52 protein-coding genes, 1 tRNA gene and 2 pseudogenes are annotated in these 56,996 nt (G+C 69.5%); 11 read left to right on the top strand and 44 right to left on the bottom strand.

What is annotated here, in order from left to right; genetic code table 11:
* Nucleotides 1-148 precede the first annotated feature (148 nt).
* Nucleotides 149-1,177 (top strand): LLM class flavin-dependent oxidoreductase, encoded by a 1,029-nt coding sequence (locus ACFYW8_RS37200; RefSeq protein WP_365879517.1) that lies wholly within the window; start codon nt 149-151, stop codon nt 1,175-1,177.
* Nucleotides 1,178-1,280: 103 nt separating this feature from the next.
* Here the strand turns inward: ACFYW8_RS37200 and ACFYW8_RS37195 are convergent, their stop codons facing one another.
* The gene (locus ACFYW8_RS37195; RefSeq protein ID WP_365879515.1) at nt 1,281-1,673 is read right to left on the bottom strand and encodes an SCO5389 family protein; all 393 of its coding nucleotides are present in this window, start codon (nt 1,671-1,673) and stop codon (nt 1,281-1,283) included.
* Nucleotides 1,674-2,037: 364 nt separating this feature from the next.
* Here ACFYW8_RS37195 and nucS point away from each other — a divergent pair, with 364 nt between their 5' ends.
* Complete coding sequence (gene nucS, locus ACFYW8_RS37190) at nt 2,038-2,709, top strand: endonuclease NucS (protein ID WP_365879513.1); 672 nt, start codon at nt 2,038-2,040, stop codon at nt 2,707-2,709.
* 70 nt (nt 2,710-2,779) lie between these two features.
* Here nucS and ACFYW8_RS37185 read toward each other — a convergent pair whose 3' ends face one another.
* The 4 genes and pseudogenes from ACFYW8_RS37185 to ACFYW8_RS37170 form a co-directional block, all read right to left on the bottom strand.
* On the bottom strand, nt 2,780-5,323 hold the full coding sequence (locus ACFYW8_RS37185) for an ATP-binding protein (protein WP_389089251.1): 2,544 nt from the start codon (nt 5,321-5,323) through the stop codon (nt 2,780-2,782).
* A gap of 347 nt (nt 5,324-5,670) precedes the next feature.
* The gene (locus ACFYW8_RS37180; protein ID WP_261707178.1) at nt 5,671-5,994 is read right to left on the bottom strand and encodes an STAS domain-containing protein; all 324 of its coding nucleotides are present in this window, start codon (nt 5,992-5,994) and stop codon (nt 5,671-5,673) included.
* Between the two features lie 213 nt (nt 5,995-6,207).
* Nucleotides 6,208-7,056 carry a 3-hydroxyacyl-CoA dehydrogenase family protein gene (locus ACFYW8_RS37175; protein ID WP_389089247.1) on the bottom strand — a complete coding sequence of 283 codons (849 nt, stop codon included), beginning with the start codon at nt 7,054-7,056 and terminating at the stop codon, nt 6,208-6,210.
* A gap of 160 nt (nt 7,057-7,216) precedes the next feature.
* Nucleotides 7,217-7,503: pseudogene (locus ACFYW8_RS37170) on the bottom strand (TetR/AcrR family transcriptional regulator); the annotation flags it as partial.
* Here ACFYW8_RS37170 and ACFYW8_RS37165 point away from each other — a divergent pair.
* The 5 genes and pseudogenes from ACFYW8_RS37165 to ACFYW8_RS37145 all read left to right on the top strand — a co-directional run.
* Nucleotides 7,488-7,784 (top strand): annotated as a pseudogene (locus tag ACFYW8_RS37165) (ABC transporter permease); the annotation flags it as partial. The pseudogenes ACFYW8_RS37170 and ACFYW8_RS37165 overlap by 16 nt on opposite strands.
* Before the next feature lie 13 nt (nt 7,785-7,797).
* Nucleotides 7,798-8,370 (top strand): cob(I)yrinic acid a,c-diamide adenosyltransferase, encoded by a 573-nt coding sequence (locus tag ACFYW8_RS37160; protein WP_389089244.1) that lies wholly within the window; start codon nt 7,798-7,800, stop codon nt 8,368-8,370.
* A gap of 155 nt (nt 8,371-8,525) precedes the next feature.
* Nucleotides 8,526-9,725, top strand: coding sequence for a histidine kinase (locus ACFYW8_RS37155; RefSeq protein ID WP_365879505.1), 1,200 nt, complete (start codon nt 8,526-8,528; stop codon nt 9,723-9,725).
* Nucleotides 9,722-10,363 (top strand): response regulator transcription factor, encoded by a 642-nt coding sequence (locus ACFYW8_RS37150; protein ID WP_365879503.1) that lies wholly within the window; start codon nt 9,722-9,724, stop codon nt 10,361-10,363. Before ACFYW8_RS37155 ends, ACFYW8_RS37150 begins: the two co-directional genes overlap by 4 nt.
* Before the next feature lie 216 nt (nt 10,364-10,579).
* Nucleotides 10,580-12,418, top strand: a complete 1,839-nt coding sequence (locus tag ACFYW8_RS37145; protein WP_389089241.1) for a glycosyl hydrolase family 18 protein — start codon at nt 10,580-10,582, stop codon at nt 12,416-12,418.
* Between the two features lie 583 nt (nt 12,419-13,001).
* On the opposite strand, the gene ACFYW8_RS37140 is transcribed toward ACFYW8_RS37145, so the two are convergent.
* The 26 genes from ACFYW8_RS37140 to ACFYW8_RS37015 all read right to left on the bottom strand — a co-directional run bounded on the left by ACFYW8_RS37140 (nt 13,002) and on the right by ACFYW8_RS37015 (nt 41,807).
* Nucleotides 13,002-13,448 carry a DUF2550 domain-containing protein gene (locus ACFYW8_RS37140; protein ID WP_365879499.1) on the bottom strand — a complete coding sequence of 149 codons (447 nt, stop codon included), beginning with the start codon at nt 13,446-13,448 and terminating at the stop codon, nt 13,002-13,004.
* A 160-nt stretch (nt 13,449-13,608) separates the two neighbouring features.
* Nucleotides 13,609-13,983, bottom strand: a complete 375-nt coding sequence (locus ACFYW8_RS37135) for a F0F1 ATP synthase subunit epsilon (protein WP_351127806.1) — start codon at nt 13,981-13,983, stop codon at nt 13,609-13,611.
* Between the two features lie 127 nt (nt 13,984-14,110).
* Nucleotides 14,111-15,547 carry a F0F1 ATP synthase subunit beta gene (gene atpD, locus ACFYW8_RS37130; protein WP_365879495.1) on the bottom strand — a complete coding sequence of 479 codons (1,437 nt, stop codon included), beginning with the start codon at nt 15,545-15,547 and terminating at the stop codon, nt 14,111-14,113.
* Entirely contained in the window at nt 15,547-16,461 is a 915-nt protein-coding gene (locus ACFYW8_RS37125) for a F0F1 ATP synthase subunit gamma (RefSeq protein WP_365879493.1), read from the bottom strand. The genes atpD and ACFYW8_RS37125 overlap by 1 nt, the downstream gene beginning before the upstream one ends.
* Before the next feature lie 21 nt (nt 16,462-16,482).
* Nucleotides 16,483-18,072: a F0F1 ATP synthase subunit alpha gene (atpA, locus tag ACFYW8_RS37120; RefSeq protein ID WP_365879491.1), complete on the bottom strand. Its 1,590-nt coding sequence runs from the start codon at nt 18,070-18,072 to the stop codon at nt 16,483-16,485.
* 124 nt (nt 18,073-18,196) lie between these two features.
* On the bottom strand, nt 18,197-19,018 hold the full coding sequence (locus tag ACFYW8_RS37115; protein WP_389089229.1) for a F0F1 ATP synthase subunit delta: 822 nt from the start codon (nt 19,016-19,018) through the stop codon (nt 18,197-18,199).
* Nucleotides 19,015-19,557 carry a F0F1 ATP synthase subunit B gene (locus ACFYW8_RS37110; RefSeq protein WP_328553385.1) on the bottom strand — a complete coding sequence of 181 codons (543 nt, stop codon included), beginning with the start codon at nt 19,555-19,557 and terminating at the stop codon, nt 19,015-19,017. Before ACFYW8_RS37110 ends, ACFYW8_RS37115 begins: the two co-directional genes overlap by 4 nt.
* 42 nt (nt 19,558-19,599) lie before the next feature.
* Nucleotides 19,600-19,827 carry an ATP synthase F0 subunit C gene (atpE, locus tag ACFYW8_RS37105; RefSeq protein WP_355844370.1) on the bottom strand — a complete coding sequence of 76 codons (228 nt, stop codon included), beginning with the start codon at nt 19,825-19,827 and terminating at the stop codon, nt 19,600-19,602.
* Between the two features lie 74 nt (nt 19,828-19,901).
* Nucleotides 19,902-20,738, bottom strand: a complete 837-nt coding sequence (atpB, locus tag ACFYW8_RS37100; RefSeq protein WP_389089386.1) for a F0F1 ATP synthase subunit A — start codon at nt 20,736-20,738, stop codon at nt 19,902-19,904.
* A 210-nt stretch (nt 20,739-20,948) separates the two neighbouring features.
* Nucleotides 20,949-21,386, bottom strand: a complete 438-nt coding sequence (locus tag ACFYW8_RS37095) for a hypothetical protein (RefSeq protein ID WP_389089223.1) — start codon at nt 21,384-21,386, stop codon at nt 20,949-20,951.
* Nucleotides 21,387-21,680: 294 nt separating this feature from the next.
* Nucleotides 21,681-23,048, bottom strand: a complete 1,368-nt coding sequence (locus ACFYW8_RS37090; RefSeq protein ID WP_389089219.1) for an MraY family glycosyltransferase — start codon at nt 23,046-23,048, stop codon at nt 21,681-21,683.
* A 129-nt stretch (nt 23,049-23,177) separates the two neighbouring features.
* The gene (gene glyA / locus ACFYW8_RS37085; RefSeq protein WP_389089215.1) at nt 23,178-24,416 is read right to left on the bottom strand and encodes a serine hydroxymethyltransferase; all 1,239 of its coding nucleotides are present in this window, start codon (nt 24,414-24,416) and stop codon (nt 23,178-23,180) included.
* Nucleotides 24,417-24,486: 70 nt separating this feature from the next.
* Nucleotides 24,487-25,134: a protein-tyrosine-phosphatase gene (locus tag ACFYW8_RS37080; protein ID WP_365879477.1), complete on the bottom strand. Its 648-nt coding sequence runs from the start codon at nt 25,132-25,134 to the stop codon at nt 24,487-24,489.
* Nucleotides 25,135-25,186: 52 nt separating this feature from the next.
* Nucleotides 25,187-25,834, bottom strand: a complete 648-nt coding sequence (locus ACFYW8_RS37075) for an L-threonylcarbamoyladenylate synthase (RefSeq protein ID WP_103550972.1) — start codon at nt 25,832-25,834, stop codon at nt 25,187-25,189.
* Nucleotides 25,835-25,965: 131 nt separating this feature from the next.
* Nucleotides 25,966-26,811: a peptide chain release factor N(5)-glutamine methyltransferase gene (prmC, locus tag ACFYW8_RS37070; protein WP_389089209.1), complete on the bottom strand. Its 846-nt coding sequence runs from the start codon at nt 26,809-26,811 to the stop codon at nt 25,966-25,968.
* A 36-nt stretch (nt 26,812-26,847) separates the two neighbouring features.
* On the bottom strand, nt 26,848-27,924 hold the full coding sequence (gene prfA, locus ACFYW8_RS37065; protein ID WP_365879473.1) for a peptide chain release factor 1: 1,077 nt from the start codon (nt 27,922-27,924) through the stop codon (nt 26,848-26,850).
* A gap of 170 nt (nt 27,925-28,094) precedes the next feature.
* Nucleotides 28,095-28,316, bottom strand: a complete 222-nt coding sequence (gene rpmE, locus ACFYW8_RS37060) for a 50S ribosomal protein L31 (protein WP_100595864.1) — start codon at nt 28,314-28,316, stop codon at nt 28,095-28,097.
* A gap of 172 nt (nt 28,317-28,488) precedes the next feature.
* Nucleotides 28,489-29,625, bottom strand: coding sequence for an LCP family protein (locus tag ACFYW8_RS37055; protein WP_389089203.1), 1,137 nt, complete (start codon nt 29,623-29,625; stop codon nt 28,489-28,491).
* Nucleotides 29,626-29,834: 209 nt separating this feature from the next.
* On the bottom strand, nt 29,835-31,676 hold the full coding sequence (locus tag ACFYW8_RS37050; protein ID WP_389089198.1) for a trypsin-like serine protease: 1,842 nt from the start codon (nt 31,674-31,676) through the stop codon (nt 29,835-29,837).
* A 202-nt stretch (nt 31,677-31,878) separates the two neighbouring features.
* Nucleotides 31,879-33,924: a transcription termination factor Rho gene (gene rho, locus ACFYW8_RS37045; RefSeq protein ID WP_389089195.1), complete on the bottom strand. Its 2,046-nt coding sequence runs from the start codon at nt 33,922-33,924 to the stop codon at nt 31,879-31,881.
* 388 nt (nt 33,925-34,312) lie between these two features.
* Nucleotides 34,313-35,242 carry a homoserine kinase gene (gene thrB / locus ACFYW8_RS37040; protein ID WP_365879465.1) on the bottom strand — a complete coding sequence of 310 codons (930 nt, stop codon included), beginning with the start codon at nt 35,240-35,242 and terminating at the stop codon, nt 34,313-34,315.
* Between the two features lie 647 nt (nt 35,243-35,889).
* A complete protein-coding gene (gene thrC, locus ACFYW8_RS37035) occupies nt 35,890-36,948 on the bottom strand; it encodes a threonine synthase (protein WP_389089191.1) in 1,059 nt (352 codons plus the stop codon).
* Between the two features lie 6 nt (nt 36,949-36,954).
* A complete protein-coding gene (locus ACFYW8_RS37030; protein ID WP_365879461.1) occupies nt 36,955-38,247 on the bottom strand; it encodes a homoserine dehydrogenase in 1,293 nt (430 codons plus the stop codon).
* 182 nt (nt 38,248-38,429) lie between these two features.
* Nucleotides 38,430-39,821, bottom strand: coding sequence for a diaminopimelate decarboxylase (gene lysA / locus ACFYW8_RS37025; protein ID WP_389089186.1), 1,392 nt, complete (start codon nt 39,819-39,821; stop codon nt 38,430-38,432).
* 45 nt (nt 39,822-39,866) lie between these two features.
* Nucleotides 39,867-41,069, bottom strand: a complete 1,203-nt coding sequence (gene nrtL, locus ACFYW8_RS37020; RefSeq protein ID WP_389089184.1) for an ArgS-related anticodon-binding protein NrtL — start codon at nt 41,067-41,069, stop codon at nt 39,867-39,869.
* Nucleotides 41,070-41,306: 237 nt separating this feature from the next.
* Nucleotides 41,307-41,807 carry a response regulator gene (locus tag ACFYW8_RS37015; RefSeq protein WP_365879455.1) on the bottom strand — a complete coding sequence of 167 codons (501 nt, stop codon included), beginning with the start codon at nt 41,805-41,807 and terminating at the stop codon, nt 41,307-41,309.
* A gap of 237 nt (nt 41,808-42,044) precedes the next feature.
* On the opposite strand from ACFYW8_RS37015, the gene ACFYW8_RS37010 reads away from it, so the two are divergent.
* From ACFYW8_RS37010 to ACFYW8_RS36995, 4 genes are all read left to right on the top strand, one after another.
* A tRNA-Arg gene (locus ACFYW8_RS37010) sits at nt 42,045-42,116 on the top strand.
* Between the two features lie 673 nt (nt 42,117-42,789).
* Nucleotides 42,790-44,040, top strand: a complete 1,251-nt coding sequence (locus ACFYW8_RS37005) for a hypothetical protein (protein ID WP_389089179.1) — start codon at nt 42,790-42,792, stop codon at nt 44,038-44,040.
* Nucleotides 44,037-45,227 (top strand): caspase family protein, encoded by a 1,191-nt coding sequence (locus ACFYW8_RS37000; protein WP_389089176.1) that lies wholly within the window; start codon nt 44,037-44,039, stop codon nt 45,225-45,227. The genes ACFYW8_RS37005 and ACFYW8_RS37000 overlap by 4 nt, the downstream gene beginning before the upstream one ends.
* Before the next feature lie 1,145 nt (nt 45,228-46,372).
* The gene (locus tag ACFYW8_RS36995) at nt 46,373-46,774 is read left to right on the top strand and encodes a hypothetical protein (protein ID WP_389089174.1); all 402 of its coding nucleotides are present in this window, start codon (nt 46,373-46,375) and stop codon (nt 46,772-46,774) included.
* Nucleotides 46,775-47,063: 289 nt separating this feature from the next.
* Here the strand turns inward: ACFYW8_RS36995 and ACFYW8_RS36990 are convergent, their stop codons facing one another.
* The 13 genes from ACFYW8_RS36990 to ACFYW8_RS36930 form a co-directional block, all read right to left on the bottom strand.
* The gene (locus ACFYW8_RS36990; RefSeq protein ID WP_389089171.1) at nt 47,064-48,437 is read right to left on the bottom strand and encodes a tyrosine-type recombinase/integrase; all 1,374 of its coding nucleotides are present in this window, start codon (nt 48,435-48,437) and stop codon (nt 47,064-47,066) included.
* Nucleotides 48,434-48,604 (bottom strand): helix-turn-helix transcriptional regulator, encoded by a 171-nt coding sequence (locus tag ACFYW8_RS36985; protein ID WP_389089383.1) that lies wholly within the window; start codon nt 48,602-48,604, stop codon nt 48,434-48,436. The genes ACFYW8_RS36990 and ACFYW8_RS36985 overlap by 4 nt, the downstream gene beginning before the upstream one ends.
* Before the next feature lie 20 nt (nt 48,605-48,624).
* Nucleotides 48,625-49,968: a replication initiator gene (locus tag ACFYW8_RS36980; protein WP_389089168.1), complete on the bottom strand. Its 1,344-nt coding sequence runs from the start codon at nt 49,966-49,968 to the stop codon at nt 48,625-48,627.
* A gap of 98 nt (nt 49,969-50,066) precedes the next feature.
* On the bottom strand, nt 50,067-50,375 hold the full coding sequence (locus ACFYW8_RS36975) for a SpdD protein (protein WP_389089165.1): 309 nt from the start codon (nt 50,373-50,375) through the stop codon (nt 50,067-50,069).
* A 28-nt stretch (nt 50,376-50,403) separates the two neighbouring features.
* Nucleotides 50,404-50,559 carry a hypothetical protein gene (locus tag ACFYW8_RS36970; RefSeq protein ID WP_389089161.1) on the bottom strand — a complete coding sequence of 52 codons (156 nt, stop codon included), beginning with the start codon at nt 50,557-50,559 and terminating at the stop codon, nt 50,404-50,406.
* A 15-nt stretch (nt 50,560-50,574) separates the two neighbouring features.
* Nucleotides 50,575-50,754 (bottom strand): mobile element transfer protein, encoded by a 180-nt coding sequence (locus ACFYW8_RS36965; protein WP_356753204.1) that lies wholly within the window; start codon nt 50,752-50,754, stop codon nt 50,575-50,577.
* A 17-nt stretch (nt 50,755-50,771) separates the two neighbouring features.
* Nucleotides 50,772-51,473 (bottom strand): DUF2637 domain-containing protein, encoded by a 702-nt coding sequence (locus ACFYW8_RS36960; RefSeq protein WP_389089157.1) that lies wholly within the window; start codon nt 51,471-51,473, stop codon nt 50,772-50,774.
* A gap of 85 nt (nt 51,474-51,558) precedes the next feature.
* Entirely contained in the window at nt 51,559-52,932 is a 1,374-nt protein-coding gene (locus tag ACFYW8_RS36955; RefSeq protein WP_389089154.1) for an FtsK/SpoIIIE domain-containing protein, read from the bottom strand.
* Between the two features lie 5 nt (nt 52,933-52,937).
* Nucleotides 52,938-53,285 carry a hypothetical protein gene (locus ACFYW8_RS36950; protein ID WP_389089151.1) on the bottom strand — a complete coding sequence of 116 codons (348 nt, stop codon included), beginning with the start codon at nt 53,283-53,285 and terminating at the stop codon, nt 52,938-52,940.
* Nucleotides 53,286-53,462: 177 nt separating this feature from the next.
* The gene (locus tag ACFYW8_RS36945; RefSeq protein WP_389089148.1) at nt 53,463-54,284 is read right to left on the bottom strand and encodes a protein phosphatase 2C domain-containing protein; all 822 of its coding nucleotides are present in this window, start codon (nt 54,282-54,284) and stop codon (nt 53,463-53,465) included.
* The gene (locus ACFYW8_RS36940) at nt 54,281-55,132 is read right to left on the bottom strand and encodes a sigma-70 family RNA polymerase sigma factor (protein WP_389089144.1); all 852 of its coding nucleotides are present in this window, start codon (nt 55,130-55,132) and stop codon (nt 54,281-54,283) included. Before ACFYW8_RS36940 ends, ACFYW8_RS36945 begins: the two co-directional genes overlap by 4 nt.
* A gap of 175 nt (nt 55,133-55,307) precedes the next feature.
* On the bottom strand, nt 55,308-55,706 hold the full coding sequence (locus tag ACFYW8_RS36935; RefSeq protein ID WP_389089141.1) for an ATP-binding protein: 399 nt from the start codon (nt 55,704-55,706) through the stop codon (nt 55,308-55,310).
* A 92-nt stretch (nt 55,707-55,798) separates the two neighbouring features.
* Nucleotides 55,799-56,659: a helix-turn-helix domain-containing protein gene (locus ACFYW8_RS36930; protein WP_389089137.1), complete on the bottom strand. Its 861-nt coding sequence runs from the start codon at nt 56,657-56,659 to the stop codon at nt 55,799-55,801.
* Nucleotides 56,660-56,996: the final 337 nt, after the last annotated feature.

The following is a 56,996-nucleotide window of genomic DNA, read 5'->3' as shown; positions in this document are numbered from 1 at the left end:
CTCCGCCAACCCCCGCAGATCCCCCATCGGACAGCCCAATTCCCAGACAATCCGCAAATCTCTCCGCAAGGCCGTGTCTTCGGCACGTGTCACGCGGTTATGCCGGGTGGGGGAGCTCCGTGTCGGAGCCGAGGAAGCAGGAAGTTCGATGCACGTTGGAAGCTTTGTACTGGCCGCCCAGTTCCCTGGCCAGGGCCAGGGGGAGGCCCTGCACCGCGCGGTGCGGTCGGCCGAGGTCGCCGAGGAGGCCGGGCTCGACGCGGTCTGGCTGGCCGAGCACCATTTCGTCCCGTACGGGACATGCCCGTCGGCCATCACACTCGCCGCGTATCTGCTCGGCCGCACCCACCGTATCCGGATCGGCACGGCGGTCAGCGTCCTTCCCACCGTCCATCCCGTGGCGCTCGGCGAGCAGGCCGCGCTGCTGCACCTGACGTCCGGCGGGCGGTTCTCGCTCGGGGTCGGCCGCGGCGGCCCCTGGGTCGACCTGGAGGTCTTCGGCGCGGGCCTCGCGGCGTACGAACAAGGATTCCCCGAGTCACTCGATCTGCTGGTCCGCTGGCTGCGCGAGCCGTCCGTCGCCGGTACCTCAGAGCGCTTCTCGTTCCGCGAAGTCCCCGTCGTGCCACGCCCGTCGGAGGCGCTGAGCGGCGCCCCGGGTCCCGAGGTCGTCGTCGCGTGCACCTCACCGTCGAGCGTTCGGCTCGCCGCCGAGCGCGGACTGCCGATGCTGCTCGGCATGCACGTCGGGGACGAGGAGAAGGCCGAAATGGTCGCGCTGTGGCGGCAGCACGCGCGCGCGGCGGGCCGCCCGTCGGACGAGATCCTCACGGCCGCCCATGTCTCCGCCGGCGTCTGCCAGATCGCGGACCGCCGCACCGACGCGGTCGAGACGCTCGTCAAGGCGATGCCCGGCTGGCTGAGGCAGGGACTGGACGCCCATGTGACGGTCGACGGCCGCCCCCGCTCGATGCGGGACCCGGTGGCGTACACCGAACTGCTCTGCGGGCTGCACCCGGTGGGCACCCCACGGCTGTGCGCCGACCGGCTCGCGGCGACCTCGGAGCGGACCGGCATCACGCGTTTCGCGCTGCTCGTCGAGGGATCGGGCGATCTGGCGGCGACCGAGGACAACGTACGACGGCTCGGGACCGAGGTGCTGCCCCGTCTGCGGTGACCGCACGAGCTCCGGCCGGGCGGGCCGGAGCCGCGGGGAGCTTGCCGCCCCGGTACCAATGCACCTCCCGCGTACGGAGCGGCAAGCAATGCGGCTCAGTGCGTCAGCAGTCCCTGAACTCAGGGGACTGATTGAGCAGCTGACTGCGGACCGAGGTGAAGCGTGCCAGTGTGTCCTCCACCGAGTCGTCCAGTGGGAACACCGCCACCCGGTGGCAGTTCTGGAAGGCCAGCCGCACTCCGAAGTGCCGCTGCAGCGCGCCGCGTATCGCGTCACTCGCGAGCGCACGCAGCAGCTGGCCACGTGCCTGCTCGTCCGGCGGGGGCGTCTGGTTGTCGGCGAACTTTCCGCCGTCCACCTTCAGCTGGGCCACCAGGGAGCTGATCATCTCCCACGCGTAGGGCAGGGAGGTCCGGACGCAGTCGACGAAGTCAGCTTCGTCGACCTCGCCTCGCTCGGCCTGTTGGAGTAGGGCCGGTGAGACGTCGAGCGACATGGGTTCTCCTCTCGCACCCCCATACCTCGGGGGTTGCCGGACAGGGACGGGGATCGCGATATCGAACACGCTGAGTACCCGCATCGCGACCTCCCGTTCATACGGTAAGCATCGCCAGGTAACGGCACCAGGAGAATGGGCACATAGCGAACGCCCGGTGGGCCGACAATCAGCCACGACCGAACAGGGAACCTTCAGGATCAATGGGGTGACCCGCGAAAACGCGGGCCTGGCGCCGCGACCGGAGCCGGGAGGGCAACACGAGGACGAAAGGGGCGAACCGCAGGTTCTTCGCCGGGGGTGATCACGGGAGAGGGGCCGGGGAATCGCGTGCACCGCCGCCGGTCGAGTAGCGTTGCCGACCATGCGTCTCGTCATTGCCCGCTGTTCCGTGGACTACGCGGGCCGGCTCACCGCCCATCTCCCGTCGGCCCCCCGCCTGATCCTCGTGAAGGCGGACGGCAGCGTCTCGATCCACGCGGACGACCGGGCCTACAAGCCCCTCAACTGGATGTCGCCGCCCTGCACACTGAAGGAGGGGTCAGGCGACGACGAAGGCACCTGGACCGTCATCAACAAGGCGGGCGAGAAGCTCATCATCACGATGGAGGAGATCCTCCACGACTCCTCGCACGAACTCGGCGTGGACCCCGGCCTGATCAAGGACGGCGTGGAAGCGCACCTCCAGGAGCTGCTCGCCGACCGCATCGAGACCCTCGGCGAGGGCTACTCGCTCATCCGCCGCGAGTACATGACGGCCATCGGCCCGGTCGACATCCTGTGCCGGGACGCCGAGGGGCAGACCGTCGCCGTGGAGATCAAGCGCCGCGGCGAGATCGACGGCGTGGAGCAACTCACGCGCTACCTGGAGCTGTTGAACCGCGACCCGCACCTCGCGCCGGTCCGCGGCGTCTTCGCCGCCCAGGAGATCAAGCCGCAGGCCCGCGTCCTCGCCACCGACCGCGGCATCGGCTGCACGGTCCTGGACTACGACGCACTGCGCGGTATCGAGGACGACAAGCTGCGACTGTTCTGATACCCCCGGGTTCGTATACGGGAGAGGGCCGGACCCGATGTCGGGTCCGGCCCTCTCCCGTTCCGTCCGGTCAGATCACCGCGCCGCCCGGCGACGTGGCGACGCCGGTGCCCGTCGGCCCGCCGCCGGCCGGAACACCGGCCGAGGTGCTCACCGGCGCGCTGCTCGACACGGGGCCGCTCGCGGAGTTCGAGGTGGCGGGAGCCGTCGGCGTACTGGCCGAGGGCGAGGCGGACGGCGGCGGGCTCGTCTTCGTGCCGGTCGGCGAGGGCGAACCGCTCGGCTTCGTACCGGTCGGCGACGGTTTGCCCGAGGGCGACTTCGAGGGCGACGCGGACGGCGACTTCGAGGGCTTGCCCGAGGTCGTGTGCGTCCCGCTCGGCTCGTCGGACGGCCGATGGCCGGCCGTGGCCGTGACCGGAGGCGTCGGGTCGTCCGAGGTGCCGTAGGTGCCGTCGGGCCCCGGGTCGGTGGGCGTGGCGACGGCGCTGGGAGAGGAGTCGTCACCCTTCTTCGCCTTGTCCGCGCCCAGGCTGTCGTCCTGGCTGCCCTGCGTGGGCGCCGGGTTGACGCCGACCTTCTCCGAGGGGGTGTCGTTGCTGTGGTCCGAGGTCGCGCCGAGGGTCACCACGGTGCCGAGGACGGCGACGAGGAGCGCGCCCGCTCCCGCGGCCACCAGGTTGCGCCTGGTGCCGTTGACCAGCCGCTCCGCGATGCCCTGCCGCTTGGCCGCGGGGGCGCCGGGGCCGGCCGGGTGGGCGAGCACCGTCACGGTGTCGCCGGACTGGTCGGTCCGGGAGAAGACTGCCGTCACACCGCCGGGAGGCGACATCGACTCGTCGTGCCGCGCGTCGGGGACCTCTTCGCCCGCCGGGGTGCGCCCGGCGGTGAGCTGCAGGGTCCCGGAGCGGTCGGCGACCAGCGCGAGGGCGCGGCGACCGGCGATGGTGCCGCGCTTGTCGGCCAGCGCGCCGCGCATGGCGACGGAGGCCTCCAGTTCGGCGCGGGCCCGGTCCAGCTGATGGCCGCAGAGCGCGAGGACGCCCAACTCGTGGTGGAAATAGGCCTGTTCCCCGACATCGTCGGCCAGCTCGGAGGCCTCGACGCCGAAGCGCAGGGCGCGTTCCCAGGCGCTCCAGTGCAGCCCCGCCGCGAAGGCGGGCGCGGCCGTGCGGGCGAGCTGGACGGAGACGCTCTCGTCCTCCTCGTCCTCCGGGACGGTGGTGACCGGGACGAGCACGTCGAGCGCGGCGAGCAGCGCGTCGGCCTCGGCGCAGACGCGCTCCGGAGTGACCGAGGGGTGCCCGGCCCACCATGTGTAGTGCTGGGCGGCGGCGAGCACGCTCTCCTGGAGGGTGTCCGCGTATCCCGAGGCCTCCAGCTGGGCCTGCACCCCGGCGGCGAGCCGGTAGCGGGAGCCGACCGGGGAGACCAGCGCGCTGCCCGCGAGTTCGGCGAGCGCCGCGTCGGCGTGGGTGTCGCCCACGAGTGCGGGCAGATGGGCCTGGTGGGGCACCTCGCCGCCGAGCGCGACGGCGAAGCGCAGGGTGGCGCGCGCCGAGTCGCTCAGCCGGGAGGCGAGCAGCGCGGCGGGCGCGGCGCCCTCGGCGAGGGAGGGCAGCGGGGCGTCGTGGCCGTCGCCGACCTCGAAGGGCGCGTCGTCCGGGGCCTCCTGGAAGACGCCGTAGTCGTCGAAGGCGTCCTCGCCGGCCCGCAGCCGGTCGCGCTGCCGCAGCAGGGCGCCGGCCTGGATGAAGCGCAGGGGCAGTCCCTCGGACTCGAACCAGAGGTCGCCCGCCCAGTTCGACTCGTCCTCGGTCAGTACCCGTCCGACGGCGCGCTCCAGCAGTTCGAGTCCGCCGCTGCGGTCGAGGCCGCCGAGGACGACCTCTTCGAGGAGCGCGTGGGCGGACGGGGCCGGTATGTCGGGGGTGGCGGCGATCACGAAGGCGCACTCGGGGGTGGCGTCGAGCAGCACGTCGAGGGCGCTGCCGCCGATCTCCGCGTCGTCGAGGACGACGACCGCGCCGATCTCGTGGACGAGCCGGAGCAGTTCCTCGCGGTCCGGGCGGTGCAGGGGGGCTTCGTAGACGGCGGCGAAGAGGTCGTGGAGCAGGTCGCTCGCCGTGCGCCCGTAGCCGGAGAGGCGGATGACGCCGTCGGGGGCGAGGTCGGCGCAGTCGTCGGCGACGGCGTCGAGCAGGACGGTACGGCCCGATCCCGAGGGACCGGTCAGTCGCACCGAGCGCCCGCGCGCGAGGAGGCGTACGAGCCGCTCGCGCTCCTCCTGGCGCTCCAGGAGCGGCAGCCGGGGCTGTGCCGGGCCGGGCGGAACGGGCGGCCGGGCCGCGCGGTCCAGCTCCGCGCGTTCGGCGGCGCCGTGCTTGACCGGCGGCTGCGGTCGCTCGTGCGGCGGGCAGTTCTCCATCTCGCTGCCGTCGACGGGGTTGACGGTGAGCAGGAATTCGCCCGCGACGAGGCGGACCGTGCGGACGACCACGGGCTTGTGCTGGCCCAGGTCGGTTGCGAGCGGGTCACGCGGCGGGCGCGGGCGAGGCGCCTGGCCGTCGTCGTCATGGCCGTACTCTTCGGATCCCCGGTTGATCGGGTCCATGTTCCAAGCCCCCCAAAAGCGTCGTGTGCCGATGCCCTCCCGGCCTGGCTGCACACCGCTCTGTCGCTTCTGGTCCGGTGCCCGCTCGTAGGGTTTCGGTCGGCGGGCAGCCGAACCCTAAACCTTCGCACAGTATCGACGAACAGGCGGGGTACCGCGCCGTCCGAACCGTCACAGCTTCGTGAGGATTGTGCACGTGGTGTGCTTCGTGCGCCGGTCAGGACGCGTACGCGGTCGCGTATGGAGAGCGAGCGGGGCGCGCGGACGCGGAGCGAGTGGGGCGCGCGCACGTGGTCGCGCACGCGGAACGACTGGGGCACGCGGAGCGATCGGGGCGCGCGCTCAGGTCACACCCGGGGCAGCGATTCGACCCCGATACCACCCTCGATCGCCAGGATCCGGTGCAGCCGGGTGGCCACCAGCAGGCGCTGCATCTGTGGTGGTACGCCGCGCAGTACGAGCCGTCGGCCGCACCGCCCGGCGCGTCGGTGGGCCCCCATGATGACACCGAGCCCGGTGGCATCCCAGGAGTCCAGCTCGGACAGGTCCAGCACCAGGTCGCCCGCTCCGTCGTCGACGGCCGAGTGCAGGACCGTACGGGCGTCCGCCGCGCTGCGTACGTCGAGGCGGCCCCCGACGACCAGCTCGGCGTGGTCGCCCCTGATGTACATATGCGCTCCCCGAGAATCTGTCTCGTAACTCCGCGTGTGTCTGTTTCCGCGTCTTCGCGTCTGCATGTTGTGCCTGGTCTGACTGCCTGAGGGCCGCGGAGGTTGCCGTCTGTAAGCGAACCGATACCGAATTCACCTGATGGGGTGACACCCGAGAGGCGTGTGCGGCTCCGCGGCCCGTGCGGCGACCGGTTCCGGCCGCCGCGTGATCGTTCAGTGCTTGTAGAAGCCCTGCCCGCTCTTGCGCCCGATGTCACCGGCGTCAACCATCCGGCGCATCAGCTCCGGCGGCGCGAACTTCTCGTCCTGGGTCTCGGTGTAGATGTTGCCGGTGGCGTGCAGCAGGATGTCGACGCCCGTGAGGTCGGCGGTGGCCAGGGGTCCCATGGCGTGGCCGAAGCCCAGCCGGCAGGCGAGGTCGATGTCCTCGGCGGTGGCCACGCCCGACTCGTACAGCTTCGTCGCCTCGACGACGAGGGCCGAGATGAGGCGGGTGGTCACGAACCCGGCGACGTCACGGTTGACGACGATGCAGGTCTTGCCGACCGACTCGCTGAACTCCCGCGCGGTGGCGAGCGTTTCGTCGCTGGTCTTGTAACCGCGGACCAGCTCGACGAGCTGCATCATCGGCACCGGCGAGAAGAAGTGCACGCCGACGACCCGCTCCGGGCGCTCCGTGGCCGCCGCGATCTTGGTGATCGGGATCGCGGAGGTGTTGGAGGCGAGCACGGTGTCGGGGCGGACGATCTTGTCGAGCGCCTGGAAGATCTCGTGCTTGACCTCGAGCTTCTCGAAGACCGCCTCGACGACGATGTCCGCGTCGGCGGCCGCTTCCAGGTCCGTGGTCGCCGTGATGCGCGCGAGGGCGGCCTCCGCGTCCGCGGCTTCCAGCCTGCCCTTGCTCACGAACCTGTCGTACGAGGCCTTGATGCCGTCGAGGCCGCGGTTCAACGCCTCGTCGGTGACATCGCGCAGGACGACGTCCCAGCCCGCCTGTGCGGAGACCTGAGCAATACCGGACCCCATGAGTCCGGCTCCGATGACGGCGAGCTTCCCTGCCACTCCGACTCCCTCAACACGCTTAACACGCTGCTTGTGTATGCCTCTTCGGCGGAGAGTAGCGTTCGGGAAGGGCCGGGCAACCCGTAAGTAATGCGTGTCACGGTCTCAGGGCGTGAGACACCCGTCACGTCCCGGCCCGCGGGCGCGGCACCGGCGCGGGTCACCCGGCCGCCCGTACGGCGTAGTTGAGGACCTTCCGGCTAACAGGTCCTCGATGTCGTCGAGGAGCACGAGGATCTCTCGTGACACTTCGTCCGGATTGCGACCGGCCATCATCTCGCGGCCGATGACCGACACGACGGTCTGGTGCACCCAGTTGATCCGACCGGCGACGAGACCCGGCAGCGGGTCCTCGGGCGGCGCGCCGACCTCCTCGCGCAGGGCTTCCTCCGGGTTCCCCAGGGTCTCCTGGCCGATCGCCCAGGGCCGCGAGCGGAGCGCGGGGGACGAAGGTCCGTACGCCCCAGGAGTTCGGCCCCGCCGTCAACGCGCCGACCATGCCGTCCATGCTGCTCTCCGGTCTGATGCTGCCGATGTCCCTGGCCCCCGGCCGGCTGGACGTCCTCTCGCACCTCATGCCGCTGCGCTATCCGGTGGACGCGGTGCGGGACGCCCACGTCGGCTCGTACGCCACCGCGCACATGCTGTACGGCGTGCCGGTGGCCCTCACTCTCACGGCGGCCGCCGTGACGGTGGGCACACGGGCCTTCCGGCGGGCCGGTGCCTAACTAGGCTGACCCCATGGTCAATCTGACGCGCATCTACACCAGGACCGGCGACCGGGGCACCACCGCCCTCGGGGACATGAGCAGGGTCGCCAAGACCGATCTGCGGATCTCGGCGTACGCCGACGCCAACGAGGCGAACGCGGTGATCGGCACGGCGATCGCGCTGGGCGGCCTGGAGGCGGAGGTCGTCAAGGTCCTCACCCGCGTCCAGAACGACCTGTTCGACGTGGGTGCGGACCTGTCGACGCCGGTGGTCGAGGACCCCGAGTTCCCGCCGCTGCGGGTGGAGCAGTTCTACGTCGACAAGCTGGAGGCGGACTGCGACCTCTTCAACGAACGGCTGGAGAAGCTCCGCTCCTTCATCCTGCCCGGCGGCACCGCCGGCGCGGCCCTCCTGCACCAGGCGTGCACGGTCGTACGCCGGGCCGAGCGTTCCACCTGGGCTGCGCTGGAGGTCCACGGCGAGGCCATGAACCCCCTGACCGCGACCTACCTCAACCGCCTGTCCGACCTGCTCTTCATCCTGGCCCGGACCGCGAACAACGCGGTGGGCGACGTCCTGTGGGTCCCCGGCGGGGAACGCTGAGACACCCCGCCGCGGCCGGCCGCCCGCACGGGCTTCCGGGCCGACGCGGGCGACTCGCCGTCGGCGGTGAGAAGGCCGCGGTACATCGAAGGATGCAGTCGCGGCCCCTCCCCGAGGACCAGGCGGGCCGCCCGTGCGCCGTGTTGGATGGAGCCATGCCCAGAACTCTCCCGCGCCCGCACCGCGACGACGTGCGCATCGCGGTGGGCGGGCTCCTGGGCGGCCTGCTCCTGTGGGCCGTCGGACTCAGCCCCCGGACCCCGGGCGACAGCCTCGTCGTGTGGTCCGCGCGCTGGGCACTGCTGGTGCCGCTGGCCGTGACGGCCGGCTGCGAACTGCTGCGCCGCACCCGGCCGAAGGCGGCCCTGCTGGCCGGCACGGCCGCGCTCGTCACCGACACGGTGACCCTGGGCAGCGTGGCCACCGTCGTGATGTTCACGGACCTCATGTACGCGGCCGTCCTGTACGGCACACCCGCCTCGGCCCGGCGCCTGCCCTGGATCACCGGTCTGCTCACGGTGATCGGCGCGGTGCTGCCCTTCGCGCTCTGGCGCACCCCCGGCACGCTGTTGATCGGTGTCGGCGTCGGAGTGGTGGCGCTCGCGCCGACCGCCACCGGCTGGGTCGTGCGCAACCACCGCGACGCCGCCGAGGCGGCCCGGCTGCGCGCCGAGCAGACCGCGCTCCTCGCCGAGACGGACCGCACACAGGCGGTCAACGCCGAACGCGCCCGGATGGCCCGGGAACTGCACGACATGGTCGCCAACCATCTGTCGGCCATCGCCATCCACTCCACGGCCGCGCTCTCCCTCGACGACCCGAGGACCTCGCAGGACGCCCTCGCCGTGATCCGGGAGAACAGCGTCGAGGGCCTCGCCGAGATGCGGCGGCTGATCGGCATCCTGCGGGACGACAGCGACGACCGGGAGCCCGCGGCGGCGCCCACGCTCGACGGTCTCGAAGCACTGCTCACGGGCGCCCGCACCAACGGGCTCGACGTGACGCTCGAGGCAGCACACGGGGAGCGGCTGCCGGCGCCGGTCGAGCTCGCCGCGTACCGGATCGTCCAGGAGTCCCTCACCAACGCCCTCAAGCACGCCGCGCCGGGCCGGGTCACCGTCGCGCTCACCCGGGCCGACGAATCGCTCACCGTGCGGATCACCAGTCCTCACGGTGGCCGGGAGGGGCCGCGCGCTCCAGGCTCGGGGGCCGGCCTGGTCGGGATGCGGGAGCGGGTCGCACTCCTCGGGGGCACCTTCGAGGCCGGGCCCGAGGACTCCCCCGCCGCCCGGACCTGGACCGTGCGCGCCACCGTGCCGCTCGCCCTCACTCTCACCCGCGGAGCGGAAGCATGATCCGAGTGCTCGTCGCCGAGGACCAGTCCACGGTACGCGCCGGGCTCGTCCTCATCCTGCGCAGCGCACCCGACATCGAGGTGGTCGGCGAGGCGGCGGACGGGGAACAGGCAGTGGCCCTCGCCCGCGAGCTGCGGCCGGATCTCGTCCTGATGGATGTGCAGATGCCGCGCCTGGACGGGGTGTCCGCCACCCGGCAGGTGGTCGCCGGTCAACTCGCCGACGTCCTCGTACTGACCACCTTCGATCTCGACGAGTACGTCTTCGGTGCGCTGCGCGCGGGCGCGTCGGGCTTCCTGCTGAAGAACACCGAAGCGCGGGATCTGCTGGAGGCGGTACGGACGGTGGCGCGCGGGGAGGGCCTGATCGCACCGGCGGTCACGCGTCGGCTCATCGCCGAGTTCGCGGCGAAGCCCGTACGCGAGCCGACCGCCGATCCGGCCGTCCTGGACGCGCTGACCAGGCGCGAGCGCGAGGTTCTTTCCTGTCTGGGTGAAGGGCTGTCGAACGCGGAGATCGCGAAGCGGCTCACGATGGCAGAGGCGACGGCGAAGACCCACGTCAGCCGCCTGCTGGGCAAGCTGGAACTGCGCAACCGGGCCCAAGCGGCGGTCCTGGCACAGGAGTTGGGGATCTAGCCCAACCCCGATTCACTGGTCCAGACCTATTGACTCGTGGTCCAGACCTTTCTATTCTCGCCCCACTGCGCTTAGGCATGCCCACGACACCCCCAGTCGATGGGGCACGACGCCGGCAGGAGCGCGAGCGAGCACACGCCCCGACAGGCGGAGCGCGATCGCGACCCCCCACCCGCTGCAACGCCCCGGAGCACCAGACCAAAGAGGAGAGGCTTCATGCGCTTCAGGCAGAGAGCCGGACACCGAGCAGTGGCAGGGCTCACCACCCTGCTCCTCCCCCTCGCCGCCCTCGTCGGCCTCGCGGGTCCCGCCCAGGCCGCCGACACCGCCACCGCCACGTACGCCAAGACCCAGGACTGGGGCACTGGGTTCGAAGGCAAGTGGACGGTCAAGAACACCGGTACCACCGCGATCAGCTCGTGGACGATCCAGTGGGACTTCCCCGCCGGCACCTCCGTCACCTCGGCCTGGGACGCGGACGTCACCAGCTCCGGCACCCACTGGACCGCCAAGAACAAGTCCTACAACGGCAGTCTCGCCGCGGGCGCCTCCGTCTCCTTCGGCTTCAACGGCGCGGGCTCCGGCTCGCCCTCCAACTGCACCCTGAACGGCGGCAGTTGCGACGGCGGCACCACCGTCCCCGGCGACGCGGCCCCCTCCACTCCCGGCACCCCCACCGCCTCCTCCGTCGCCGACACCTCGGTGAAGCTCTCCTGGAGCGCGGCCACCGACGACAAGGGCGTCAAGAACTACGACGTCCTGCGCGGCGGCACCAAGGTCGCGACCGTGACGACGACCTCGTACACGGACACCGGTCTGACCGCCGGCACCGACTACTCGTACACCGTGCAGGCCCGTGACACCGCCGACCAGACCGGTCCGGTCAGCGGCGCGGTCGCGGTCCACACCACCGGCGGCACCACCACCCCGCCGCCCGCCGGCAACGCCGTCAAGCTCGGCTACTTCACCGAGTGGGGCATCTACGGCCGCAACTACCAGGTCAAGAACCTGGTGACCTCGGGCTCGGCCGCCAAGATCACGCACATCAACTACGCCTTCGGCAACGTCACCAACGGCCAGTGCGCGATCGGCGACTCCTACGCCGACTACGACAAGGCCTTCACCGCCGACCAGTCGGTCAGCGGCGTCGCCGACACCTGGGACCAGCCGCTGCGCGGCAACTTCAACCAGCTGCGCGAGCTGAAGGCCAAGTACCCGAACATCAAGATCCTCTGGTCCTTCGGCGGCTGGACCTGGTCCGGCGGCTTCGCCCAGGCCGCCGCCAACCCGGCCGCCTTCGCGCAGTCCTGCTACAACCTCGTGGAGGACCCTCGCTGGGCCGATGTCTTCGACGGCATCGACATCGACTGGGAGTACCCGAACGCCTGTGGTCTGTCCTGTGACACCAGCGGTGCCGCGGCCTACAAGAACCTGATGCAGGCCCTGCGCGCCAAGTTCGGCACGAGCAACCTGGTCACGGCGGCCACCACGGCCGACGGCACCTCCGGCGGCAAGATCGACGCCGCGGACTACGCGGGCGCTTCGCAGTACGTCGACTGGTACAACGTGATGTCGTACGACTTCTTCGGCGCCTTCGCGGCACAGGGCCCGACGGCCCCGCACTCCCCGCTCACCTCGTACAGCGGCATCCCGACGCCCGGCTTCGACACGGCCGACGCGATCGCCAAGTTCAGGTCGAAGGGCGTGCCCGCGAACAAGCTGCTGATCGGCATCGGCTTCTACGGCCGTGGCTGGACCGGTGTCACCCAGTCCGCGCCCGGCGGCACGGCGACCGGCCCGGCGGCCGGTACGTACGAGCAGGGCATCGAGGACTACAAGGTCCTCAAGACGTCCTGCCCCGCCACCGGCCTCGTCGCCGGCACCGCGTACGCCTACTGCGGCAACAACTGGTGGTCGTACGACACCCCGGCGACCATCGGAACGAAGATGTCGTGGGCCAAGAGCCAGGGCCTGGGCGGCGCCTTCTTCTGGGAGTTCAGCGGTGACACCAGCAACGGTGAACTCGTCGGCGCCATCAACAGCGGCCTGAGCTAGTCCCCGTCCCACCCCCGAACCAGCGCCGCGGGCAGACCTCCGGGTCCGCCCGCGGCGCTGTGTCTTCCCGCCCGCAGGGGCCGGGGCAGGGGCAACGGGGGGCTGGGGCAAAAGACCGCCGGAGGCGTCGGGCAGCGGGGCGCGAGGCCGCGGGCGGGCCGGACCCGGGGCGGGGCCGCAGGACTTCAGGCCCGAGGCCAGGAGACGCAGAGCGGACGGGCTGCGGACCGCAGGACGCCGGGCAGCCAGGCTCAGGGCGTGCGGCCGCGGGGCCTCATGGCAGCGGGACGCCGGAGGCGAGACCGCGGGGCGGACGTACGCCGGGCCGAGGGCGCGCGACGGCGGGACGCCGGGCCCGCGGGGCCCGTACCGTTCGCCGAGGGGCGGGCTGGATCAGGCGACGTTCACCCTCCCCCACCCAACGGGGCCCTGAACGTCGCTACGCGACGTTCACCCTCCCCCACCCAACGGGGCCGGGGGGACCCCCACCCAACGGGGCCCTGAACGTCGCTACGCGACGTTCACCCTCCCCCAACCGCTCCGCGGCCGGGGGGACCCCCACCCAACGGGGCCCTGAACGTCGCTACGCGACGTTCACCCGTTGTCCGGGCGGGGCCGCTTCCAGCCAGGCGAGGAAACCGGTCAGCGCGTCCTCGCTCATCGCCAGTTCGAGGCGCGTCCCACGATGGACACAGGCGAGGATTATCGCGTCGGAGAGCAGCGCGAGCTCCTCCTCGCCCTCCGCGACACGGCGGCCGGCCACCTCGATCGCCGAGCGTTCGAGGACGCGGCGCGGGCGGGGGGCGTACGAGAAGACGCGGTACCACTCGATCCGGTCGCCGTTGTAGCGGGCGACACCGTAACTCCAGCCCTTGCCGCTGGGGTCACCCTTCTCGGGGACGTCCCAGCGCAGGCTGCAGTCGAACGTTCCCCCGGAACGCTGGATCAGCCTGCGGCGGAGGCCGAAGACGAACAGCCCCACCACTACAAGCGCTACAAGCACTCCGCACACAGTCAGAGCGAGGACCATCGACACCGACCTCCTCGTCTCCTAGGTAACGGAAAAGAAAAAACTTCCGGATTTGCCACAGCCGCGGCCAGGGCCGGAGTGATCCGGTCCCAGCCGCGGCTGAGGCAAAGCTTCACACAGTGCTCCCCCGGCGCCCGAAGGGCTGGGGTCGCACCGATGGTCAGCGGGTCGCCACCGCACGCAGGCGGACGTCCGCGCGGCGCTCGGCGGACGCGTCGGCGTCCGACTTCGCGCGCTCGAGCGCCCGCTCCGCACGCTGGACGTCGATCTCGTCCGACAGCTCGGCGATCTCGGCCAGCAGCGACAGCTTGTTGTCAGCGAATGAGATGAAACCGCCGTGCACCGCGGCGATGACCGTTCCACCATCACTCGTACGGATGGTCACCGGGCCCGACTCCAGCACACCGAGAAGCGGCTGGTGACCGGGCATGACGCCGATGTCGCCGGACGTGGTACGCGCGACGACCAGGGTGGCCTCGCCGGACCAGACACTACGGTCCGCGGCGACGAGCTCGACGTGCAGCTCAGCAGCCAAGGTGGGCTCCTCGGGTCACCACCCGGCGTTGCTGCCGGGTGTTGGGTCAAAGTCTAGTAGGCGTACGGAGGGGGAAGGACCGCACCCCGCGAGGCGCGGTCCTGCCCCTTCACTCAGAACACGAGGTTCAGGAGACGCCGAGCTCCTTGGCGTTGGCCTTGAGGTCCTCAATGCCACCGCACAGGAAGAACGCCTGCTCCGGGAAGTGGTCGTACTCGCCGTCGATGATCGCGTTGAAGGCCACGATCGACTCGTCCAGCGGGACGTCCGACCCGTCGACGCCGGTGAACTGCTTGGCGACGTGGGTGTTCTGGGACAGGAAGCGCTCCACGCGACGGGCACGGTGAACGGTGAGCTTGTCCTCCTCGCCCAGCTCGTCGATACCGAGGATCGCGATGATGTCCTGAAGGTCCTTGTACTTCTGGAGAACCGACTTGACGCGCATCGCGGTCGCGTAGTGGTCCGCCGCGATGTAGCGGGGGTCCAGGATGCGGGACGTGGAGTCCAGCGGGTCCACGGCCGGGTAGATGCCCTTCTCGGAGATCGGACGGGACAGAACCGTCGTCGCGTCGAGGTGGGCGAACGTGGTGGCCGGGGCCGGGTCGGTCAGGTCGTCCGCGGGGACGTAGATCGCCTGCATCGAGGTGATCGAGTGACCACGGGTCGAGGTGATGCGCTCCTGGAGGAGACCCATCTCGTCGGCCAGGTTCGGCTGGTAACCCACCGCGGAGGGCATACGGCCGAGCAGGGTCGAGACCTCGGAACCGGCCTGCGTGAAGCGGAAGATGTTGTCGATGAAGAACAGCACGTCCTGCTTCTGCACATCGCGGAAGTACTCCGCCATGGTCAGACCCGCGAGGGCCACGCGCAGACGGGTGCCCGGGGGCTCGTCCATCTGACCGAAGACCAGGGCGGTCTTGTCGATGACGCCCGAGTCCGCCATCTCCTCGATGAGGTCGTTGCCCTCACGCGTGCGCTCGCCGACACCGGCGAACACGGAGACACCGTCGTGGTTGTTGGCGACGCGGTAGATCATCTCCTGGATGAGCACCGTCTTGCCGACACCGGCACCACCGAACAGACCGATCTTTCCACCCTTGACGTACGGGGTGAGGAGGTCGATGACCTTGACGCCGGTCTCGAACATCTCGGTCTTCGACTCGAGCTCGTCGAAGCGCGGGGCCTTGCGGTGGATGGACCAGCGCTCGCCCGAGTACTTCTCGTCGGAGTTCAGCACCTCGCCGAGAGTGTTGAACACCTTGCCCTTGGTGAAGTCACCGACGGGGACGGTGATGCCCTCGCCCGTGTCGGTGACGGCGGCCTGGCGGACCAGACCGTCGGTGGGCTGCATGGAGATCGTGCGGACCAGGCCGTCACCCAGGTGCTGGGCGACTTCCAGGGTCAGCGTCTTCTTCTCGCCGGCGTTGGCCGGGTCGGCCACCTCGACGTGAAGGGCGTTGTAAATCTCCGGCATCGCGTCGACGGGGAACTCCACGTCGACGACCGGGCCGATGACCCGGGCGACGCGGCCCGTGGCAACGGCCGTCTCAGAAGTCGTCGTCATTACTTGTCACTCCCCGCGGTCGCGTCGGCAAGGGCTGCGGAGCCACCGACGATCTCGCTGATTTCCTGGGTGATTTCGGCCTGGCGGGCCGCATTGGCAAGTCGGGAGAGCGTGGTGATCAGGTCTCCCGCGTTGTCGGTCGCCGACTTCATCGCGCGGCGCGTGGCGGCGTGCTTGGAGGCAGCCGACTGGAGCAGCGCGTTGTAGATACGGCTCTCGACGTAGCGCGGCAGGAGGGCGTCAAGGACGTCCTCCGCCGACGGCTCGAACTCGTACAGCGGAAGGATCTCGCCCTTGGGCGCCTCTTCCGCGACCTCTTCGAGGCGAAGCGGCAGCAGTCGGCCGTCGATGGCCGTCTGCGTCATCATCGAGACGAACTCGGTGTAGACGATGTGGAGTTCGTCCACGCCGCCGTCCGCCGTCTCCTTCTCGATGGCCTCGATGAGCGGACCCGCGACCTTCTTCGCGTCCGCGTAGGTGGGCTCGTCGGTGAAACCCGACCACGACTCCACGACCTTGCGCTCGCGGAAGTTGTAGTGGGCCAGACCGCGGCGGCCGACGATGTACGTGTCGACCTCCTTGCCCTCGGCCTCGAGGCGCGCCGTCAGCTGCTCGGCGGCCTTGATGCTGTTGGAGTTGAAGGCGCCGGCCAGCCCGCGGTCGCTCGTGAGGAGCAGTACCGCGGAACGGGTCGCCGTCTCCGCCTCCGTGGTCAGCGGGTGCTTGGTGTTCGAACCGGTACCGACCGCCGTGACCGCGCGGGTGAGCTCGGTCGCGTACGGCGCGGAGGCCGCCACCTTGCGCTGCGCCTTGACGACGCGCGAGGCGGCGATCATCTCCATCGCCTTGGTGATCTTCTTGGTCGCGGTGACGGATCGGATGCGACGCTTGTAGACCCGGAGCTGGGCTCCCATGAGTCAGGTCCCTTCCTTACGTCACTTGGCGGCGGCCGGAGCGTCCTCGCCGAGAAGCTTCCCGTCCGAGGTCTCGAACTGCTTCTTGAAGTCCACGATGGCGTCCGCGATGGCGGTGAGCGTGTCGTCCGACATCTTGCCGCCCTCCTTGATGGAGGTCATGAGGCCCTGCTCCTTGCGGTGCAGGTACTCCAGGAGCTCCTTCTCGAAGCGGCGGATGTCGGCGACCGGTACGTCGTCCATCTTGCCGGTGGTGGCGGACCACACGGAGACGACCTGGTCCTCGGTCGGCATCGGCTGGTACTGAGCCTGCTTGAGCAGCTCGACCAGGCGCTGACCGCGCTCCAGCTGCGCCTTCGACGCGGCGTCCAGGTCGGAACCGAAGGCGGCGAACGCCTCCAGCTCGCGGTACTGGGCCAGGTCGAGGCGAAGACGGCCGGAGACCTGCTTCATCGCCTTGTGCTGGGCGGAGCCACCGACGCGGGAGACCGAGATACCGACGTTCAGGGCCGGACGCTGACCGGCGTTGAACAGGTCGGACTCCAGGAAGCACTGGCCGTCGGTGATGGAGATGACGTTGGTCGGGATGAACGCCGACACGTCGTTCGCCTTGGTCTCGACGATCGGCAGACCCGTCATCGAACCGGCGCCCATCTCGTCGGAGAGCTTCGCGCAGCGCTCCAGCAGACGGGAGTGCAGGTAGAAGACGTCACCGGGGTAGGCCTCGCGCCCCGGCGGGCGGCGGAGCAGCAGGGACACGGCGCGGTAGGCGTCGGCCTGCTTCGAGAGGTCGTCGAAGATGATGAGGACGTGCTTGCCCTCGTACATCCACTGCTGGCCGATGGCCGAACCGGTGTACGGCGCAAGGTACTTGAAGCCGGCCGGGTCGGACGCCGGGGCGGCGACGATGGTCGTGTACTCCAGCGCGCCGGCCTCTTCGAGGGCGCCACGCACGGAGGCGATGGTCGAACCCTTCTGGCCGATGGCGACGTAGATGCAGCGGACCTGCTTCTTGGTGTCGCCCGAGCGCCAGTTGTCGCGCTGGTTGATGATCGTGTCGACGGCCAGCGCGGTCTTGCCGGTCTGACGGTCGCCGATGACCAGCTGACGCTGGCCGCGGCCGATCGGGGTCATCGCGTCGACGGCCTTGTAGCCCGTCTCCATCGGCTCGTGCACCGACTTGCGGACCATGACGCCCGGGGCCTGCAGCTCGAGGGCGCGGCGGCCGGACGTCTCGATCTCGCCGAGGCCGTCGATCGGGTTGCCGAGCGGGTCGACGACGCGGCCGAGGTAACCCTCGCCCACGGCGACGGACAGCACCTCACCGGTGCGCTGCACCGGCTGGCCCTCTTCGATACCGCTGAACTCGCCGAGGACGACCGCACCGATCTCGCGCTCTTCCAGGTTCAGCGCGAGGCCGAGGGTTCCGTCCTCGAACTTCAGCAGCTCGTTCGCCATGGCCGAGGGGAGACCCTCGATCTTGGCGATACCGTCGCCGGCGACGGTGACCGTACCGACCTCCTCGCGCGAGGCCGCGTCCGGCTTGTACGACTGGACAAAGTTCTCCAGCGCATCCCGGATCTCCTCCGGCCGGATCGTGAGCTCCGCCATCTGGGTTCCCTGCTCTCCTTGTTGGGCCCGAAGTTTCACTTGGGGGGATGGACTCCCCCCTATGAGAGGTGAATCCTCTGCACGGCCCAACATGGGCCGTAATTGCGTACTGCTTATGGGATTACTAGCTCGCCATGCGGCGGGCGGCGTCCTCGAGACGGTCCGCGAGGGAACCGTTGATGACCTCGTCGCCGACCTGCACCCGGATCCCGCCGAGGACATCGGGGTCCACGTCGAGGTTGAGGTGCATCGGGCGGCCGTAGAGCTTGGCCAGGGCGGCGCCGAGGCGCTGCTTCTGTCCGTCACTCAGCGGCACCGCCGAGGTGACCACGGCGACCATGCGGTCGCGGCGCTCGGCGGCGAGCCGGGACAGGGACTCGAGTCCCGCTTCCAGGCTACGTCCGCGAGGCGCGGTCACAAGGCGCGTCACCAGACGCTCGGTCGTCACGTCGGCCCGGCCGCCGAGCAGGCTGCGCAGCAGCTCGCTCTTGGCCGCCGTGGTGGCGGCCCGGTCGGTCAGCGCGGCGCGCAGCCCGGTGTTCGAGGCGACGATCCGGCCGAAGCGGAACAGCTCGTCCTCGACGTTGTCGAGCGCGCCCGTCCGCTGCGCCGCCGTGAGGTCGGCGGTGGCGGTGAGCTCCTCAAGGGCGTCCACCAGGTCGCGGGGCTGCGACCAGCGGGAACGCACCATGCCGGACACCAGGTCGGCGGCGGTGCCGCCCACCTGGGTGCCGAGCAGGCGCTGGACCAGCTCGGCCTTGGCCTCGCCGGGCTGCGCCGGGTCGGTGAGGACCCGACGCAGCGACACCTCGCGGTGGAGCAGCGCGGTGACCGCGGCCAGCTCGTCGGCGAGCTGCGCCACGTCCACGGACGTCGAGTCCGTCAGCGCGTCGAGACGCTCACGTGCGGCTGCGGTTGCCTCGCGGCTCGCTCCGTGTGCAGTCATCGAGCCGCCTCGGCCTTCTCCTCAAGCTCGGAGAGGAAACGGTCGATGACGCGGCTCTGCCGGGCGTGGTCCTCGAGGGACTCGCCGACCAGCTTGCCGGCCAGGTCGGTGGCCAGGTGGCCGACGTCCTGACGCAGCGCCTGAGCGGCGGCCTTGCGGTCGGCCTCGATCTGCGTGTGACCGGCGGCGACGATCTCCTCGCGCTGCCGCTGGCCTTCCGCGCGCATCTCGGCGATGAGCGTGGCGCCCTGCTCCGTTGCTTCCTGGCGCAGGCGCGCGGCCTCGTGCCGGGCTTCGGCGAGCTGAGCCTTGTACTGCTCAAGAACGCTCTGGGCCTCGGTCTGCGCGGCCTCGGCCTTCTCGATACCGCCCTCGATGGCCTCGCGGCGCTGCTCCAGAACCTTGTTGATGTTCGGGAGAAGCTTCCAGGCCAGGAAGCCGAAGACGATGACGAAGGCGAGCAGGCCGATGACAAGCTCGGGGATCGGCGGGATGAGAGGGTTTTCCTTCTCGGCCGCCAGAATGAGCATGTGGCTCATGTCAGTGCCTTTCGTCTAGTGGGCTGTCGCTGATCGGATGGATCAGACGCCGTAGACGAACGGCATGACCAGACCGATGAGGGCGAGCGCCTCACAGAAGGCGAAGCCGAGGATCTGGTTGGCGCGGATCAGACCGGCGGCCTCAGGCTGACGGGCGAGCGCCTGGGTGCCGTTACCGAAGATGATGCCGACGCCGACGCCGGGGCCGATGGCCGCGAGGCCGTAACCGATCGAGCCGAGCGAGCCGGAGACAGCGGCAAGGGTCTGCATGCCAGTTATTCCTTTTCTTTACGGACCGGTGGGGGTTGGCCACCGGACGACTGAGGGGTCGTGAGGACGGGCGCTCAGTGGTGCTCGGCCAGCGCGCCCTGGATGAAGGTGCAGGTCAGCAGCACGAACACGTACGCCTGCAGGGCCTGGATGAACAGCTCGAAGGCCGTCATCACGATGACCATGATGAAGGAGACGCCCGAGTAGGCGATGCCCCAGCCGTTGAGCAGGTACCAGGTGGCGATCGTGAACAGCAGCAGCAGGGTGTGGCCCGCGAACATGTTCGCGAAGAGTCGCACCGCGTGCGTGAACGGCCGGACGATCAGGTTCGAGAGCAGCTCGATGAACATGGCCAGCGGGAGAACCGGGCCCAGCGACTTGTCGTAGCCGCTGATGTTCTTGAACGCTCCGACGAATCCGTGGCGCTTGAACGTCAGGGACACCCAGACGACGTAGACGATTCCGGCCAGTACCGCGGGGTACGAGATGATCGCCGTGACCGGGAACTGGGCGACCGGAATGATCGACCAGAGGTTCATCATCCAGACGAAGAAGAACAGCGAGACGACCAGGGGTACGTACTTCTCGCCTTCCTTCTTGCCGATCGTCTCGTAGACGACGCCGCGGCGGATGAAGTCGTAGCCGGCTTCGGCGACCATCTGCAGCTTGCCCGGGACGACCTTCGGCTTACGGAAGGCGGCCCAGAAGAAGGCGACGACGATAACCGAGCCGAGCAGCGCCAGGAGCATCGTCTTGTTGAAGTACACGTCCCCGTTGCCCCACAGGGGCTTGAACAGGAACGAGTGCAGGCCGGGTGCCGGGAAGCCACAACCGTTGTTCTCGAAGATGTGGCAGTCGGTCTCGAAAGCGAGCACCTGCGTCGGGTCAGCACTCACCGCGGGCTCCTTCAGCGTGGCGCATAGGTACGGCAACCTCGTTGTGTCGGCGCGGCGCACAGCCGCGGTTCGGCACTGGACTGGTGTTACGGATGTGGGGGCGGCAGTGGGGCATCAAGCCTCGCGATTGAGCAGGCGTCAGCTCAGATGCCCGCGCCCGCGATGCCGCAGTTGGCACCGGACGATAGCAGGATCTCCCACGTGCACTTATCCCGGCCCTACCCCTCACGACGAATGCCCCTTGTTTTCGGGCTTTTCGCCCTTCGAGGGGTCGGGTTCGACGTAGAGGATCTTGGCCTTCATATGGGCACGCGCCTGTGCGCCGATCCACACGAGGGTGGTGACGACCAGGGTGAGCGCGAAGGACTTGGGATTGAACAGCGAAGTGTTCTTGAACACGGCGACAAAGATGAACAGCAGAAGAATCTGCGCCGTGTAGAGCAAGAGACCCATCGCCTGGAACAAGTGCGGAAGCGATTTGGCAACGCGCTGCAGAACGTAGAGCCCGATCCCCATGAAGAGAATCACGACCAGCGTCGCGACGATCGCCCCGATCGCTCCCTTGCCGCCGGCGACCACACCGCTGACGACGGCGGCAATCGCGCCGACGGCAGCCGTGGGTACAGCGGCCTGAAGGAGGATCCGGGCGTCATTGGACGGCATGGCGGCAACTCCGCTTGCTAAGGGGGGCGTGTCGTCATGGACGAGCGTAGTCCCGGGCTGAGAGAGAACCTCACGCCAACGGACCGTGGCACTTGGGTCCTTCGGCTCTGCCCTGGGTTCTCGTGAACCGTATCACAAACTATTTGATGAGGTCTTTACCTGGCTGGTGTGCCGACTGTCACACATGAGTGTGAAGGTGCGCGTCTGTGCATCCCGGACGCCGACTTGTCTGGTATTGGGATGCTTCGCTACCCCACGATTTGGTCACGTGTTAGTCAGATTCTTACCTTCGACTCAGCGCGAGGACTCGGCCTCGCGTCGGTCCAGGAGTCGCGGACGGGGCCCGATCGCCGTCGCTCCGTTGACTCCTGAGACTCCGGCAGCCGCCGGAGCACGGTGCTCGCGCGCCTCGTCCGGCTCGCCTGCCACGGCCGCCTCGTGGGTGACGGGCGACCCCTCTTCGGCGGCCGCTACGGCAACCGCGGCGGCGGCCCTGCGGCGGCGGTAGCGCGGCGGCAGGAGGTGCTCGGCCCAACGCGGGGCACGCGGGGTGAAGCGCGGCAGCAGGAGCAGCACGAGACCGACCGCGCTGAGCGCCGCGATGACGAGCACACTCCACATGGCCCCGGAGTTGACCGAGTACGCGAGGGCGCCGAAGGAGATCAGCGCCGACCAGAAGTACATGATCAGGACGGCCCGGCTGTGCGAGTGGCCGACCTCCAGGAGGCGGTGGTGCAGATGGCCCCGGTCGGCGGCGAACGGCGACTGCCCGCGCCAGGTGCGCCGCACGATGGCGAGCACCAGGTCGGCGGCCGGGATCGCGATGATCGTCAGCGGCAGCAGCAGCGGGATGAACACCGGCACCGTCTGGTGCACGGTGTTGCGCTCGGAACCGGAGAACAGGTTCATCACGTCGGGGTCGATCTGCCCGGTGATGGAGATGGCGCCGGCGGCCAGCACGAGACCGATGAGCATCGAGCCCGAGTCACCCATGAAGATCCGCGCGGGATGCATGTTGTGCGGCAGGAAGCCCAGGCACATGCCCATCAGGATCGACGCGAACAGCGTCGCGGGGGCGGCGGCCTCGATGCCGTACGAGTACCAGATCCGGTAGGCGTAGAGGAAGAACGCGGCGGACGCGATGCACACCATGCCAGCGGCCAGTCCGTCGAGACCGTCCACGAAGTTGACCGCGTTGATCGTGATGACGACGAGCGCCACCGTCAGCAGCGTGCCCTGCCACTGGGTCAGCGCGACCAGGCCGACGCCCGGGATCGGCAGCCACAGGATCGTCAGACCCTGCATGACCATCACGCCCGCGGCGATCATCTGGCCGCCCAGCTTGATCAGGGCGTCGATCTCGAACTTGTCGTCCAGCACGCCGATCAGCCAGATCAACGCGGCTCCGGAGAGCAGGGCGCGTGGTTCGTTGGAGTTGGAGAAGACCGCGTTGAGGTTCCTCAGGTGGTCGGCGACCAGCAGGCCGGCGCACAGTCCGAAGAACATCGCGATGCCGCCGAGCCTCGGCGTGGGTTCCCGGTGCACGTCGCGCGCCCGGATTTCCGGCATGGCTCCGGCCACGATCGCGAATTTCCGTACCGGCCCTGTCAGCAGATACGTCACCGCGGCCGTGATGCAGAGCGTCAGCAGGTATTCACGCACGGGCTTCCCCACAGGTCTCGCTGGCCATCACAGCCCCACACCCTAGCGATGCACGCATATGGTTGAGGACTTTCGGGTAGCGACGATGGTTGCACGAGTGGCTGTGCAGCTCGGTACGCGTACCCCCGGTCAGTCCGGATAAGGCGGAAATCTACCGGTCAATTCCCGCACTTCCTCCCGTGCCGTACGGCCGTCGATCTCGTCCCGCAGCACCCCCGCGAAGAGTGCGGCGACCCGTGCCATCTCCGGCTCGCCCATCCCCTGGGTGGTCAGCGCCGCGGTGCCGAGCCGCAGGCCACGGGCGTCGCCGTGAGGCAGCGCACACGTGTCGAGGACCATACCGGCGGCGGCGAGGCGGCCACGCGCGATGCGCCCCTCGACGCCGAGCGGCGCCGGATCCGCGACCAGCAGATGGGTGTCCGTGCCGCCCGTGGTGACCGCGAGCCCCTCCGCGGCCAGCCCCTCGGCCAGTACGCGGGCGTTGGCGACCACCTGATGGGCGTACGCCGTGAAGGCGGGGGTCGCGGCCTCGCCGAACGCGACCGCCTTGGCGGCGATGGTGTGCATCTGCGCGCCGCCCTGGGTGAACGGGAAGACGGCCCGGTCGACACGCTCGGCCAGCTCCCCGCCGCAAAGGATCATGCCGCCTCGCGGCCCGCGGAGCACCTTGTGGGTGGTGGCGCACACGACATCGGCGTACGGCACCGGGTTGGGCGCCGCGCCGCCCGCGACGAGCCCGATGGGGTGGGCGGCGTCCGCGATGAGATAGGCGCCGACCTCGTCGGCGATCTCCCGGAACAGCGCGTAGTCGAGGTGCCGGGGGTACGAGATCGATCCGCAGACGACGGCCTTGGGGCGATGGGCGCGGGCCAGGGCGCGCACCTGCTCGTAGTCGATCAGTCCCGACTCCGCCTCGACGCCGTAGCCGACGAAGTCGAACCAGCGGCCGGAGAAGTTCGCGGGCGACCCGTGCGTCAGATGACCGCCGAAGGGCAGGCCCATCGCCAGCACGGTGTCACCGGGGCGCAGCAGGGCGGCGTACGCGGCCAGGACGGCCGAACTCCCGGAGTGGGACTGGACGTTGGCGTGGTCGGCGCCGAAGAGGGCCTTGGCGCGGTCGACGGCGATCCGCTCGGCGACGTCGACGATCTCGCAGCCGCCGTGGTGACGGGCGCCCGGATATCCCTCGGCGTACTTGTTCGCCAGCGGCGAGCCGAGCGCGGCCAGTACGGCCGGCGAGGTGAAGTTCTCGGCCGCGATCAACTGCAGCGTGGTCGACTGCCGGTCGAGCTCACCGATGAGGATCTCGGCGAGCTCGGGGTCCTGGCGGCTCAGGACATCCGCTTCGAGCGTGGTGGCGACCGGCATGGTGGACTCCGGACATCTACGGGGGACGCTTACGTCCAATGTAGAACCGGGACCGGTGGGACGCCCGGTGTCACGTCCGTGCGGGTACCCCCGTCAGGGCGGTGACGACCGGGTCCAGGGCCTCGTTGATCTCGTCCCCGATGGAGCGGAAGAACGGCAGCGGCGCCCCGTAGGGGTCGTAGACCTCGTCGGCCTCGGCGGTCGGCGCCAGCAGCCAGCCGCGCAGCGCCGCGGCGGCCCGCACCAGGGCGACGGCGCGCTCGATCACGCCGTCCTGGAGGGGCGGCAGGGTCGCGGTGTCTATGGCGCGGACCAGACGGGTGAACTCCTTCAGGGTGAAGGTGCGCAGGCCCGCCGAGTGACCCATGGAGATCACCTGGGCGCGGTGGTCACGGGTGGCCGTCAGGACCAGGTCGGCCCGGATGACGTGGTCGTCGAGGAGCTCGCGCCCGACGAAACCGGAGGGGTCCGCGCCGAAGTCGGTGAGGACGGTCGCGGCGTTGGCCTCCATGGGCGCGCCCTCGTGGCCCCAGGTGCCGGCGCTCTCCACGATGAGGCCGCCCCACAGGGGGTCGCCCAGCCGGTCCGCCAGGGCATGCCGGGTCAGCCGCTCGGTGATCGGCGAGCGGCACACATTGCCGGTGCTGACGTGGAGGATGCGGAAGGACCCCTGGGGGGACCCACCGGTCCCCGTGATCCCCGTGCCTATGCCACGCATGGGGGCGCCCCCTGGTCGCGCGGAGCCGGGAGCCTGGGGGTGTCAGGGGCTGTCAATTCGCCACCTCGAGGTCGGGTACGACCTTCCGGAGCTCCTCCGCCGACAGTGCGCCCGCGCGCAGCAGCACGGGCACCTTGCCGGTCACGTCGACGATCGAGGAGGGCACGTTGCCCGGGGTCGGGCCGCCGTCCAGGTAGACCGAGACGGAGTCTCCGAGCATGCCCTGCGCGGCGTCGCAGTCCTCCGGTGCCGGGTGGCCCGTGAGGTTGGCGGAGGAGACGGCCATCGGGCCGACCTCGGTGAGGAGCTCGATGGCGACGGGGTGCAGCGGCATACGGATCGCCACCGTGCCCCGGGTGTCCCCCAGGTCCCACTGGAGGGACGGCTGGTGCTTGGCGACGAGCGTCAGGGCACCGGGCCAGAACGCGTCGACGAGCTCCCAGGCCATCTCCGAGAAGTCCGTGACGAGGCCGTGCAGGGTGTTCGGGGAGCCGATGAGGACAGGGGTGGGCATGTTGCGGCCCCGGCCCTTGGCGTCCAGCAGGTCGGCGACGGCCTCCGAGGTGAACGCGTCGGCACCGATGCCGTAGACGGTGTCCGTCGGGAGGACCACCAGTTCGCCACGGCGGACGGCGGACGCTGCCTCACGCAGACCTGTGGTGCGGTCGGTCGCGTCGTTGGTGTCGTATCGCCGTGCCATTTAGCGGGCCTCCTCATACACGTACTGCTGGCTGGGGGTGCGGAGAAACGCGGTGCGGGGAATCGCCGTGCGGGGAATCGCCGTGCGCGGGCGCACGTCGGCGCCGCGTGCCCGGGCCCCGTGGGCGGTGCTCACGGCATCGCCTTGCGGGCGGTCGCGAACCGCGGCCGGTTGTTGAGGTCCGGGTGGTCGGCCGCGTCGGCCCAGCCCCGCTCCTCGGTGAAGATCCACGGCACCTGTCCGCCCTGGGTGTCGGCGTGCTCGACGACGACGACGCCGCCGGGACGCAGCAGCCGGTGCGCGGTGCGCTCGATGCCGCGGATGAGGTCGAGTCCGTCCTCGCCCGAGAAGAGGGCCAGTTCGGGGTCGTAGTCCCGGGCCTCCGGCTGCACGTACTCCCATTCGGTGAGCGGGATGTACGGAGGGTTCGAGATCACCAGATCCACCTCGCCGTCGAGGTCGGGGAAGGCCGCGAGGGCGTCTCCCTGGCGCAGGTCGACCCTGGACCCCTCGACGTTCTTGCGCGTCCACCGGAGGGCGTCCTCGGACAGCTCCACGGCGTGCACACGGGAGCGCGGGACCTCCTGCCCGAGGGCGAGCGCGATGGCGCCCGAGCCCGTGCACAGGTCGACGATGAGCGGTTCGACGACATCCATCGCGCGGACGGCGTCTATGGCCCAGCCGACGACCGACTCGGTCTCCGGGCGCGGGACGAACACGCCAGGACCCACCTGGAGTTCGAGGTAGCGGAAGTAGGCGCGCCCGGTGATGTGCTGGAGCGGCTCGCGTGCCTCGCGGCGCGCGGTCACCTCCCAGTAGCGGGCGTCGAAGTCCGTGTCCTTGACACTGTGCAGCTCGCCCCGCTTCACGCCGTGCACGAAGGCGGCGAGCTCCTCCGCGTCGTTGCGCGGCGAGGGCACGCCGGCGTCGGCCAGCCGCTGGGTGGCCTGGGCCACTTCCGCGAGCAGCAGGTTCACGCTGGTCCTCCGGGACTGAGCTGGTGTCGTTTGCTGTTATGCGTTGGCGAGCTTGGCTGCCGAGTCCGCGTCGACGCAGGCCTGGATGACGGCGTCGAGCTCACCGTCGAGGACCTGGTCCAAGTTGTACGCCTTGAAGCCGACGCGGTGGTCCGAGATGCGATTCTCCGGGAAGTTGTACGTACGGATCTTCTCGGAGCGGTCGACCGTGCGGACCTGGCTGCGGCGGACGTCGGAGGCTTCCCGCTCCGCTTCCTCCTGCGCCGCCGCGAGGAGCCTGGAGCGCAGGATACGCATCGCCTGCTCCTTGTTCTGCAGCTGGCTCTTCTCGTTCTGGCAGGAAGCGACGACTCCGGTGGGAATGTGCGTGATGCGCACCGCGGAGTCGGTCGTGTTGACGGACTGGCCGCCGGGGCCGGAGGAGCGGTAGACGTCGATACGGAGATCGTTCGCGAGGATCTCGACCTCGACCTCCTCGGCCTCGGGCGTGACCAGTACACCGGCGGCGGAGGTGTGGATACGGCCCTGCGACTCGGTCGAGGGCACGCGCTGCACGCGGTGCACGCCGCCCTCGTACTTCAGCCGGGCCCAGACGCCCTGGCCGGGCTCCGTGGCACCCTGGCCGCCCTTGGTCTTCACGGCGACCTGGACGTCCTTGTAGCCGCCGAGCTCGGACTCGGTGGCGTCGATGAGCTCGGTCTTCCAGCCGACGCGCTCGGCGTAGCGCAGGTACATGCGCAGCAGGTCACCGGCGAACAGGGCGGACTCGTCGCCGCCGGCGCCCGCCTTGATCTCCAGGATGACGTCCTTGTCGTCGCTGGGGTCGCGCGGGACCAGCAGCAGGCGGAGCTTCTCGGTGAGCTCCTCCTTCTGCTTCTCCAGGTCCTTGACCTCGGCGGCGAAGTCGGGGTCGGCGGCGGCGAACTCCTTCGCCGTGCCGATGTCGTCCCCGGTCTGCTTCCAGGAGCGGTACGTCGCGACGATCGGGGTCAGCTCGGCGTAGCGCTTGTTGAGCTTGCGCGCGTTGGCCTGGTCGGCGTGGACCGACGGGTCAGCGAGCTTCTTCTCCAGATCGGCGTGCTCGCCGATCAGTTCCTCGACCGCCTCGAACATCTCCGGCTCCAATGGACTGTCCCCAGCTCCATGACGGGCTCGGGGACGTAGGTACGGCGTGGGGTTCCCCTGCTCGAACGGGTCGAGAAGCCTGGGGAGGGGGCTGGACCGCAAAGCGCCGGTCCCGGCGTCCCCGTGCGGGGACTCCGAAGACCGGCGCTGTGGGCTCGCTACTTGTTGGCAGCGGCAGCCTTGCCGAAGCGGGCCTCGAAGCGGGCCACACGGCCACCGGTGTCGAGGATCTTCTGCTTGCCCGTGTAGAACGGGTGGCACTCGGAGCAGACCTCGGCGCGGACGGTGCCGCTGGAGATCGTGCTGCGGGTGGTGAACGACGCGCCACAGGTACAGCTGACCTGCGTCTCGACGTACTCGGGGTGGATGTCGCGCTTCAAGGTGTCTCCTAGTTTCGGGAGGGCACCGGGTCGCCGCCGCTGGATGCGGATGCGTGAACCGGGGCCGACGTACCAGTCTGCCAGCACTGGCCGTATCCCCCAAAACGGGGGGACGCGACGATCTATTCCCCTGGGGTACGCGCGCACCGTTCCCCTGGGGTACGCGCGCAGGTCAGCCGGGGCCGACGACGCCCTTCGCCTGGCCGGTGGCGGTTCCCTCGGTGGCCGCCCTCGGGATCGGCCGGTCGGCCTTCAGCGCCTTCCAGACCAGTTCGGCCCTGGCCTTGTCGACGAGGACGCGGTTGGCGTCGGCGCGGTCGTACTGGACCGGCATCGTGACCATGTTCATGTGGGACGAGCCGATGCCCTTGAGGCCGCCGACGAAGGAGCCGAGGCGGTTGACACTGCCGATGTCGGAGTCGGTGGTCACCGTCTTGGTCGCAGTGTCGGCGAGGTCGAACAACTTTTTCGGGTTGGACAGGAGCCCGATGTGCTTGACCTGGTCGACCAGCGCCTTCATGAACGCCTGCTGGAGCTGGATGCGGCCGAGGTCGGAGCCGTCGCCGACGCCGTGCCGGGTGCGTACCAGGCCGAGCGCCTGCCGGCCGTCGAGGTCGTGCGATCCGGCCGCCAGGTACAGATGGCTCTCGTGGTCCGAGATGGCCTTGGTCGTGGTGACCGTGACGCCGCCGAGGTCGTCGACCAGCTTCTGGAAGCCGCTGAAGTCGACTTCGATGTAGTGGTCCATGCGGATGCCGGTCATGGACTCGACGGTCTTCACCGCGCAGGCGGCGCCGCCGGTGGAGTAGGCGGAGTTGAACATCGCGGCGGAGGCCGCGCCGTGGACGGTGCCCCGGGCGTCGGTGCAGGCGGGCCGCTCGACGAGGGTGTCGCGGGGGATGGAGACCACGCTCGCCTTCTTGTGGCCCTTGTACACGTGGACGATCATCGCGGTGTCGGAACGGGCGCTGCCGTCGTCGGTGCCGCCGCCCAGCTTCTTGTTGGTGCCGGAGCGGGTGTCGGAGCCGAGGACCAGGATGTTCTCGGAACCGTTGTCGGCCTTCGCGGGCCGGTGACTGCCGAGCGCCTGGTTGATGTCGACGCTCTTGAGATTGCCGTTGAGCTTGAGATACAGGTAGCCCGCTCCGGTGCCGCCGAGCACCACGATCCCCGCCGCGGTCCAGGCCGTGATGATCAGGGCCTTGCTCCGCGGGCCGCGGGTCCTGCGGCGGCGGCCCCTGGCTCCGCGTCGGGTGCTGTTGCCGGGGTCCCCCGGTATTCCGGGCTCCGGCGTGCTCTCGGCAGACATGCGCTCCTCAGTTCCTCCGCGGTCGGTTACCCCCTGCTTTCAGGGCCAGGCCCATCTGGTCGTGACGAGGCGTACCGCTCCATGGTCACTCCGTACGGTCAGACGGGGAAACCCGGGAAAGGGTTGCACGACGCAGTGTGCCCACCGCGTGACGCGGTGGGCACACTGCGTGCTCGGCGGGGGCGGGGAAAACCCGCTCACCTGCGAGGTCAGCCGAAGATGTCGAACTGCTTGAAATCGGTACCCACCGAGATCCTTGTGGCGAAGATCTCGCTGGTGGCCTTTCCGGTACCCGGGTACAGGTACAGCGTGCCGCCGGGGGTGCGGGCCAGGAAGTCCGCCTTGCCGTCGCCGGTCACGTCACCGACGGCGTCGAAGGCGTTGTAGTCGGGCCAGGTGCGCACCTTGACGCGGGTGGAGAAGGCGCCGGCGCCGGTCTTGCCGGTGCCCTTGTACAGGTACATGTACGAGCCGGTGCTGCTGCGCGCGATCAGGTCGGCCTTGCCGTCGCCGGTGAAGTCGCCATGTCCGCGAACGGAGTTGTACTGGTTCCAGCCCATGCCGACGTAGACACGCTTCGGGAAGGTGCCGGTGCCCGTGCCCGGGTACTCCCACATCTTGCCGCCGGAGTCGACGGAGAGGATGTCGGGCAGGCCGTCGCCGGTGAGGTCGCCGGGGGCGACGATCCGGGTGCGGGTCTTCCAGTCGCTGAAGATCTTGTCGTTGACCCACTCGCGCGTCGACCACATCCAGTGGAGCCAGTAGACATCGCCGGTGGCGGTCTGGCGGATCACGTAGTCCTGGTAGCCGTCCCGGTTCAGGTCGGACTGCAGGACGAGGTTGAGGTCCTTGAACTGGGAACTGCCGAGGTTCAGCCGCGCGGAGAACGAGGTGCCCTTGGAGTCCGCCTCGTAGCCGGTGCCGTCGGAGGCGCGGCGCAGGAACAGGTCGGCCTTGTGGTCGCCGCTCAGGTTGGTGTCCTCGACACGCGGGTAGGCGGCACCGACATAGGTGCTGACCTTCGAGAAGACGCTGTACGCACCCTTCGCGACGCAGTTCTCGACGCCCCAGGAGACGACGCCCACGATGCGGCTCACGCCGGCCGCGTCGGTCACGACCAGCGGACCGCCGGAGTCGCCGTTGCAGGCCGAGACGGTTCCGGTGTCGCTGCCGGTCGCCGGCTTGCCCGCGCAGACCATGTGGCCCTTGATGAACCAGCTGCCGTAGGCGTTGGCACACGTGGTGTCCGAGTTGATCGGCAGCACGGCGGTCTTCAGCGCCTGGGAGATGTTCTGCGAGGCGGAGCTGGTGCGGCCCCAGCCGTAGAGCGTCGCGCTGGTGCCCGACTTGTACGAGGTGGTGTCACCGGACGACGTCATGCCGATCGGCTTGTCGGTGACGGGTTTCGCCAGCGTGATGACCGCGATGTCGTTGTCGACTTTGTCCGGGTTGTACGACGGGTGGGTCCACTGCCGCAAGGGGGCGCTCAGGTTGCCACCGTGCAGGTCGAGGTTGTCATCGGCGTCGCTGCTCAGCAGCTGGGAGGTGCCGGTCAGGACGACGCCGTGCGCCTGCCAGTCGTAGGGCTTGCCGTTCTCGTCCACGGTGCAGTGCGCGGCGGTGAGGATCTTCGTCGGCGACACGACGGAGCCACCGCAGAAGAAGCCGAGGTCGTCGGCCGTGCTGGCGGTGCCCCTGGTGTCGGAGTACCAGAGCTGGGCCATCCACGGGGCCGTGCCGATGGTCGTCGTCTTGCCACCGATGATCTTCGGGTCGACGTGCACCGGGGTCGTCGCGGCACTCAGGGACGTCCTCCGGGTCGCCCGGCCCGCGATGTCGTCACCGGCGAGGGCGCCCGCGGCACGCTCCTCCAGCACGGCCTGGGACGGCGTGGGGTTGGTGGGCCGCACGCTGGGCGTGGGCAGCGCCGAGCTGGGCGCGGCGCTCGCCGACGACATCAGGAGCGCTCCGGCGACCGCGGCGGCGAGGCCGGCTGCGGCGACCGGGACGGCGATCCGTATGCGGCGTCTGTGCCGACCGCCCCCAGACATGGACGTGTCCACTCAAGTCCCCCCTCAGAGATAAGAGTTCAGATCTGTTTCAGCAAAAGGTTTCAGCAAAAGATCGAGGGCGTGATCGTACACGCGCCCCGAACAGCACAAAGGGCCGCCCCCGTCACCTGCGTGACGGGGGCGGCCCTGGTGGTTCCTGTCCTGCGGACCTCGGTCTTCGCGGACCTCGGTCGCGGAGACCTCAGTCGTTGTTGTTGCCCGGCGACGGCGTGGTCTTCTGGATCTGGAGCAGGAACTCGGCGTTCGACTTCGTCTGCTTCATCTTGTCGAGCAGCAGCTCGATCGCCTGCTGCTGGTCGAGCGCGTGGAGCACGCGACGCAGCTTCCAGGTGATGGCGAGCTCGTCGCTGCCGAGCAGGAGCTCTTCCTTACGGGTACCGGACGCGTCGACGTCCACCGCCGGGAAGACACGCTTGTCGGCGAGCTTCCGGTCGAGCTTGAGCTCGGCGTTGCCGGTGCCCTTGAACTCCTCGAAGATGACCTCGTCCATGCGCGAGCCGGTGTCGACGAGCGCGGTGGCCAGGATGGTCAGCGAGCCGCCGTCCTCGATGTTGCGCGCGGCACCGAAGAAGCGCTTCGGCGGGTACAGCGCGGTCGAGTCGACACCACCGGACAGGATGCGGCCGGAGGCCGGGGCGGCGAGGTTGTACGCACGGCCCAGACGCGTGATCGAGTCGAGCAGCACGACGACGTCGTGGCCCAGCTCCACCAGCCGCTTGGCACGCTCGATGGCGAGCTCGGCGACCGTGGTGTGGTCCTCGGCCGGACGGTCGAAGGTCGAGGAGATGACCTCGCCCTTGACCGACCGCTGCATGTCGGTGACCTCTTCCGGACGCTCGTCGACCAGGACGACCATCAGGTGGCACTCGGGGTTGTTGTGCGTGATCGCGTTGGCGATCGCCTGCATGATCATGGTCTTGCCGGTCTTCGGCGGAGCCACGATCAGACCGCGCTGGCCCTTGCCGATCGGCGCGACGAGGTCGATGATCCGGGTCGTCAGCACACCCGGGTCGGTCTCCAGGCGGAGCCGGTCCTGCGGGTACAGCGGCGTCAGCTTGTTGAACTCCGGCCGTCCGCGCCCGGAGTCGGGTGCCATGCCGTTGGTCGAGTCCAGGCGCACGAGCGCGTTGAACTTCTCGCGGCGCTCGCCGTCCTTGGGCTGGCGGACCGCGCCGGTGACGTGGTCACCCTTGCGCAGACCGTTCTTGCGGACCTGGGCGAGGGAGACGTACACGTCGTTGGGACCCGGCAGGTAGCCCGACGTACGGATGAACGCGTAGTTGTCGAGGATGTCGAGGATGCCCGCGACGGGGATCAGCACGTCGTCGTCGGCGACCTGCGGCTCGGCGATCTCGTCGCGTCCACGACGGCCACGGCGGTCGCGGTAACGGCCGCGCCGGCCGCGGCGGCCGCCCTCGAAGTCGTCGTCGTCCTGCGGGCCGTTGTCGCGCGGGCCGTTGTCACGGGGACCGGTGTCACGGGGGCCGCTGTCACGCTGCTGCTGGCGGTCCTGACGGCCGCCGCCCTGCTGCTGACGGTCCGGACGGTCCTGGCGCTCCTGACGGTCCGGGCGCTGCTGTCCGGCACCCTGGCCGCCCTGCTGCTCGTCGCCCTTGACCGGGCGGCGGTCGCGGTCACGGCCGCCCCGGTCGCGGTCACGGCGGTCACGGCGCTCACGACGTCCGTCGGCGCCCTCGGCGTCGCCCTGCGTCTCGGCCTTCGGCTCGTTCTTCGCCTCGGCGACGACCGTCTCGGGGCTGCCCGCCTCGGCGGTGGCACGGCGACGGCGGCGCTCGGCGGGGGCGTCGTCGCTGAGCGGCTGGCCGGGGATCTCGATCTGCTGCTGGGCCACGGCCTTGTCGGCGGCGACCTTCTCGGCCTTGTCCTCGGCCGGTGCCGCGGCCTCGTCACCCGTACGGGACTTCGAGGTGGTCCGGCGCTTCGGCTTGGTCTCGGCGGCGGCGTCGGACGCCGTCTTGGCCGGGGCACTCCCTCCGGCCTGCGCCTCCTTGATGACCTCGATCAGCTGGCTCTTGCGCATACGCGCTGTGCCCCTGATTCCGAGGCCGGATGCGACCTGCTGCAGCTCGGCCAGCACCATGCCTTCGAGGCCGGTACCGCGGCGTCGCCTGGAGCCGGCACCGGTGGCAGGCGCGGAGGCGTCCGTGGCGGGCGCGGCAGCGGTCTCCTCGACACGTGCGCCCATCAGATCGGTGGTGTCGCTCACGAAGGGTCCTTCCCTGGAGCGGACGTCGGCCTGTCTGGCTCGGCGACCGGTTGTGCTGTCCGGCATTGGTCCTTGCTGTGTGGACCGTGCCGGGGCGGTGGTCCGCCAAAGCGGCGGAAGACATTGCTGATGATGACGATTCCGGAGCCGTGGCACTGAGGTTCGGTGTCATCGGCTCGGTCACGCCGGTTCCGGAGCGTGCTCAGCACTGCTCAGCGCATAGCACCCAATGCAAGGCACGTAGCAGTTTGGGAGGCTCCCGGAAGAATGGGTGTCCCGGACGGGGACGCGAAGCACCTCGCCATGGTGGGGTCGGGTGCAGACTTGAGGTTAACACTACCGGATCCAACAAACATTCCCCCTCTCCAAATCCGGCGACCGTGCGTCGTCAATTGACCCCGACAGGTGCGAGCGGCAACACGCACGCCCCCTGGGCGTCGAGGTCCAGACGGTTGGCGGCCCAGCCCTGACCTGCGAGATCGGCCACCTTGTCGGCCGTCGCGCGGTCCGCCAGCGCGAGGACCGTGGGTCCCGCGCCGGAGATCACCGCCGGGACGCCGTCGGCGCGCAGGCGCTCCACGAGCGCGGTGCTCTCGGGCATCGCCGGGGCGCGGTAATCCTGGTGCAGCCGGTCCTCGGTCGCGGGCAGCAGCAGCTCGGGGCGCCGGGTCAGTGCCTCGACGAGCAGTGCGGCGCGACCCGCGTTGGCGGCGGCGTCGACATGCGGAACGGTACGCGGCAGCAGACCGCGCGCGGTCTCGGTGAGCACGGGCTTTCCGGGCACGAAGACCACCGGAACGACTGAATCGGCGGGCTCCATCCTGATCGCCCGCGCGGCGCCGGACTCCATCCAGGAGAGCGTGAACCCGCCGAGCAGACAGGCCGCGACGTTGTCGGGGTGTCCCTCGATCTCGGTCGCGAGCTCAAGGAGCGCGGCGTCGTCGAGCCTGCTTTCCCCGCCTATCGTCACCGCGCGGGCGGCGACGATGCCGGCGCAGATGGCGGCCGACGAGGAGCCGAGACCCCGGCCGTGCGGGATCCGGTTGGCGCAGACGATCTCAAGGCCGCGCGGCTGTCCGCCCAGCAGGTCGAAGGCGGTGCGCAGGGAACGTACGAGGAGATGGTTCTCGTCGCGCGGCAGCGTCTCGCTGCCCTCACCCGCGATGTCGATGTGCAGCCCGGAGTCGGCCACCCGGACGACCACGTCGTCGTACAGCCCCAGTGACAGCCCGAAGGCGTCGAAACCCGGGCCGAGGTTGGCGCTGGTGGCGGGGACGCGCACCCGGACGGCGGCGGCGCGGAACGCTGGACCGGCCATCGCTCGATGACTCTCCTTGAGCTGCGTGATCTACGAGATTTTCGAAGAACTGCGAAATGAACTGCGGAATGCACTGTGGGAGAACTGCAACGGACGGGCACCAGGACCCGGAGTCCGCGAAGACCGCGCGGCACCGCGGCATATGCGGCGGGCGGGTTCGGTACAGCCTATCGAAGGAAGGTTCAGTGGCGACATAGGGCGCACAGGAGGCGCACGATGCGTGTCGTAAGCCCCTCGTGCACCCCCCGTCGGGTCGTTGTGGGGATGACCCCCTCAAGCGGACGGTTTCCGGCGGCTTTCTGACGGTTTCCCGCCCGCCCATGACGCGTTCCGTCCTGTTCGACGGGTTGCGCCGGGTCGGGCGGGGCCGACCGACCCCGCCTGGCGGATTCACGCCTGGCGGGTTTACGCCATACAGGGTCCGGATCCACGTCGGACCGGACCCTGTTCTACGTCGGACCGGACCCGGTTCCACGTCGGACCGGACCTGGATGTGCGCCAGATCGGTCCCGGCCTCACACCGAACCAGGATTGGATTCACGCCAATCCAGGCTTGGATTCAGGCCGGACCAGGCTTGGATTCAGGCCGGACCAGGCTTGGATTCAGGCCGGACCGGGCCTGGGCCGACGCCGGACCAGGTCTCGGCCTACGCCAGACCGAGCCGCTCCGCCGCAGTCGCCGCGTCCACCGGGACCGTGACCGGCTGCGGGGCGCCCGCGACGGCCCAGTCGGGGTCCTTGAGACCGTTCCCGGTGACCGTGCAGACGATGCGCTGCCCCGGGTCGACCTTGCCCTGCTCGGCGGCCTTCAGCAGACCGGCGACGGACGCGGCGGACGCGGGCTCGACGAAGACGCCCTCCTGGGCGGCCAACAGCCGGTAGGCGCGCAGGATCTCACGGTCCGTCACCTCGTCGATGAGGCCGCCCGACTCGTCCCGCGCGGCCAGCGCGAACTTCCACGAGGCCGGGTTGCCGATACGGATCGCGGTGGCGATGGTCGACGGGTCCTTGACGATCTCGCCGCGCACGATCGGCGCGGAACCGGACGCCTGGAACCCCCACATGCGCGGGGTCTGCCGGGCGATGCCGTCGGCGGCGTACTCCGTGTACCCCTTCCAGTACGCGGTGATGTTGCCCGCGTTGCCCACCGGAAGGACATGGATGTCGGGGGCGTCGCCCAGCATGTCCACGATCTCGAACGCGGCGGTCTTCTGGCCCTCGATACGCACCGGGTTCACCGAATTGACCAGCGCCACCGGGTAGTTGTCGGACAGCGAGCGCGCCAGCGTCAGACAGTCGTCGAAGTTGCCGTCGACCTGGAGGATCTTGGCGCCGTGGATGAGGGCCTGCCCCATCTTGCCGAGCGCGATCTTGCCCTGCGGCACGAGGACGGCGCAGACCATCCCGGCGCGTACGGCGTAGGCGGCTGCACTCGCCGACGTGTTGCCGGTGGAGGCGCAGATGACGGCCTTCGCGCCCTCCTCCTTCGCCCGCGTGATGGCCATGGTCATACCGCGGTCCTTGAAGGAACCGGTCGGGTTGGCGCCCTCCACCTTGAGGTGGACCTCGCAGCCCGTGCGCTCGGAGAGCACCTGCGCGGGTACGAGCGGCGTGCCGCCCTCGCGGAGCGACACGACCGGCGTGCTGGCGGACACCGGAAGCCGGTCCCGGTACTCCTCGATGATTCCGCGCCACTGGTGGGTCATTGCTGGTTACTCTCCTTCAACCCGCATGATGCTGGCGACACCCCGCACGGTGTCGAGGCTGCGCAACGCCTCGACGGTCCCGGCGAGGGACGCGTCGGACGCACGATGGGTGACGACGACGAGGGAGGCCTCGCCGTCCTTGCCCGACTGACGCACGGTGTCGATGGACACTCCGTGCTCGGCGAAGACGGTGGCGACCTGCGCGAGGACACCAGGTTTGTCGGCCACGTCGAGGCTGATGTGGTAGCGCGTGACGACCTCGCCCATGGGTGAGACGGGCAGCTGGGTGTACGCGGAGTCGCCGGGGCCGGTGGCACCGCCGAGCTTGTTGCGGCAGACGGCCACCAGGTCGCCGAGGACGGCGGAGGCGGTCGGCGCGCCGCCGGCGCCCGGCCCGTAGAACATCAGCTGACCGGCGGCGTCCGACTCGACGAACACGGCGTTGTACGCGCCGCGCACGGAAGCGAGCGGGTGGGTCAGCGGAATCATCGCCGGATGGACGCGCGCCGTCACCGAGCCCCCGTCGGCGGCCCGCTCACAGATGGCGAGCAGCTTGATGGTGCAGCCCATCCCCCGCGCCGAGGCGAAGTCGGAGGCGGTGACCTCGGTCATGCCCTCGCGGTAGACGTCGTCGAGGCGCACGCGCGTGTGGAAGGCGATCCCGGCGAGGATGGCGGCCTTGGCGGCCGCGTCGAACGCCTCGACGTCGGCGGTGGGGTCGGCCTCGGCGTACCCGAGCGCCGTGGCCTCGTCGAGGGCCTCCTGGTAGCCCGCGCCCGTGGAGTCCATCTTGTCGAGGATGAAGTTGGTGGTCCCGTTGACGATCCCCATCACCCGGTTGATCTTGTCGCCGGCGAGGGACTCGCGCAGCGGCCGGATCAGCGGGATGGCGCCGGCGACGGCGGCCTCGTAATAGAGGTCCCTGCCGTGCTCCTCGGCCGCCGCGTGCAGGGCGGCACCGTCCTGGGCGAGCAGCGCCTTGTTCGCGGAGACGACGGAGGCGCCGTGCTCGAACGCGGTGGTGATCAGCGTACGGGCGGGCTCGATGCCGCCGATGACCTCGACGACGACGTCGATGTCCCCGCGTTTGACGAGGGCGGTGGCGTCGGTGGTGACCAGGGCCGGGTCGATGCCCTCGCGCACCCGGGAGGGCCGGCGGACGGCCACGCCCGCGAGCTCGACGGGCGCGCCGATCCTGGCCGCGAGATCGTCGGCGTGCGTCGTCATGATGCGCGCCACCTCTGAGCCGACAACCCCGCAGCCCAGCAGCGCCACCTTCAGCGGACGCGTACGCATCATCCGACCTCGTTTCCTCATACCGTCTTCGGTTGGACCAGTCTCACTCACCGGACGGGAGTTTCTACCCTTCGTCCGGATCGTGAGACGTCCATTTCATTTTTCTGCCACGTGACGACAGGAGATCTTCCGCCCGTCCACACCTGTACATCCGATCACCTGAAGTCACCCCCTGTCACCTGACGTCACCCGACATCGAGACGCAGGAGGTCCTCCTCCGTCTCGCGGCGGACGATCACTCGTGCCGCGCCGTCCTTCACCGCGACGACCGGCGGGCGCAGCGCGTGGTTGTAGTTGCTGGCCATGGACCGGCAGTACGCGCCGGTGGCCGGAACCGCGATCAGGTCTCCCGGCGCCAGATCGGCCGGCAGGAACGCGTCCTTGACCACGATGTCCCCGCTCTCGCAGTGCTTGCCGACGACGCGCACGAGCATCGGCTCGGCGTCGGAGGTGCGCGAGACGAGGGCGACGCTGTACTCGGCGTCGTACAGCGCGGTCCGGATGTTGTCCGACATGCCGCCGTCCACCGAGACGTACGTCCGCAGCCCGTCGAGCGGCTTGATGGTGCCGACCTCGTACAGCGTGAAGGCGGTCGGCCCGACGATGGCCCGCCCGGGCTCGACGGAGATCCGCGGCGTGCGCAGCCTGGCGGCCTCGCACTCCCTCGTGACGATCTCGCCCAGCGCCTTGGCGATCTCGTGCGGCTCGCGGGGGTCGTCGTCGCTGGTGTACGCGATGCCGAGCCCCCCGCCGAGGTCGATCTCGGGAAGCTCGACGCCGTGCTCGTCCCTGACGGCGGCCAGCAGCGCGACCACGCGCCGGGCGGCGACCTCGAAGCCGGCCATGTCGAAGATCTGGGACCCGATGTGCGAGTGGATCCCGACGAGTTCGAGCGCGTCGAGCGCGAGCGCCCGCCGTACGGCCTCGGCGGCCTGGCCGTCGGCGAGCGCGATGCCGAACTTCTGGTCCTCGTGCGCCGTCGCGATGAACTCGTGCGTGTGCGCTTCGACGCCCACCGTCACCCGGATCTGCACCCGCTGCCGCTTGCCCAGGGACTGCGCGATGTGGGCGACCCGCACGATCTCCTGGAAGGAGTCGAGCACGATCCGCCCGACCCCGGCCTCGACGGCCGTACGGATCTCGTCCCCGGACTTGTTGTTGCCGTGGAAGGCGATGCGGTCCGCGGGCATCCCGGCGGAGAGGGCGGTCGCCAGCTCACCCCCGGAACACACGTCCAGGTTGAGCCCCTCCTCGTACAGCCAGCGCACGACGGCGCGCGACAGGAAGGCCTTGCCCGCGTAGAAGACATCGGCGTCGTGCCCGAACGCGGTGCGCCAGGCGCGCGCCCGCTCCCGGAAGTCGGCCTCGTCGAGGAAGTACGCGGGCGTGCCGAACTCCTCGGCCAGCGCGGTGACTTCGAGCCCGCCGACGCGCACGACACCGTCGTCCGTACGGCTGACGGTGTGCGACCACACCTTCGGGTCGAGGGCGTTGAGGTCGGCCGGCGGGGCGCTGTAGTGGCCCTCGGTGAAGACATCGGCGTGGCGGGGCCCGGCGGGGTGTGCGGAACGACTCATGTCTGTAGAGCTTTCTGCTGTGTCTTCTACTGGGTCATCTGCTGGTCAGAGGTATTCGGGTGCGCTGATGCCGAGCAGGGACAGGCCGCCGGCCAGCACCGTCCCGGCGGCTTCGGCGAGCGCGAGCCGGGCGCGGTGGGCGGCCGAGGGTTTCTCGTCGCCGAGCGGCAGCACGACGTGCTGGAAACCGAGAAGGGCGTCGGCGGTCACCACGAGATGCCGCGCCAGCCGATCGGGCGCCCGGTGCCGCGCGGCGACGTACAGGGCGTGCGGATAGTCGGCCAGGGCGGCCAGGAGATCGGCTTCGTCCTGAGGAGCCTGACGGTTCTGAGCGGCCTGACGGTTCTCAGGAGCCTGACGGGTCTGATGGGTCTCAGTGGCCTGATGGGGAGGTGCGGGGGCGTCCGTACGACCGGTAGGGGTGAGTCCGCCGGTGTCACGGAGGGCGGGCGAGTCCTCCGCCGAAGGGGTGGGCGTGGGCGAGGAGCCACCTTCGTGGGGGACGGCGTCGGTGAGGACGCCGGAACCGTTCGCAGGGCGTACGCCTCGGGGGGCGACTGGGCAGCCGAATGCGGCGGCGTTACGGCACAGGGCCCGGGTGCGGGCGTGGGCGTAACGGACGCGGAAGAGAGGGTTGCTCTCACGCTGAACCAGGTGGTCGGCGCTGATCCGGGGCCGGTCGTGGGACGCGGGGTGAAGCAGTGCCCAGCGGGAGGCGTCGGGCCCGAGGGCGGCGGGATCCTCGGACCCCGGCACGGGCACAGGCCGCAGGTTCACGGGCTCCGCGTGGCGGACGTCGGCGCGTCCGCCCTGGGTGGCGACGATCCGTACGAGGGTGTCGGCGACGATTTCGGCCCGGGTGTCGTGGGGCACGCGCAGCTCGACGACCTGCCCGGCGAGGGAGTCGCCGTACCCGTACCGTGCCCCCCGCTCCAGAACCTCCTCCACCAGCGCGGCGAACGCTCCGCCCCCGAGGGTGATGTTGAGGAATCCCGGCCCGGTGACGGTCACATCGGCGACACCGGCGGCGTCCGCGATGTGCGGCCGCAGGATCTCGGCGACCTCCCGCGCCGGCCGCCCGGCCGGACCGGCCAGCCGCAACGCGATGTTCGTCGCGTAGTCACCGCACCCGCCCGGCCCCGGCGGGGTGACCACCACACTCGCGGGCACGGAGACGCTCAGTTCCCCCACGGCGACAGCACGACGCACCGCGCGCAGCACGGTACGGGAGAGCTCGACGGGAGTCACGGGACAAGCCTAGGGGAGGAGGGGGGTGGGAAGGCGAGTCCGTTTAGGCGATGGTCCGGGATGTGGACGGGGGATCGGTGGCGTGCTGGGCGCGCTGGAGGGGGAGGCTGGGGGACTGGGGGGGCTCCGACCGGCCGCCCCTGCCACCTACCCACCCACCACCCGCCCATCAGGCCAGGGCGGACGCCGCGACGTACAACGACCGGCACGCCGGCACGTCGGCACACCGGATACGGCTCAGTGGCCGGTGCGCCCCGCCCGCTCCGTCTCGTCGACGACTCCGCCCGGGGCGACACCGCCGTCCAGATCACGCCGCTCCATCAACTGCCGGACAAGGCGGACGAGTTCGGATGGCTCGAAGGGCTTGGCGAGAAAGGCGTCGACTCCGACGTCGAGCCCGCTCTCGACCTCGTACCGCGTACAGGCGCTGACAATGGCGAGGGGCAGGTTCCGGGTCCGGGGATCGGCGCGCAGCCGAGCAGCGGTGCGCAGGCCGTCGAGCCGAGGCATCACGACGTCGAGGGTGACGACATCGGGCCGAACCTGGTGGACGACGTCCAGACACTCGGCACCGTCAGCCGCGGTCACGACCTCGAGACCCTCCAGCTCGAGGTTGACCCTGATCAGCTGCCGGATGACCTTGTTGTCGTCCACAACAAGCACCCGACCGGACACGCCTGGCACAACTCGAGAGTAGGTCCGCGCCCACCGCCGCGTCCGGGTTTTCCCCACTTCCACCCCGTGCGGACCACTCCACCCACCCCGCGCGAACCACTCCACCCACCACCGCGGGCGAACCACTCCACCCACCACGGGCGCACCCCACCCACCCGGCACTCCCCTACTCCTCCCCTACTCCTTCTCCACTCCTCCCGCACTCCCCGCAACACCACCCACCCCCGACCAAAACACGTGGCGATCACCCCTGAATGAGCTGGTAGGGTTCTACCCGTCGCCGCACAACGCGCCCGACACGCCCCCGTAGCTCAGGGGATAGAGCAACGGCCTCCGGAGCCGTGTGCGCAGGTTCGAATCCTGCCGGGGGCACCCCTTATGAGGTGCCCAAAGACCCCGTCACCAGCGGAAACGCTGAGGCCGGGGTCTTCGCGTATCTACGGTCATGCGCAGGCGTATGCAGCGCCGAGCGGCCCTAGGACGCGGGCTATGGACTATTCGTGGACAGGATCTTGGAGCGTCTGCCCAGGTCAGTCCCCGCATGGCAGGAACCGTTACCCGGCGTCCGGCCATTCGTCGCGGCGTTCTCATCTCGCAGTACCGTCAGCCGCAGCCAAAGGTCCGAGACGTCTGAAGCGTCGAGCAGACACAGACCAGGCCAGCCCGAGCAACGGACTACCCGACACAGCCCGCGCACTGATCTTCGGGCACCACTGCCCGATGCACCCACCGGCATCGTCGTTCAGTGCGGTCCCAACCGGGCCTCTCGCTGCCTCACCCTTCCTCCCGCGCTGTCTTCCGAGGTGGCGGCCGAGACGTTGGAGAGCAAGCTCGCCTTGACCACAAGGCAGGAATCGGATGCGAGTATCCCGCGCGAGACGACGTGCCCACGCCAACCACGCTCGACCAGCAAGATCGAGGCGAGCGCAGCCTGATGCGGCACCAACTGCCGTGCCAGGGTGGTTGACCGATCTGTGAACAACTCACCCGGGAAACCGTCCGTGTCGCACAATGAAGTGTCGGTGACTGGAAGTCAGGGGGCGCGGTGGCACTGGTACACGTTCACGGGATCGGGAACCGGAAGGCCGACGCCGTGGAGCGCTCCGCCGCACTGCGCGACGAACTGTTGCGCAGTCACCTTCTCCCCGCGACCGGGCACTCCCCCGGCGCTCTACTGTTCAGCCCCTGGTGGGGCGAGCTCGTTGCAGAACCGGCCTGGAGATGGGCGTCGCTGGCCCCGGACGATGTGGAGTCGCTGGGCGGTGAAGGCGAGGAGCCGCTGGAGGAGGCAGTTACTCAGGCTCTGGCAGACGCCGGCGTCAGGCCGGGACAGCGGGACGCCGAGCAGGTCCTGACGGCGACCGCCCGCGTCTCGTTGCAGCGGGCGATCGATCTGCTCGCGCTGGCGGGCAGCGACGATGAGGAGGAGGAATCCGAGCCGGGCGCCCTTGCGGAGTTGGTGGCCTTCTGCGCGCGGGCCACCGCGTACTGGTCAGAGAAGACCAGCGAAGGCACTCGGGGCGATGGCGCGGATTTCTTCGCCTGGCTCAGGGGGGTCAAGGAGGACGACGAATTCCTCGATCGCCTCCACGACAGGGTCACCGACTGGGAGCGCATTACCAACCGTGGCCCGGTCGAGTCGGGCACTCGGCCCTGGGAGAGCTTCGGCGATGTAAGCGCCCTGCCCGCCCGTGCCGTCCGCGCGGTGCCCCGGCTGCGCTCCCTCGAAGTCTCCGTCCGCACGCGCCTCATGGCCGCCGGCGTCCGTCGCTGGGCCGCTCGCCCGGCGGCCCTACTGATGGGTGACGTCATGGGCTACTTCGCCGAGCGCGGCACCCTGAAGACTCCTGGCCGGATCGTGGAGCGGATCACTGACTCGCTCGACAAGGCAGCGCGGGACGCCGCGCTGCGCCGGGAGCCGCTGGTGGTACTCGCCCACAGTATGGGCGGCAACATCATCCATGACGTGCTGTCCCACTTCCGGCCCGATGTGCGGGTAGATCTACTAGTGACGGTGGGCACCCAGGTCGGTCTCTTCGAGGAGCTCAAGCTCTTCGCGTCCAGCGACCACAAGGTGCCGAACCCGCAATGCCCCAAGGTCCCCGCGCTGCCAAACGTGGGCCGCTGGCTCAACGTCCTAGACCGGTCCGATCCATTGGCGTTCGCGGCCGCGCCGATCTTCGCCGGCGCAGAGGACCTGGTCTTCAGCACCGGCGCCTGGTGGGCGCATGGGGCCTACCTCACGTCCTGCGACTTCCACGCGCGGCTGGCGCGCAGGCTGGGGCAGTCGGCGTGACCACGGTTTGGGAGAGCGGCCTCGCGGGACCTGCCGTACACGCGCTGGTGATCGGTGTCGGCGCGTATGACTGGTTTCTTGGCGGTACACATCATGAGAAGGGCCGCAGGGGCGACTGGCTTTCCAAAGAGTTCACTCAGCTGGCCTCTCCTCCGGTGTCCGCGCGTGCACTGTGCGAAGGACTGCTCGAAGGGTTTCGGGACCTACCTGGCGGACTATCGCTCGGCAGCCTCGAAGCGGTCGTCTCGGCCAAGGAGCAGATGATCCTCAAGGGTGACGACGGCGCCGAGGTGCCCCTCGGGCCAGCCACCTTGGAGGGGGTGGAGGAAGCTTTCCTTTCCTGGTACGACAGGTGTGACAGCGACCCAGACAACGTGGCGTTGTTCTTTTTCTGCGGCCACGGGGTCCAGGTCGGGAGGGGGCCTCAGATTCTCCTCCTGCAGGACACGGGTAAGAACTCACACGGCTACTTCCGCACCGCGCTGGAGCTCGACGCCTTGGTAGAGGGCATGGAGGGGAACAGCGCCCGGACCCAGTGCTTCTTTGTCGACGCCTGCCGCTTCGCTCCAGAACGGCTGTATCGCGAGAAAGAAGTTCGCGCCACGCGACTGCTGGAGCCCCTGGGCCGGCCGATCACCCGCGACAGAGTCGTTCTCCATTCCACCCAGCGGGGCGCTAAGGCGCACGGGTCGCTGGAAGGGGAAGGAGTTACCCACTTCACCGAGGCGGTCTTGCGTGCCCTGCTCACACCCGAGTCAGACTCCGCAGGCGCGGCCTGGACGGTGACCACGGAGACTGTCGGGAAGTTCGTGCGCGAGCTTATGGCCTGGCCGGGTCTGCGGCCGGACGGCATCGCCATGCCGGAGCAGCACTGCGACTTTTCCTCACTGAGCACGAGCAAAGGCGGCGTTCTCTTCTCATTCGAGGAGGCTCCCCCAGTCCCCTTCCACTTCGACACCTCGCCCGGAGAGCCGCTGTCCGAGGCCGAGTGGACGCTCATGGACCGGGAAACCCGAGAGCTGTACGCGTCCCGCCTGCCGATGCCAGAACCCTGGATCGGAGACGGCCCCGTCGGCTGGGCGCGGGTCGAAGTGTCGTTCGCCGACGGTCGCTTCCGGGGTCGCGGCGATGACGTCTGGATGCAGGCGCCCTGCCGCGCACGGAAGGTGGAGGTGCATGAGCTGTGAGCGTGGCTACGGCACGTGTCGACATCGTTGCTCCCACGGTGCCTGGTGCCGTGTCGGGCACGGTAGTCGGCGCAGCCGAGATCCTCGATCGCGGCAACCGTCGGCTAGGGCGCGTCCCGCTGCGCGCCGGAGTGCCTGCTTCGGTGGAAATACCGCTTGAGGAACGGTGCCTGGTGCACGGTTGGTCCCCCTATCTGTCAGTCCAGCCCGTCGTAGTGACCGGCGGCCGCACCCGGCAGGCCGTACTCTCCGCGCGACGCGCGAACGCGAACAACCCGCCTGGTGAGGAATCTCACCGGGCCTCGAATGGCTGGGTACGGCTGTGGGGCCAGGAGTCGGACGGCCGGTGGACCGTGCGGGACCCCTCGGGCATGGCGACAGGCGAGTCCGCGACGAGCGGGGTCTCGACAGTGTCCACTCCGCTGGGCGGCCCTGCCGTCCTGCAGGTCGGCGGCGGCCGACGGCGGCCGGTGTGCACGTTGGTGCCGGAGGGATCCCTATTAACTCTGCAGCCGGCCGAACGTCGGCCTCAGGGACGGGTAGAGATTCGCCCCGTCGCGGACTCGGGTTTCACCCTGCTTGAGGCGCTACGCCTTGGGGAGTGGGGGTGGGCCGACGTCGTAGCGCGGGTCTGGTGGGACGACCCCGGGGTACGAGGCACTCTGCTCTTCGATCTGGCAGTGGCCTACCTCGCATGCCGACGCGGCGACCTGGAGCGGGTTGATCGGTGGCAGCAGGAGACCCGGCACCGCCATGCGACAGGCCCGGCCCGGGTCGACGTCCTGGCCGTCGACGCATGGCTCGCCCGGCGCCACGGTGAGTGGCGGGACCTCGCCGGGATCCTCGACAAACTCGCTGATGTGGGAGGGGCGCCACTGGTGGCTGAGGGGCTAGACCTGCTCGCCTCGGAGCTGGCCCGCCCAGCGCTGGACCCACGGTCACCGGAGCCGGGTGATGCACGCCGCCTTCTAGCCCCTTATTTGCGCGCATCGCTACCGTCGTCGCTCTCCTCCTTCACCGCCGCTCACCCGGAAGAACCCGAGCCCCGGCCTCCTGTGAGAGCGCCGCGACCCGGCGAGTCGCTGCCCTTCCGGGTGGAGAGGAACACAAGCGCCCTACGGATCCAGTGGCGTGCACTGAGTGGCATGCCCGCGCACGAAGGGCGGTACGAACTCGCCGCCGATATGGCGACGCTCCCGCACGAGCCCGGTCTGATGGTCAGCGAACCGGAAGAACTCCGCAGGCGGCTAATCGTCGAAGATGAGGACCCTATGGTGCTCTGGCGGCTGTCCCAAACGCTACTCAACGACGGGATGGCCACCGAAGTATCCATGGTGCCGGGCCGCACCGCGGTCTCGGTGGCGCTGTCGGAACCACGGGTGAGTCGTGTAGCGGCCCTTCTGGCTCGGCTGCTGAGGGATGGCCAGCTGCAGCGCCTGAGACTCCATGTGGGCGGCGAGCGCCGGGACCTAGACGTCACGGACGCTGCCGCGACGGAGCAGATTCTGGTCATGCTGCTGCGGGAGGGCCACCGATCGTCGCCATAAGGGCGGATCTAAGTACTCCCCGGACGGGCGGCACGTCCCACTCAGTCCGCATCGGCGCATGCCTAGCCTGCGGAAGAAAGAGACACCCTAATCGCCATCGGTCGCCCAGGCTTGCACTTACTCAAGTCCCGGCCCAGCCTTACGCAAAACGCGCCGTTCGGATCACCATCCGGACGGCGCGTCACAACCGATCGAACATCGCCTGATGCGGCACCAGCAGCAGGCCTCCGGGGGTGCGGCTGAGACACGCCGAACCCCCGGTGCGGGGACTAACGACCTATCAGCATGATCACTCGTATTCGCGCAACAGCTCCTCGATCTTGCGGTTGGCGATTTCCTGCCGCCCGTCGATGCACTTGGCATACCGGCCGAGCAGGACCTCAACGCTGTTTCCTGCCCGCTCGGCCACCTCGGTCGGGTCCACCCCAGAGTTGAGCCAGGTCGACAAGGCCGAGTGCCGGAGGTCGTATGGCCGAGCAGCGAGCGGCGAGGCAACCACGGCCGGCGAAAGGGCCAGCGCCCGAGCCTCCTGCCAAACGCGATAGTACGTCGACGAGCCGACCACTCCCCCACGCTCGTTCGTGAACAGCCGCCCGTCCTCAGCGGCGCCGAAGGTGTCGAGATGCTGCTTGAGAATGACGACGAGCTGAGGCGGGATCGGAACGAGCCGAACTTCCTCCACAGGACGATTCTTGAGACCCCGGTCGTCGTGAGTCTCGCCCGAGTCCGTCCACTGCTTTCCGACGCTAGGCCGCGTCCGGTTCAAAAGCGCCGTGCCCCAACCGCGCTCGGGCAGCTTCAGATCCGCCTCGGTGAGCGCCACGGCCTCAGCCGGCCGGAAAGCTCCGTAATACATGCAGGCGAACAGACCGACGAGCCGACGACCGCGCGCCCGGCCGTACCCGCCGATATACGACACGGCCGTCAGCAGAGCACGTGCTTGCTCAGGGTTGGCGACCACACGGGGGTCAACCTCACCGGCAACCTTCGGCTTCTTCCACCGAACCCGGGTCACCGGGTTCTCTTTGAACTCCCCGAGGTCCACTGCGTAGTGCAGGGCATTGACCAGCGTTCGGCGCTTACGACGGACGGTTTCCGCGGCCGCCGCGGTCCCGTCGAGCTTCAGCCTCAGCGAGTCCAGGACCGCCCTTGCAATGGCGGCATCATCGAGGTCAGCCAAGGGCCGCGAGGCTTTCGCCACCCAGCTCAGTGTGTTCGCGACGTCGTCGGGCACCTCACGCTCATCAGGTCCGGGAAGGACGAACGCCCAGTTGCGGAGCGCCTTCCTGACCACTTCTTCAGACGGCTGCCCCGGCCGGTCGTCGAGGAGAGCCATGGTCACCGCCGTCAGGGACTCGTTGATCCCGCTGCGCGTGTTGGGAGCCGCATGGGGCCACTTCATGGCGAGGTACCGCAGAGCGAAGGCGTACCAGCTCATCGAGGCCGCTCTTTCAACCATCGATTCAGGCAACCCGGTGGCCGTATCGAACGCCTCACCGCCGTGCGCGGCCTGGAGCAGTTTGGATCGGTAGTGGTCCGCCAGTCCCTTTGTTCGAAACTGTTCCGAGAACACGTTCCCCGCGACGATCCACCGGACGTCGTAGGACGACTTCTTCGTGTTCCGCTTGCGAACGCCCCACACCTTCACATCGAGAGACTTCACGCCGCTGCCTCCAACTGCCTCAGCCACGTGGAGAAGTCACTCCGCCACACCCGGAGCTCCCCATTGGGCAGCTTGAAAGCGGCAGGCCCTTGCCCCAACTCACGCCAGCGGTAGAACGTTCGGCGAGAGACCCCACCCAGCTCATCCAAGACCTGGCGAACGGTCATCAACTCGTCGCGATGCGGGTTCACGTCGGTTCTCCTTCCGTTTCGGGGGCGGGTCGTCTTGCTGCGGCGAGCCAGGATTCGGCGACGGTCAGGCCCGCGCCGGCGAACCGCCAGTGGGACAGGACGAGGACGGTGTCCGGGTCGGGCAGCGGATGGCCTGCCTCGGCGGCGCGTTCGCGGGTGCGTGCTTCGTTGTGGTCGGCGCGTTCCTGGCGGAGGGCGCCGAGGGTGACGGAGTAGGCGCGGGACTTGGTGGAGAAGTGGCCGCGGAAGCCGAGCATGTGAGCCCACTTGCGCAGGCGCAGTTCTTCGAGCTCGGGGAGGCCACCGAGGCGCCAGCAGGTGAGGATCATCTGCCGTGCGTGGTCGGTGACTTCGGCGCCAATGAGGTCGGTGACGGGGTTGCGGATCGGGCGGCCGAGCGTGCCTGTCGCGCTTTCGGCACCCTTGGTCGCGTACTTGGCGATGTAGGCGGCGACGGCACGGCTGCTCAGGTTGGTGGGGCCGGTGAAGTCGGCGGACTGGATGGGGCGGACGTCGAGCTGTTCGCCGAAGCGGAAGGCGTAGGTCCGGCCGTCGAGGACCGGGCCGGGCGTCTCGGCGAGCGCGGTGGCCGAGCGGATGGCGTCGGTGAGGAGTTCGGTGGTGGCCCAGGCCGGCGGGGTGTCCTCGGCTCCGTCCGGTCCGTCGAGACGGATCACGGCATGGAAGTGGACGGCGCCCCGTCGCTGGTATTCGGCGACCTTGGCGTACGACACCTTGAGGCAGTCACGCAGCTCCGAACGACCAATGCCAGCGCGAGAGGCGAGCTGTTGGCGGAGGTAGGTGACGAAGCGAGCCCATAAGGCACCGGCATGGGCGTTCCACAGGACGGCGGATCGGTAGTCGTAGCGGTCCGCGTCCAGCGGGGTGCCGAGAACGGTGTCTCCGTCCGTGTGCAAGCGCCCGCAGCGGCAGCGACCGCCGCCAGGCCTGTTGTGGACGGCGCCGAAGGACGGTGCGGTGAAGGTGGCGAAGACGCGGGGGTGTTCGGCGACCGCGGGACCGATGCCCTTGCCGCCGCTCAGGCCGGCGGTGACGAGGTGGAAGGTGTCCCTGCGGTAGACCTCCGCGCAGGCGGCACAGCGGGTTGCGCGGCGGTTGTTGCAGCGGATGAGGAGTTGTCCGGCGGGGAGGTCGCGGTCGGCGATCTCTCGGACGATTTCGCCTGTGGCTGCGAGGACATCCAGGCGTCGGCCCTCCATCCGTACGGGCCGCTCGCAGCCGCCGAGTCGTTGGATCTGGTGCGCGTAGGTGCTGAGGTCGCCGTGTTGGGCGAGGGCCGCCAGTTGGCGGATGGCTCCCGTCGGAGCCTCGGGGGGCATGTGCGGGTTCCTCCTTGAGGGAACGGGTTTCGAAACGACGCCTGGCCCGTCCAGGGGGCTAGACAGTGTGGGCAGGCCAAAGCGCAGAAGAGATGAGGTCAGCGGCGGTCGCTCTTGAGGATCGAGCGGACGGTGACCGCGCAGACGGCCACGGAGGCGGCGGTGATCGCGACGGCGAGGAGCAGGGAGACCAGGACGGCGCCCACGACCAAGACGACGGCGGAGCCGCTCACCACGAGGGTCAGCGCGCTCCCCGGGGTGAGCTGCACGGCAGGACGGTTCGAAGCCAGCCGCGCTGTGGGAGCAGGGGCCGAAGCACTCTGGAAGGGAACCGGGCTGTGGACGGTCGAGGGCGGCGCTGCGGGTACCGGGGCGGTGTCCTGTGGCGGGTACTTGGGCTTGAACATGGGGTGAATTCCCTTCTGTGCAGTTGCGTTACTTGAGGACGGGGTCAACGGCGGGGGCGAGGAAGCTCCCGGCGGCGAGGTAGCCGCCGAGGAGGAGCACGATGACGAGCCACCACGGCGGGCGGGCGAGTCGGACTCCGAGGGCCCCAACGGCGAGGAGGGCGAGCCAGAGCGGGACGTGCATGTCTGTCGTCTCCTGTCAGGCGCGGCAGCGGTGGATGCGGGCAGCGAGTTCGGCGGCGGCGCGGCTGTCGTACTCGGCGGAGAAGTCGCAGTGCGGGGCGGTGCAGGCGGCGACGTGCCGATTTCGGCCTCGGGAGAGGTACGAGGCGACCTGGACGGGGCCGATACGGCGGACGTCGCGGAAGCGCGGGGTCATGGCGGGCGTCTCCCTAGTCAGAGGTGCGCGGCGACGGCCGGCGTCATGGACGCGGGCAGTCCGAGCCGAGCGCGGATGGTGTCGGGGTCGGCGGGTTCACCGGTCCTGGAGTGGAGCTCTCGGGCGAGCGCTTGGGCACGATCGACGAGGGCGGGCGGAAGGTGGACGGTCGAGGCGGACACCGGCGCCGGGCCCGGGGCGGCCACGGGCTCCAGGGCCGGTATGGGTTCCGGGTCGGCCGTGCCGCTTGCTGTCGGTTCGGAGAGTGCGGGAGTCGGGGCCGACACCACCGCTCCGCCCGCCTCGGATACAGCCGACGCGCCACGGTCGGCGGAATCCGAGGTACGGGGTGTGTGGGCCAGCAGGGTGCCGCCGAAGAAGGCGACGGCTGGCCAACCCGCGACGACCACACGGAGCAGCGCGGGAACGTGGGCCAGGTCGAGGAGTCCGGCGGTCGCAACGTTCGCGCCGAGGGACGCGGCGAGGGCAACGAGGAACCACAGCCGCGACCCGCCAGACGGAAGCCCCGCGCGCTGCTGTTCGCGCATTCGCCGCCAGGCAGCGACCAAGAGCAGGTCGACGGAGACCGGATAGGCCCACGCCTTCCAGCCGCCCTGTCCAGCGGCTTCGGCCAGGTCGTGCAGGTGGGAGAAGGACAGGGCGCCCGCGATGACGGCTTGGATGATCACGGCGTCCACACGGGCCAGGGAGGCACGCATCGACACGGACTCCTTCCGGTTCGAGGCATGGGAGGGGTAGGGACACGACGCGAGACGGTCACGCCGACCGGGGGAAGAGGTGCCGTTACTCGGTCACCGGGCGCGCGGCGCTCGCGGCAGCGGTGGAGGGCGTGGGCTTCTCCACAGCCTCCAGAGCAGCGGCCGGCCGGAAGGAGGTGAGGCGAGGCAGGTCCGGGACCAGATCTGCGGTGGCGCGGCAGACGGCCGCGGCGTCGTTCAGGGTGAGGTGCGGTGAGCGGGCGCGGGACCAGCCGCCCGAGGAGTCCCCGACGACGGCCACACCGGGGCGGTCGGCGGGAATGCCGGTCGCGGCGAGCGCGGCTTCCGGGGAGATGTCGGCAAGGGCCATGTTCGCGGAGGACTCGTCGTTGACGCGGTGGCAGACGCGACCGGTGAGCTGGGCCCGCAGCATGGTGGCGCCCTTACCGAGTTCGGAGCCGAAGCGCTGTCCGCATACCTCCAGGTAGATGCCCGCGGCGCGGCCGAGCTGGGCGATGCGGATCAGCTTGGTGACCATGGCGTCCCGGCGCTTCTCGTCATCGCGACTCGCGGCGAGGAAGAGTTCCGCCACCTCGTCGACGACGACCACGATCGGTACGGGCCGCACCTCGTCGGGCAGGCCCCACACGTCGGAGGTGAGCACGGCGTCCGGGCCCGCTCCTGAGGTGACACCGATCAGCCGGAACCGCTCCTCCATCTCCTCCAGGAGGACGTCCAGGAGTTCGTTCGCGCGGTCCGAGGTATCGGCGAGCGCGGACAACCGCGGTGCGAACGGGGCTAGTTCCACGCCCCACTTGCAGTCGATGCCGACGAGGACGACCCGTTGCCGGGCCAGCCCGCACAGCAGGTTGCGCAGGTAGACGGACTTGCCGGACTGGGTAGCACCGAGGATCAGTTCGTGCGGCACTGTGCGGAAGTCCCGTACGTGCCAGCTCCCGTCGTCCCGCAGGGCGAGAGGCAGGGTCAGCGGTCCGCCAGAGAGCCGGCGCCGGGCGGGACGCACGTTGGCAAGTACGTCCCAGCCGATGAGCCGCAGTTCGAGGCGCCCCGGCTTGGTCGGGCGGATATGGACGGCGTGCGCCGCCCAGGCGTGGCGCAGCCGGTCAGCGGAGGCCATGAAGTCCTCCGGTGCCTGCCCGGTCGCCATCCGCAGCCGCATCACGAGCCCCGAGCCGGTGGGCAGAGGCAGCGACCGGCGCGGCGGAACGGGTGACGCCTCCCGCCCCATCATCCGGGCCGTTGCCCGCCGTACGGCCGAAGCCGGTACGGTCAGGCCGCACGCGTCCATGGTGGCGCGGTACGTGGTGAGCACGCGCAGCGCGACGACCGGATAGCCGATGAGCCACCAGAAGACGACCGGTAACCGGCGCCGCAACACCTGCAAGACCACGGCCAGGGCCACTAGCGCCAGGAGCAGCGTCCACACGGAGTCGGTCATGGCGCTCAGCCCTGCACCAAGGCGGGGACGTTGGCCATGACGGCATCGGCCCGGTAGGCGATCCCGTGCCGGGCGCGGCCGCCGAACTCGCTCTCCCACGGCCGTGCGACCAGGCCAGAGAGGATCACCGGCGTTCCCATGACCAGGCCCTCGCCGATGCCCTTGGCGGGCACGGTCACCTTGACCATGTCCGAGCCGCCCTGGGCGATGAACACCACCTCCAGCACCATCAACCGGTCGTTGGTTACCGGGTCCACGGCGATCTCGCCCGTCTGCCGGTCCTTCACCTTCACCTCGGGCAGCTTGGTGACGAGCAGCGTCGCGGCGGAAGTGTCCACGGGGATGACACGCATTGTGTTGACCTCACTGAGTCTGTGACGCCGCTCCCGGCGCCATCTTGATTGGATACCCCCCTAGACAGTCCAGGAAGGGAGTCACCCCGACTGTCTAGGGGGGTTGACACCAACAGTAAGCCGACGACTCGTCAACTGTCTAGGGGGGTAAACAAAGAGCTTCGCGAGCCGGAGCGGCTACGGCAGCGTCCAATGCAGCACAGTGGCGTCGTCACGAGCCTTGCCCCTCGGCCACCGCCGGCCGACAGGGTCGTCAGCTTCAGCGTCGCGCACCCGGCGAATCACCTCAGCAGGACCGGACGCAGCCACGAGCGCGAACAGCTCATCCCAGGTGGCGAGTTCGAACCGGTCGACGAGGCGAGTGGCCCCGTCGCTCATCAGCGCCAGGGACGCCAACGACTGCAGTGGGACGGAACCGGTGAGCGCATGTTGGGCCGCTTCCGGGTCGGGCCCCGCAATCCAGAAGCCCTCGGGCCGGTTGCGCAGCCGAGTTAGGGCACTCCTGTACTCGGCAAGAGCGGCGGCATGTTCGGGCGAACCCGTAGACAACGCGTCGACGGGCCCACGCAGTTGCTTGCCTACCACGTCCAACCGCCGGTCCGTGACGACGTCGAGCGTGCCGTCACTACCGGCCAGGAGCAGCGCCGAGTCTCCGAGGACAGCGTATTCCAGGGTGCCCGCCAAGGCCCTCGCGGCAACCACCGTGCTGGTTGGGCTGGCCGGGTGGTGCAGGTCGCAGTCACCCTCATGCAGCGACCGGACGGTACGGATCGCATGACTCAGACACTCGGCCACCGGGAGGCCCGGCCGCCCGACGAGCGTGCCCAGCAGGACCCCGCCCAGCATCGAGGAGAACCAGGCGACACCGTGCTCGCAGCCAGTCTCGCCCCCGGCCACTCCCGCACCATCGAGGAGTACCGCGGCCCCGGGAGAGGCAGCGGCGAAATCCTCGTTCGGCATGTCGGGCAACGCAGGGAGCGAGACCAGCGCGATCGTCACGCCGCCGGCTCCTCGTCGTGACGGTAGAGCGGGCAAAGCAGTTCGACGCTGCGGGGTTCACCGGTCTCGGGGTCGTACTCGACTCCCACGAGAGTGGAGAAGCAGTGCTCACCGACCTGCCCCCACAGGTTGTTCAGGTCGGAGGAGAGCAACTGGACAACGCCGAGGGAGCCCTGCGTATGAATTCCGGCGATGGCCAACAGCGAGCCTGCCCCATCCGGCCGACGCAGTCGGCCGAGGTACCCGACGTCGTACGGACGGGAAGGGTCGCTGTCCTGACCAGACCGGTACGCAGCGCCCGTGCGCCTGTCGACAACCGTCCAGGGGCCGTCGTCCGCCTGCTCCCAGCTCAGCACCGGGTCTTGGCCATACGTGTCCCACATCTGCTGGGACATCCGGGGGCCGCAGACCACGACCAGGCCGTCACGGTTGAGGTCGATCTCGCCGCTCACCGACACGTGTTCCGAGAGGACGTCGAGCCCGTAAGACCGCGCCAGGTCCTCCAGCCGCTTCCCCGAACTGACGTCGTCTACGGCGACTACGGTGCGTCCACGCTCATCATCGCGGCGCAGAGGCGTGGCCACGGTGACGGCGCCTCGCCCAAGGAAGGCCCCTTCGGGGGCTGGCCCGGTGTGCCGGATCTGATGGATGCGCCCGCGGCTCAGGCCGGCCTTTGCCGCGATCTGCGCGTACGACAGCCCCTGCGCATGCAGGTCCTGCACTACGCGCCGGCGCAGCCGGGCGAGTTCCGTAACTTCCTGCTGAGCGTCAGCCAACCTGGTCGTGACCTCACGCAGCAGCAAGTACGGATCATCGATGGCCGCGATCCGTTGCAACTCGTCCGACATGCCCACACCTCCTAGACGCACCCAGGAGTCTAGGGCCCTAGACGATTCGGGCGGGAGACGGCGTCCCGTACGAACATCAACCACATAGAAGCCGGACCGATATCCAGGGACCCCGCGAGGGCTCACCCCCCGCCGCCGTCAGGGCATGCAACGCGGCCGGCCAGAACGACGGGGATCATGCGCCAGCTCGCGCGAGCTCGGCCCAAACGGACCGACCGTGCATCCGCTCCTTCACGCCCCAGTCCTTGGCGCAGGTCGCCATCAACAGCAGCCCGCGTCCACCCTCCTCCTCCCAGTCATTGGCGGCGAGGAGTTGCGGTCTGCCGTCGCCTCCCTCGTCGATCACCTCGATGCGTACCCGGTCGTCGTCGAGTACGACGATCACGAGGAACCAGCCGCCCTTACGGCCGCTCCGGGAGTGCCGGACGGCATTGGACGCCAGCTCACTGACGATGAGGACGGCGTTCTCCACCATGCGGGGGCCCTCGGCCTCCATCAGAGCGGCGATGAAGTATCGGGCTTCTGCGACCTGTTGCGGCAGGCCAGGGAACGGACGGCACCACTTCGCAAGCAAGAGGAACACTCCTCGTCTAGAGGGCTAGACAGCACGCAGGCAGCGTATTCCTCGGCACGCCAAGCTTCTAGGCATTCAGAGGAATTATTCCTCTATGGAGTGACGCCTTCAGGCAAGACTCGTAGATCACCCATGATCCGCATCAACAGCTGCCGTGCCTCATCCCCGAAGACGGCCGCTCTTTCGAACTGGGCGAACGACTCCTCGTACGACGCAAACACGTCCGGATCCTTCTCCGCCCGCTCATCCCGGAAGGTCTCCACGACCACCGTCTCCTGGTCGCACAAGGTGAAGCCGTGTCGCGCCATGACCGGCACCGGTCGATCCCACGGGAGCACCCCGAACCGCACAGTGGTCAGGCTCTCCACCGTGAGCAGTCGGTCAAGCTGCGCAAGCATCAGCGCCGGACTACCGGGCCACGTCCGGAGCACGCCCTCGGTTACCACGAAGAGAGACTCTCGCCCGGGTTCGTACAAGACACTCTGGCGCTCCACCCGAGCCGCAACAGCCTTGCCCACCTCGGCCGCATCCGCACCAGGCGTGCTCGCGAAGACGTGCCGCGCGTACTCCGCACTCTGAAGCATGGCCGGCAGGACCACGCACTGAAACGACCGAACAAGCCGAGCCCCGCGCACCGCCAGGTCGACAACGGCATCCGCGGAAACGCTCGAACCCGACAGGATCTCGTCTGAGCCTGCGGAAGAAGCTGACTCGACTTCGGCGAGAGCCGACCGCAACTCCGAGACGGCAGAGGCATCCATGCCGAGAGCTCCGGTCAGACGGTCGAGGACATCACGGCTGGGAACCATCCGCCCGTTCTCCACCTTGGAAACCGTCGGCTGGCCCACCCCAGCCCGCTGCGCCAACACGGCACCCGTCAGGCCGGCATCCACGCGCAGAGCCCGAAGACGTGCCCCCAGCGCCCGCATTCGTTCTTGCCGCTCACTCCCCATACCCAGCGTTCTACACCAACGCATGACAAGCACCCAGCTCAACGATCACACCGACCCCGCGAGGACGACGTGATTCAAACTTTCTCTACTGGTTCAAGTGCCCGCGCGGGCGCGGGCTGGCCCTTAGGGCTTGGCCCCTCTGCGCCTTCGGCGCCGGGGCCAAGCCCTGGGCCGCAGCGAGTGCGGGCCCGAGGCGAGAACGGTAAACACACTGATGGGCCGGTTGGCTCCGAGACTTTAGGCCAAGCCCGGGAAGTTAGGGGCTGGTGCCGTTCGTCAAGGTGATCCTTGGTGTGATGGTGAATCTCGTAGTGATGCAGCGTTTTGCCCAACTCTT

The organism is Streptomyces sp. NPDC002742, from assembly GCF_042888885.1.
Lineage (GTDB): Bacteria > Actinomycetota > Actinomycetes > Streptomycetales > Streptomycetaceae > Streptomyces.
This window is presented reverse-complemented; position numbering and strand designations above follow the sequence as displayed.

Coding starts and splice junctions, on each gene's coding strand:
- ACFYW8_RS37200 (WP_365879517.1), top strand. CDS start 149: ATGCACGTTGGAAGCTTTGTACTGGCCGCCCAGTTCCCTGGCCAGGGC.
- ACFYW8_RS37195 (WP_365879515.1), bottom strand. CDS start 1,673: ATGTCGCTCGACGTCTCACCGGCCCTACTCCAACAGGCCGAGCGAGGC.
- nucS (WP_365879513.1), top strand. CDS start 2,038: ATGCGTCTCGTCATTGCCCGCTGTTCCGTGGACTACGCGGGCCGGCTC.
- ACFYW8_RS37185 (WP_389089251.1), bottom strand. CDS start 5,323: ATGGACCCGATCAACCGGGGATCCGAAGAGTACGGCCATGACGACGAC.
- ACFYW8_RS37180 (WP_261707178.1), bottom strand. CDS start 5,994: ATGTACATCAGGGGCGACCACGCCGAGCTGGTCGTCGGGGGCCGCCTC.
- ACFYW8_RS37160 (WP_389089244.1), top strand. CDS start 7,798: ATGGTCAATCTGACGCGCATCTACACCAGGACCGGCGACCGGGGCACC.
- ACFYW8_RS37155 (WP_365879505.1), top strand. CDS start 8,526: ATGCCCAGAACTCTCCCGCGCCCGCACCGCGACGACGTGCGCATCGCG.
- ACFYW8_RS37150 (WP_365879503.1), top strand. CDS start 9,722: ATGATCCGAGTGCTCGTCGCCGAGGACCAGTCCACGGTACGCGCCGGG.
- ACFYW8_RS37145 (WP_389089241.1), top strand. CDS start 10,580: ATGCGCTTCAGGCAGAGAGCCGGACACCGAGCAGTGGCAGGGCTCACC.
- ACFYW8_RS37140 (WP_365879499.1), bottom strand. CDS start 13,448: ATGGTCCTCGCTCTGACTGTGTGCGGAGTGCTTGTAGCGCTTGTAGTG.
- atpD (WP_365879495.1), bottom strand. CDS start 15,547: ATGACGACGACTTCTGAGACGGCCGTTGCCACGGGCCGCGTCGCCCGG.
- ACFYW8_RS37125 (WP_365879493.1), bottom strand. CDS start 16,461: ATGGGAGCCCAGCTCCGGGTCTACAAGCGTCGCATCCGATCCGTCACC.
- atpA (WP_365879491.1), bottom strand. CDS start 18,072: ATGGCGGAGCTCACGATCCGGCCGGAGGAGATCCGGGATGCGCTGGAG.
- ACFYW8_RS37115 (WP_389089229.1), bottom strand. CDS start 19,018: ATGACTGCACACGGAGCGAGCCGCGAGGCAACCGCAGCCGCACGTGAG.
- ACFYW8_RS37110 (WP_328553385.1), bottom strand. CDS start 19,557: ATGAGCCACATGCTCATTCTGGCGGCCGAGAAGGAAAACCCTCTCATC.
- atpE (WP_355844370.1), bottom strand. CDS start 19,827: ATGCAGACCCTTGCCGCTGTCTCCGGCTCGCTCGGCTCGATCGGTTAC.
- ACFYW8_RS37095 (WP_389089223.1), bottom strand. CDS start 21,386: ATGCCGTCCAATGACGCCCGGATCCTCCTTCAGGCCGCTGTACCCACG.
- glyA (WP_389089215.1), bottom strand. CDS start 24,416: ATGCCGGTCGCCACCACGCTCGAAGCGGATGTCCTGAGCCGCCAGGAC.
- ACFYW8_RS37080 (WP_365879477.1), bottom strand. CDS start 25,134: ATGCGTGGCATAGGCACGGGGATCACGGGGACCGGTGGGTCCCCCCAG.
- ACFYW8_RS37075 (WP_103550972.1), bottom strand. CDS start 25,834: ATGGCACGGCGATACGACACCAACGACGCGACCGACCGCACCACAGGT.
- prfA (WP_365879473.1), bottom strand. CDS start 27,924: ATGTTCGAGGCGGTCGAGGAACTGATCGGCGAGCACGCCGATCTGGAG.
- ACFYW8_RS37055 (WP_389089203.1), bottom strand. CDS start 29,625: ATGTCTGCCGAGAGCACGCCGGAGCCCGGAATACCGGGGGACCCCGGC.
- ACFYW8_RS37050 (WP_389089198.1), bottom strand. CDS start 31,676: ATGTCTGGGGGCGGTCGGCACAGACGCCGCATACGGATCGCCGTCCCG.
- thrB (WP_365879465.1), bottom strand. CDS start 35,242: ATGGCCGGTCCAGCGTTCCGCGCCGCCGCCGTCCGGGTGCGCGTCCCC.
- thrC (WP_389089191.1), bottom strand. CDS start 36,948: ATGACCCACCAGTGGCGCGGAATCATCGAGGAGTACCGGGACCGGCTT.
- ACFYW8_RS37030 (WP_365879461.1), bottom strand. CDS start 38,247: ATGATGCGTACGCGTCCGCTGAAGGTGGCGCTGCTGGGCTGCGGGGTT.
- lysA (WP_389089186.1), bottom strand. CDS start 39,821: ATGAGTCGTTCCGCACACCCCGCCGGGCCCCGCCACGCCGATGTCTTC.
- ACFYW8_RS36995 (WP_389089174.1), top strand. CDS start 46,373: ATGCCCGCGCACGAAGGGCGGTACGAACTCGCCGCCGATATGGCGACG.
- ACFYW8_RS36985 (WP_389089383.1), bottom strand. CDS start 48,604: ATGACCGTTCGCCAGGTCTTGGATGAGCTGGGTGGGGTCTCTCGCCGA.
- ACFYW8_RS36980 (WP_389089168.1), bottom strand. CDS start 49,968: ATGCCCCCCGAGGCTCCGACGGGAGCCATCCGCCAACTGGCGGCCCTC.
- ACFYW8_RS36975 (WP_389089165.1), bottom strand. CDS start 50,375: ATGTTCAAGCCCAAGTACCCGCCACAGGACACCGCCCCGGTACCCGCA.
- ACFYW8_RS36970 (WP_389089161.1), bottom strand. CDS start 50,559: ATGCACGTCCCGCTCTGGCTCGCCCTCCTCGCCGTTGGGGCCCTCGGA.
- ACFYW8_RS36965 (WP_356753204.1), bottom strand. CDS start 50,754: ATGACCCCGCGCTTCCGCGACGTCCGCCGTATCGGCCCCGTCCAGGTC.
- ACFYW8_RS36960 (WP_389089157.1), bottom strand. CDS start 51,473: ATGCGTGCCTCCCTGGCCCGTGTGGACGCCGTGATCATCCAAGCCGTC.
- ACFYW8_RS36955 (WP_389089154.1), bottom strand. CDS start 52,932: ATGACCGACTCCGTGTGGACGCTGCTCCTGGCGCTAGTGGCCCTGGCC.
- ACFYW8_RS36950 (WP_389089151.1), bottom strand. CDS start 53,285: ATGCGTGTCATCCCCGTGGACACTTCCGCCGCGACGCTGCTCGTCACC.
- ACFYW8_RS36940 (WP_389089144.1), bottom strand. CDS start 55,132: ATGTCGGACGAGTTGCAACGGATCGCGGCCATCGATGATCCGTACTTG.
- ACFYW8_RS36930 (WP_389089137.1), bottom strand. CDS start 56,659: ATGGGGAGTGAGCGGCAAGAACGAATGCGGGCGCTGGGGGCACGTCTT.